Origin of the sequence: Asticcacaulis excentricus CB 48 (assembly GCF_000175215.2) — a bacterium.
Lineage (GTDB): Bacteria > Pseudomonadota > Alphaproteobacteria > Caulobacterales > Caulobacteraceae > Asticcacaulis > Asticcacaulis excentricus.
This window is the reverse complement of sequence record NC_014817.1, coordinates 1,192,844-1,250,514: the sequence shown is the minus strand read 5'-3', so window position 1 is coordinate 1,250,514 and position 57,671 is coordinate 1,192,844. Positions and strand designations below refer to the sequence as shown.

General features: G+C 62.0%; 50 protein-coding genes (1 of these 50 cut by a window edge). 34 read left to right on the top strand and 16 right to left on the bottom strand.

Annotated elements, in window-relative coordinates; translation table 11 throughout:
• Nucleotides 1-127 precede the first annotated feature (127 nt).
• A complete protein-coding gene (gene mutL / locus ASTEX_RS17210) occupies nt 128-2,059 on the top strand; it encodes a DNA mismatch repair endonuclease MutL (RefSeq protein WP_013480910.1) in 1,932 nt (643 codons plus the stop codon).
• Nucleotides 2,060-2,531: 472 nt separating this feature from the next.
• On the opposite strand, the gene ASTEX_RS20595 is transcribed toward mutL, so the two are convergent.
• From ASTEX_RS20595 to ASTEX_RS20885, 3 genes are all read right to left on the bottom strand, one after another.
• Complete coding sequence (locus ASTEX_RS20595) at nt 2,532-2,672, bottom strand: hypothetical protein (RefSeq protein ID WP_013480909.1); 141 nt, start codon at nt 2,670-2,672, stop codon at nt 2,532-2,534.
• 212 nt (nt 2,673-2,884) lie between these two features.
• Nucleotides 2,885-3,463 carry a 16S rRNA (guanine(966)-N(2))-methyltransferase RsmD gene (rsmD, locus tag ASTEX_RS17205; protein WP_013480908.1) on the bottom strand — a complete coding sequence of 193 codons (579 nt, stop codon included), beginning with the start codon at nt 3,461-3,463 and terminating at the stop codon, nt 2,885-2,887.
• A gap of 6 nt (nt 3,464-3,469) precedes the next feature.
• Entirely contained in the window at nt 3,470-5,425 is a 1,956-nt protein-coding gene (locus tag ASTEX_RS20885) for a pseudouridine synthase (protein ID WP_083805651.1), read from the bottom strand.
• A gap of 114 nt (nt 5,426-5,539) precedes the next feature.
• Between ASTEX_RS20885 and tadA the strand changes: the two genes are divergently transcribed.
• The 5 genes from tadA (at nt 5,540) to ASTEX_RS17175 (ending at nt 11,043) form a co-directional block, all read left to right on the top strand.
• Complete coding sequence (tadA, locus tag ASTEX_RS17195) at nt 5,540-6,028, top strand: tRNA adenosine(34) deaminase TadA (protein WP_013480906.1); 489 nt, start codon at nt 5,540-5,542, stop codon at nt 6,026-6,028.
• Nucleotides 6,018-7,205 (top strand): hypothetical protein, encoded by a 1,188-nt coding sequence (locus ASTEX_RS17190; RefSeq protein ID WP_013480905.1) that lies wholly within the window; start codon nt 6,018-6,020, stop codon nt 7,203-7,205. The genes tadA and ASTEX_RS17190 overlap by 11 nt, the downstream gene beginning before the upstream one ends.
• Before the next feature lie 9 nt (nt 7,206-7,214).
• Nucleotides 7,215-8,111, top strand: coding sequence for a mechanosensitive ion channel family protein (locus tag ASTEX_RS17185; RefSeq protein ID WP_013480904.1), 897 nt, complete (start codon nt 7,215-7,217; stop codon nt 8,109-8,111).
• Nucleotides 8,112-8,176: 65 nt separating this feature from the next.
• Nucleotides 8,177-10,570 (top strand): M1 family metallopeptidase, encoded by a 2,394-nt coding sequence (locus ASTEX_RS17180; protein ID WP_168148170.1) that lies wholly within the window; start codon nt 8,177-8,179, stop codon nt 10,568-10,570.
• The gene (locus ASTEX_RS17175; protein ID WP_013480902.1) at nt 10,567-11,043 is read left to right on the top strand and encodes a DUF6702 family protein; all 477 of its coding nucleotides are present in this window, start codon (nt 10,567-10,569) and stop codon (nt 11,041-11,043) included. The genes ASTEX_RS17180 and ASTEX_RS17175 overlap by 4 nt, the downstream gene beginning before the upstream one ends.
• Nucleotide 11,044: 1 nt before the next feature.
• On the opposite strand, the gene ASTEX_RS19530 is transcribed toward ASTEX_RS17175, so the two are convergent.
• From ASTEX_RS19530 to ASTEX_RS17160, 3 genes are all read right to left on the bottom strand, one after another.
• A complete protein-coding gene (locus tag ASTEX_RS19530) occupies nt 11,045-11,656 on the bottom strand; it encodes a DUF4328 domain-containing protein (RefSeq protein WP_049781748.1) in 612 nt (203 codons plus the stop codon).
• An 18-nt stretch (nt 11,657-11,674) separates the two neighbouring features.
• Nucleotides 11,675-12,634 (bottom strand): acetyl-CoA carboxylase carboxyltransferase subunit alpha, encoded by a 960-nt coding sequence (locus tag ASTEX_RS17165; protein WP_085930487.1) that lies wholly within the window; start codon nt 12,632-12,634, stop codon nt 11,675-11,677.
• 94 nt (nt 12,635-12,728) lie between these two features.
• The gene (locus ASTEX_RS17160; protein ID WP_013480899.1) at nt 12,729-13,643 is read right to left on the bottom strand and encodes a tyrosine recombinase; all 915 of its coding nucleotides are present in this window, start codon (nt 13,641-13,643) and stop codon (nt 12,729-12,731) included.
• Nucleotides 13,644-13,782: 139 nt separating this feature from the next.
• Here ASTEX_RS17160 and ASTEX_RS17155 point away from each other — a divergent pair, with 139 nt between their 5' ends.
• Both ASTEX_RS17155 and aroB read left to right on the top strand, forming a co-directional pair.
• Nucleotides 13,783-14,343 carry a shikimate kinase gene (locus tag ASTEX_RS17155; protein WP_013480898.1) on the top strand — a complete coding sequence of 187 codons (561 nt, stop codon included), beginning with the start codon at nt 13,783-13,785 and terminating at the stop codon, nt 14,341-14,343.
• Nucleotides 14,343-15,455, top strand: a complete 1,113-nt coding sequence (gene aroB / locus ASTEX_RS17150) for a 3-dehydroquinate synthase (protein WP_013480897.1) — start codon at nt 14,343-14,345, stop codon at nt 15,453-15,455. The genes ASTEX_RS17155 and aroB overlap by 1 nt, the downstream gene beginning before the upstream one ends.
• 63 nt (nt 15,456-15,518) lie before the next feature.
• Here aroB and ASTEX_RS20390 read toward each other — a convergent pair whose 3' ends face one another.
• The 3 genes from ASTEX_RS20390 to ASTEX_RS17135 are packed head-to-tail and all read right to left on the bottom strand — an operon-like array spanning nt 15,519 to nt 20,644.
• Nucleotides 15,519-16,004: a hypothetical protein gene (locus ASTEX_RS20390; protein WP_013480896.1), complete on the bottom strand. Its 486-nt coding sequence runs from the start codon at nt 16,002-16,004 to the stop codon at nt 15,519-15,521.
• Nucleotides 16,005-19,493: an efflux RND transporter permease subunit gene (locus tag ASTEX_RS20720; RefSeq protein WP_013480895.1), complete on the bottom strand. Its 3,489-nt coding sequence runs from the start codon at nt 19,491-19,493 to the stop codon at nt 16,005-16,007.
• A complete protein-coding gene (locus tag ASTEX_RS17135) occupies nt 19,493-20,644 on the bottom strand; it encodes an efflux RND transporter periplasmic adaptor subunit (protein WP_013480894.1) in 1,152 nt (383 codons plus the stop codon). Before ASTEX_RS17135 ends, ASTEX_RS20720 begins: the two co-directional genes overlap by 1 nt.
• An 86-nt stretch (nt 20,645-20,730) precedes the next feature.
• Here ASTEX_RS17135 and ASTEX_RS17130 point away from each other — a divergent pair, with 86 nt between their 5' ends.
• The 13 genes from ASTEX_RS17130 (at nt 20,731) to ASTEX_RS17080 (ending at nt 32,082) form a co-directional block, all read left to right on the top strand.
• Nucleotides 20,731-21,414: a TetR/AcrR family transcriptional regulator gene (locus ASTEX_RS17130; RefSeq protein ID WP_013480893.1), complete on the top strand. Its 684-nt coding sequence runs from the start codon at nt 20,731-20,733 to the stop codon at nt 21,412-21,414.
• 73 nt (nt 21,415-21,487) lie between these two features.
• Nucleotides 21,488-22,324, top strand: a complete 837-nt coding sequence (gene ypfJ, locus ASTEX_RS17125) for a KPN_02809 family neutral zinc metallopeptidase (protein ID WP_013480892.1) — start codon at nt 21,488-21,490, stop codon at nt 22,322-22,324.
• 127 nt (nt 22,325-22,451) lie between these two features.
• Nucleotides 22,452-23,231, top strand: coding sequence for a transcriptional activator FtrB (gene ftrB / locus ASTEX_RS17120; protein ID WP_013480891.1), 780 nt, complete (start codon nt 22,452-22,454; stop codon nt 23,229-23,231).
• A 161-nt stretch (nt 23,232-23,392) separates the two neighbouring features.
• Entirely contained in the window at nt 23,393-23,584 is a 192-nt protein-coding gene (locus ASTEX_RS17115) for a hypothetical protein (protein WP_013480890.1), read from the top strand.
• A 154-nt stretch (nt 23,585-23,738) separates the two neighbouring features.
• Nucleotides 23,739-24,455 carry a sulfite exporter TauE/SafE family protein gene (locus ASTEX_RS17110; protein WP_013480889.1) on the top strand — a complete coding sequence of 239 codons (717 nt, stop codon included), beginning with the start codon at nt 23,739-23,741 and terminating at the stop codon, nt 24,453-24,455.
• 19 nt (nt 24,456-24,474) lie between these two features.
• Entirely contained in the window at nt 24,475-25,971 is a 1,497-nt protein-coding gene (ccoN, locus tag ASTEX_RS17105) for a cytochrome-c oxidase, cbb3-type subunit I (RefSeq protein ID WP_013480888.1), read from the top strand.
• The gene (ccoO, locus tag ASTEX_RS17100) at nt 25,971-26,726 is read left to right on the top strand and encodes a cytochrome-c oxidase, cbb3-type subunit II (protein WP_013480887.1); all 756 of its coding nucleotides are present in this window, start codon (nt 25,971-25,973) and stop codon (nt 26,724-26,726) included. Before ccoN ends, ccoO begins: the two co-directional genes overlap by 1 nt.
• Nucleotides 26,723-26,878, top strand: a complete 156-nt coding sequence (locus tag ASTEX_RS20005) for a cbb3-type cytochrome oxidase subunit 3 (RefSeq protein WP_013480886.1) — start codon at nt 26,723-26,725, stop codon at nt 26,876-26,878. The genes ccoO and ASTEX_RS20005 overlap by 4 nt, the downstream gene beginning before the upstream one ends.
• A complete protein-coding gene (gene ccoP, locus ASTEX_RS17095) occupies nt 26,871-27,761 on the top strand; it encodes a cytochrome-c oxidase, cbb3-type subunit III (RefSeq protein WP_013480885.1) in 891 nt (296 codons plus the stop codon). The genes ASTEX_RS20005 and ccoP overlap by 8 nt, the downstream gene beginning before the upstream one ends.
• Nucleotides 27,762-27,817: 56 nt before the next feature.
• Nucleotides 27,818-29,278 (top strand): cytochrome c oxidase accessory protein CcoG, encoded by a 1,461-nt coding sequence (ccoG, locus tag ASTEX_RS17090; protein ID WP_013480884.1) that lies wholly within the window; start codon nt 27,818-27,820, stop codon nt 29,276-29,278.
• A complete protein-coding gene (locus tag ASTEX_RS19525; protein ID WP_013480883.1) occupies nt 29,256-29,762 on the top strand; it encodes a FixH family protein in 507 nt (168 codons plus the stop codon). Before ccoG ends, ASTEX_RS19525 begins: the two co-directional genes overlap by 23 nt.
• A gap of 2 nt (nt 29,763-29,764) precedes the next feature.
• Nucleotides 29,765-29,911 carry a cbb3-type cytochrome oxidase assembly protein CcoS gene (gene ccoS / locus ASTEX_RS19705; protein ID WP_013480882.1) on the top strand — a complete coding sequence of 49 codons (147 nt, stop codon included), beginning with the start codon at nt 29,765-29,767 and terminating at the stop codon, nt 29,909-29,911.
• The gene (locus tag ASTEX_RS17080) at nt 29,908-32,082 is read left to right on the top strand and encodes a heavy metal translocating P-type ATPase (RefSeq protein ID WP_013480881.1); all 2,175 of its coding nucleotides are present in this window, start codon (nt 29,908-29,910) and stop codon (nt 32,080-32,082) included. The genes ccoS and ASTEX_RS17080 overlap by 4 nt, the downstream gene beginning before the upstream one ends.
• A 60-nt stretch (nt 32,083-32,142) precedes the next feature.
• Here ASTEX_RS17080 and ASTEX_RS17075 read toward each other — a convergent pair whose 3' ends face one another.
• The 4 genes from ASTEX_RS17075 to ASTEX_RS17060 form a co-directional block, all read right to left on the bottom strand.
• Entirely contained in the window at nt 32,143-33,603 is a 1,461-nt protein-coding gene (locus tag ASTEX_RS17075) for a methyl-accepting chemotaxis protein (RefSeq protein ID WP_245532561.1), read from the bottom strand.
• 203 nt (nt 33,604-33,806) lie between these two features.
• Complete coding sequence (locus tag ASTEX_RS17070) at nt 33,807-34,547, bottom strand: helix-turn-helix transcriptional regulator (protein ID WP_013480879.1); 741 nt, start codon at nt 34,545-34,547, stop codon at nt 33,807-33,809.
• Nucleotides 34,548-34,668: 121 nt separating this feature from the next.
• Entirely contained in the window at nt 34,669-35,802 is a 1,134-nt protein-coding gene (locus ASTEX_RS17065; protein ID WP_013480878.1) for an alpha/beta hydrolase, read from the bottom strand.
• Between the two features lie 82 nt (nt 35,803-35,884).
• Complete coding sequence (locus tag ASTEX_RS17060) at nt 35,885-36,592, bottom strand: TetR/AcrR family transcriptional regulator (protein WP_013480877.1); 708 nt, start codon at nt 36,590-36,592, stop codon at nt 35,885-35,887.
• A gap of 286 nt (nt 36,593-36,878) precedes the next feature.
• Between ASTEX_RS17060 and ASTEX_RS17055 the strand changes: the two genes are divergently transcribed.
• The 3 genes from ASTEX_RS17055 (at nt 36,879) to ASTEX_RS17045 (ending at nt 41,439) form a co-directional block, all read left to right on the top strand.
• Nucleotides 36,879-37,769: an alpha/beta fold hydrolase gene (locus tag ASTEX_RS17055; protein ID WP_013480876.1), complete on the top strand. Its 891-nt coding sequence runs from the start codon at nt 36,879-36,881 to the stop codon at nt 37,767-37,769.
• A 63-nt stretch (nt 37,770-37,832) separates the two neighbouring features.
• A complete protein-coding gene (locus ASTEX_RS17050) occupies nt 37,833-40,094 on the top strand; it encodes a TonB-dependent receptor (RefSeq protein ID WP_013480875.1) in 2,262 nt (753 codons plus the stop codon).
• A gap of 79 nt (nt 40,095-40,173) precedes the next feature.
• The gene (locus ASTEX_RS17045) at nt 40,174-41,439 is read left to right on the top strand and encodes a spinster family MFS transporter (protein ID WP_013480874.1); all 1,266 of its coding nucleotides are present in this window, start codon (nt 40,174-40,176) and stop codon (nt 41,437-41,439) included.
• Between the two features lie 4 nt (nt 41,440-41,443).
• On the opposite strand, the gene ASTEX_RS17040 is transcribed toward ASTEX_RS17045, so the two are convergent.
• Nucleotides 41,444-42,235, bottom strand: coding sequence for a 3-hydroxybutyrate dehydrogenase (locus ASTEX_RS17040; RefSeq protein WP_013480873.1), 792 nt, complete (start codon nt 42,233-42,235; stop codon nt 41,444-41,446).
• A gap of 179 nt (nt 42,236-42,414) precedes the next feature.
• Here ASTEX_RS17040 and ASTEX_RS17035 point away from each other — a divergent pair, with 179 nt between their 5' ends.
• The 7 genes from ASTEX_RS17035 (at nt 42,415) to ASTEX_RS17005 (ending at nt 50,633) form a co-directional block, all read left to right on the top strand.
• Nucleotides 42,415-43,122, top strand: a complete 708-nt coding sequence (locus ASTEX_RS17035; RefSeq protein ID WP_013479020.1) for a CoA transferase subunit A — start codon at nt 42,415-42,417, stop codon at nt 43,120-43,122.
• Between the two features lie 2 nt (nt 43,123-43,124).
• Nucleotides 43,125-43,769 carry a 3-oxoacid CoA-transferase subunit B gene (locus ASTEX_RS17030; protein ID WP_013479021.1) on the top strand — a complete coding sequence of 215 codons (645 nt, stop codon included), beginning with the start codon at nt 43,125-43,127 and terminating at the stop codon, nt 43,767-43,769.
• A gap of 74 nt (nt 43,770-43,843) precedes the next feature.
• Nucleotides 43,844-44,419 carry an RNA polymerase sigma factor gene (locus ASTEX_RS17025; protein ID WP_013480872.1) on the top strand — a complete coding sequence of 192 codons (576 nt, stop codon included), beginning with the start codon at nt 43,844-43,846 and terminating at the stop codon, nt 44,417-44,419.
• Nucleotides 44,394-45,359 carry a FecR family protein gene (locus ASTEX_RS17020; RefSeq protein WP_013480871.1) on the top strand — a complete coding sequence of 322 codons (966 nt, stop codon included), beginning with the start codon at nt 44,394-44,396 and terminating at the stop codon, nt 45,357-45,359. Before ASTEX_RS17025 ends, ASTEX_RS17020 begins: the two co-directional genes overlap by 26 nt.
• A gap of 123 nt (nt 45,360-45,482) precedes the next feature.
• A complete protein-coding gene (locus tag ASTEX_RS17015) occupies nt 45,483-48,494 on the top strand; it encodes a TonB-dependent receptor (RefSeq protein ID WP_013480870.1) in 3,012 nt (1,003 codons plus the stop codon).
• 54 nt (nt 48,495-48,548) lie between these two features.
• Complete coding sequence (locus ASTEX_RS17010) at nt 48,549-49,508, top strand: alpha/beta hydrolase (RefSeq protein ID WP_013480869.1); 960 nt, start codon at nt 48,549-48,551, stop codon at nt 49,506-49,508.
• Nucleotides 49,509-49,514: 6 nt separating this feature from the next.
• On the top strand, nt 49,515-50,633 hold the full coding sequence (locus ASTEX_RS17005; protein WP_013480868.1) for a pectinesterase family protein: 1,119 nt from the start codon (nt 49,515-49,517) through the stop codon (nt 50,631-50,633).
• Between the two features lie 66 nt (nt 50,634-50,699).
• Here ASTEX_RS17005 and ASTEX_RS17000 read toward each other — a convergent pair whose 3' ends face one another.
• A complete protein-coding gene (locus ASTEX_RS17000; RefSeq protein WP_013480867.1) occupies nt 50,700-51,956 on the bottom strand; it encodes a DUF3422 domain-containing protein in 1,257 nt (418 codons plus the stop codon).
• Between the two features lie 212 nt (nt 51,957-52,168).
• Here ASTEX_RS17000 and ASTEX_RS16995 point away from each other — a divergent pair, with 212 nt between their 5' ends.
• Both ASTEX_RS16995 and ASTEX_RS16990 read left to right on the top strand, forming a co-directional pair.
• Nucleotides 52,169-53,179 (top strand): zinc-binding alcohol dehydrogenase family protein, encoded by a 1,011-nt coding sequence (locus ASTEX_RS16995; RefSeq protein WP_013480866.1) that lies wholly within the window; start codon nt 52,169-52,171, stop codon nt 53,177-53,179.
• 250 nt (nt 53,180-53,429) lie between these two features.
• On the top strand, nt 53,430-54,179 hold the full coding sequence (locus ASTEX_RS16990) for an IclR family transcriptional regulator (RefSeq protein ID WP_013480865.1): 750 nt from the start codon (nt 53,430-53,432) through the stop codon (nt 54,177-54,179).
• Here the strand turns inward: ASTEX_RS16990 and ASTEX_RS16985 are convergent.
• Entirely contained in the window at nt 54,176-56,527 is a 2,352-nt protein-coding gene (locus tag ASTEX_RS16985) for a glycoside hydrolase family 95 protein (protein WP_013480864.1), read from the bottom strand. The genes ASTEX_RS16990 and ASTEX_RS16985 overlap by 4 nt on opposite strands.
• 333 nt (nt 56,528-56,860) lie before the next feature.
• Here ASTEX_RS16985 and ASTEX_RS16980 point away from each other — a divergent pair, with 333 nt between their 5' ends.
• A protein-coding gene (locus ASTEX_RS16980) for an MFS transporter (RefSeq protein WP_013480863.1) crosses the window boundary here: on the top strand, nt 56,861-57,671 show its 5' portion. The gene runs 500 nt beyond the window's last position; 811 of the gene's 1,311 nt are visible here — the first part of the coding sequence; it begins with the start codon at nt 56,861-56,863; its stop codon lies off the right edge, out of view.

Genomic DNA, 57,671 nt, shown 5'->3' with positions numbered 1-57,671 from the left:
GTGCATCCGTGGTAAAGCCCTTCGAGCGCGGGCAGCGCCGAGGCTCAGCGTTCGGGATTTTGGTGTTTTTCGTGGCCAAATCCTTCCCGACATTGCCCCCATCGCCGGACTCACCTAAATTAGCACAATGGCCCATATTTCCCGCCTGCCTCAGGACACCATCAACCGCATCGCCGCCGGCGAGGTGGTCGAGCGTCCGGCTTCGGCCATCAAGGAACTGGTCGAAAATGCTATCGACGCCGGTGCGACGCAGATCGACATTTTCGCTGAAATGGGCGGGCTGTCGCGCATCCTGATCGAGGATAACGGGCGCGGCATGGACGCAGATGACCTGCCGCTGGCGGTCGAGCGCCACGCCACCTCCAAGCTGAAACCACAGGCGGACGGTACTTGGGACCTGCTGCATATCCAGACGCTGGGTTTTCGCGGTGAGGCCCTGCCGTCCATGGGGTCGGTGGCGCGTCTCGACATCACCTCGCGCGCCAAAGGCATGGACGGGGCCATCGCCATTACAGTCGATGCCGGGGCAATGTCGCCGCTGCGGCCCGCGGCTTTTTCGCGCCCGCACGGCACGCGGGTCGAGCTAAAAGACCTGTTTTATGCCACCCCGGCGCGTCTGAAGTTCATGAAGACCGACCGCGCCGAGAACATGGCCATCAGCGAAGAGGTTAAGCGGCAGGCCATGGCGCACGAACATGTCGGCTTTTCGCTAACTCTCGATGGTAAGCGGTCCTTACGCCTCTACCCCGAAGAGGCCGGATTTGAGGGGCGGCTGAAGCGGCTTGCCGCGCTGCTGGGCGATGATTTCGGCCACAATGCCCTGCTGATTGATCAGCAGCGTGAGGGGGTCCGACTGACCGGCTATGCGGGTCTGCCGACCTTTTCGCGCGGCAATGCCCAGCATCAGTACCTGTTCGTCAATGGCCGCCCGGTGCGCGACAAGCTGCTGACCGGGGCGCTGCGCGGGGCCTATGCCGATTTTCTGGCGCGCGATCGCCACCCGATGGCGGTGCTCTATGTCGAGACCGACCCTCAGAACATCGACGTCAACGTCCACCCGGCCAAGGCCGAGGTGCGCTTCCGCGACCCCAATCTGGTGCGCGGACTGATCGTCGGGGCGCTGAAACACGCCTTGGCCTCGGCCGGACACCGCGCCGCGACCACCGTGGCCGATCAGGCGCTCAGCGCCTTCAGCCCGCTGTCATCGGGCTATCGCGCGCCGGTGCAGCCGACGCTGTCCCTGCATTCCAGTGCTTTGGGGGCAGGTTATCAACCCCGCGCCTACGCGACACCGCAGCAGCCGCATCCGAACTACCAACCCGCCTGGAATGCCGACCTGACCTTTGCGCCATCAGCCAGAGTCGAAAGAGACTTTGTTGCGGCCGCACCGATGCTGCAGACGCCGGGGGACAGCGGTCTGGCCGAGGCGGGGGGTGATCTGCGCACGCTGAGCCAGCCCCTGCCGCCGGAGTTTGAATCCTATCCGCTAGGGGCTGCGAGAGCACAACTGCACGAGACCTACATACTGGCGCAGACCAAAGACGGTCTGATCATCGTCGATCAGCACGCCGCCCACGAACGGCTGGTCTATGAGCGCATGAAGGCCATGATGGCCGAAGGCAATGTGGCGCGTCAGACCCTGCTCATCCCGGAAATCGTCGATCTCGACCCCGCCGATGTCAGCCGCCTGATGGCGCGGCGCGACGATTTGGAAGGCTTTGGGCTGATGATCGAAAGTTTTGGCCCGGCGACGATTCTGGTGCGCGAAGTGCCGGCCCTGATCGGCGACGGCGATGTGGCCGGGCTGATCCGCGACCTGGCCGACGATATTGCCGAAAACGGTCAGGCCCTCATCCTGAAAGAACGAATGGCCGAAATCTGCGGCAATATGGCTTGCCGCAATTCGGTGCGCGCCGGGCGGCGGCTGTCGGCCTCCGAAATGAATGCCCTGCTGCGGCAGATGGAGGCCACACCGCATTCGGGCCAGTGCAATCACGGCCGCCCGACCTATGTCGAGCTTAAGCTGAAAGACATCGAAAAGCTGTTCGGCCGGCGGTAGGGGTTGGCCACGACGAACACGAACAGTTTCGCGGCTCCGTTTTGCGCGAGGGGCCTGAAAACAGGCGTGTCACCCGCCGTGTACCGCCTCGGCGGCCAAGGCATATCCGGTTTTCGAACATTCGTGCTTTTGGTGTTTTTCGTGGTCAAAACCATCAAAAAAGCGGTTTGGCGGACGGTATTTTCACCTTCGCAACATAGCGGCGCCCTGTCCCGGTGTTCTCGAACCCAGCGCGGTAAATTTATGTAGTGCGTACTATATTTTCGGGGGCGATCAGGGTGAGCGCGCCTCATCCGGCGTACTCACCCTAAGCCCCACTCCCCCGTCGGCTCATGCGATCTGATGTCCCGTCAGACCGGAGCTCTAGGTCAGACCCACAACCGGGATGGCAAGGTCAGTTTCCCCCTGAACCGCGCCCCCGGCTGAAATCGGCCATAAAAAAACCCGCGGCGAACGCCACAGGCTACAAAAATTAACGCGTCACGTTGAGAACGATAATCCCAACACCCATCAGGAAGGCCCACGCCTGAACACTCAGACCAGCCATCAGAATAACCTTCAGGCCGTCGCGGCGCTTCTTGCCGCCTTCAAGCTTGATCGCTTCTGCCGTCATCACATCACCCCATTTATAACAGTTCAGTCCCGCCCCTTAATGGGGCTTCAGTGCATTAATCGTGCCTGACGGCGCGGTTTACACCTTGTTAAGGACATATTGGGGACACAATAAAAAACTCGTCAATATGAAAAATCCGGCCAATGGGTTAATTTGGCCACACCAAGACGGTAATTCTTGCTTTAATCTATCAAAATCAATAAGTTGAGCAGTTAAAAATTCGTAAGAATTTTTTGTTTCAGGAACAAAACCTGCGCCGGACCATAGGTTCGGGTGTCGATTATCTGCCACAGTTCCGTGGCAAAAAAGTCCTCATCGTTGGCCATCTCGACCACAATCAGGGCCTCGTGGCTCAGCCAGTTCCCGTTTCGCAACGCCTCCAGCGCCGCCTGTACTAAACCCTTACGATAAGGCGGATCCATAAACACCAGATCGAAGGCTTCCGACGCGCCGCCAGGGCGCACGCCCAGTTGCGTAGCGTCGCGGCGATGGATTCGCGTGACACCAAATAGCCCAAACGCCTCGACATTGTCGCGGATGGCGCCACGCGCCGCGTCATCCGTATCGACAAACAGGCAGAAGGCCGCCCCGCGCGACATCGCCTCAAGGCCCAGCGCGCCGGAGCCGGCAAAGACGTCCATCACCCGTGCCCCGTTGAGATTGGGGGCGAACTCTGCGTGCTCCAGAATATTGAACACGGCCTGACGCGCCCGGTCCGAGGTCGGCCGGGTATTCTGGCCTTCGGGGGCGCTCAAAGCGCGCCCGCGAAACTCACCACCGACGATACGCATACGGATTTACTCCGGACGCGGCTTACGCGACGCGTCCTTACCGGCAAAGCCGCCCGGACGGCCACCGGATTTAAAGCCCCCCGGCTTGCCCCCGAAGGACTTGCCACCACCAGGCTTGCCGCCAAACGACCTGCCTGCCGGGCGGTCACCAAAGCTGCGTTCGCCGCGGGGCTTGAAGTCACCTTCACCGCGCGGTTTGAAATCGCGCTGCGGACGGTCGCCCGCCGGACGCTCGCCACGCGGCTTATCAAAGCGCGGCTTGTCGCCGAAGTTACGCTCACCACGCGGCTTGAAATTTCCTTCCCCGCGCGGTTTGAAGTCACGCTGCGGACGATCACCCGCCGGGCGTTCACCACGCGGCTTATCAAAGCGCGGCTTGTCGCCGAAGTTACGCTCACCACGCGGCTTGAAATCCCCTTCCCCGCGCGGTTTGAAGTCACGCTGCGGACGATCACCCGCCGGGCGTTCACCACGCGGCTTATCAAAGCGCGGCTTGTCGCCGAAGTTGCGCTCACCACGCGGCTTAAAGTCGCCTTCACCGCGCGGTTTGAAGTCACGCTGCGGACGGTCACCCGCCGGGCGTTCACCACGCGGCTTATCAAAGCGCGGCTTGTCACCGAAGTTACGCTCACCACGCGGCTTAAAGTCGCCTTCACCGCGCGGTTTGAAGTCACGCTGCGGACGGTCACCCGACGGGCGTTCGCCACGCGGCTTATCAAAGCGCGGCTTGTCGCCGAAGTTACGGTCACCGCGCGGTTTGAAGCTGCCTTCCGCACGCGGCCTGAACTCGCCGGTATTGAAGTCTCGTCTGGGGCGCTCAGCGCGCGGCGTCCATTCGCGTTCTTCGCGTTCCGGGCGGCGATCGCGGGCCTGACCGTCACCTTCAAAGCGCGGGCGCTCATCGAAATCGCGCTCCCCAAATTCCTTGGCTTCGTACTTGCGACGGAAGGCCTCGTCGCGGCTGAGCGGGCGCTCACGGCGTTCCTCACGGCCTTCGCTCTTCGATGCAAAGCGATCGCCGCCGCCGCGACGGCCGGTGCGCGGCGCGCCCTCGCCATCGGTACGGCGCAGTCGCATTGGCGTGCGCGTCTGGGTCTCGTTTTCCGACGGTAGATTGCGCGGGTCGATCTTGTCACCCAGCAGTTCGCGCACGACGCGCGGACCGATTTCCTCGACCTCACCCGGCTCGATATCGCCGAGCTGGAACGGGCCATAGGCCAGACGGATCAAGCGATTGACCTTCAGCCCCAAGCTATCCAGAACCTTACGGACTTCACGGTTCTTGCCTTCATTGAGCGACACCGTGATCCACAGATTGGCGCGGCCGTCGGCCTTTTCCTGCGCCTTGTCCAGCTTAGCTTCGATGGGACCGTATTGCACGCCTTCGACCGTCACGCCGGTTTTCAGCGTGTCGAGCGCCTCCTGTGTGGTGCGCCCCAGCGCCCGCACGCGATAGACGCGCGTCCAGCCGGTCGTCGGCAGTTCCAGTGCGCGCGCCAGTTCGCCGTCATTGGTCAGCAGCAGCAGACCTTCGGAATTGATGTCGAGGCGACCCACCGAAATCACGCGCGGCAGTTCCTGCGGCAGCGAATTGAAGACGGTGGGGCGGCCCTGCGGATCCTGATGGGTGGTCATCAGACCGACCGGCTTGTGATAGCGCCACACGCGGGTGGGCTCGGCCTTGCGGATCGGCTTGCCTTCGACGGTGATCAGGTCGTCAGGCGACACGGTGGTCGCCGGGGTGTCGAGCAGGCGGCCATTGACAGCGATCTTACCCAAACCAATCAGGCGCTCGACCTCGCGGCGCGAGGCCAGACCCGCACGCGCCAGCACCTTGGCGATGCGCTCAGGCGGACGCGCGGGCTTAGGCGGAGGGCCTTTTTTCCCTGCGGGCTTTTTAACATATGATTTTTTGGGAGCGTCGTTGGCGACCACTTCAGACGGAGTGGCGGATTCGGGCATATTATTGTCTTCAGACATCATCATTTTCCTGACTGGGCCTGCTCACGCAGGGCCTTTTAACTTGACGCCGCAGCGGTTTGCCGGTCATCAACCCCAATGGACTCTCCACAGGACATGACTGACAAAACCCTGATGCGTCTGGCGCTGGACGAGGCCGAAAAGGCCGCCCAGGCCGGCGAGGTGCCGATAGGCGCTTTAATCTACGATCCGTCAAGTAAAACCATCATTGCGCGCGCAAAAAACGCACCCATTAAACTTAACGACCCCTCCGCCCATGCCGAAATACTGGCTCTACGCGCCGCGGGGCAGGTTGTGGGCAATTATCGCCTGACCGATCTGTGGATCTATGTGACGCTGGAACCGTGCGTCATGTGCGCCGGTGCGCTGTCGCACGCCCGTATCGGACGGGTGATATATGGGGCCTCTGACCCTAAGGGCGGCGCGGTCGAGAGCGGCCCGCGCTTTTTTGCGCAGCCGACCTGCCACTGGGCTCCCGAAGTCACCGGCGGCGTGCTTGAGGCCGAGACGGGTCAGGTGCTAAAAGACTTTTTCAGACAGCGGCGTAAAGTCCGCACATCGGATGGGGGCAAGGATGAGGTTTAAAGGATTTCTCGCAACGACATTGCTGGCCGTCATTGTCGCCGGTTCGGCACTGGCGCAGGTGCCCGCCACCCAGACCGTGTATGAGGGCACGATCGGCAAGGCCCCGGTGGTCATCGAAATCGTCAAACAGGGCAACCTGACCACGGCGCAGTATTTCTACAGCCGCTATCATCTGAATATTCCTCTGACGGCCAGCGGCCCCTTGACGTTCGAGGAGCGCACCAACTGCTGGGAAGACAGCTGCCCGCTGGTCGGCAAGCTGCAACTGAAGGCCACGGCGACCGGCCTAAGCGGTCAGTGGCTGGGTCAGGCGGGCAAGAAGATCAACCGCGACGTCGTGCTGAAAAAGGTTGCTGAACGCCGCTTTACCCCGGCTGAGCGCGTGGCTGACGCGACGACCCTGCGTTCCGGCCTGTCCTACGACAGCCCTGTCGCGGCGCTCGATAACCCTTATCTCAGCCGCCTTTATGACTCCGGCCTGACTGAAGGCAAGGAGACGATGCTGGAGGGCTACGCCCTGCGTACCGTCACCGACAAGGCGACGGGCGTGTCGGGCGTGCGCCTGACGCGCGCGCCGGACGCGAAGACCCTGCCTCTGGCCAACCGTCTGCTGGATGGGCTACGCTTCCAGATGGTAGATGGTGCGCTCAGCTGTCTGGCCGAAAGCAAGGAAAGCAGTCCCGCGGGCGGAACAGCGGGCGGCTTTGACGAAACGACGACCACAATCACCTATCTGAGCGCCACCCTGATGACGGTGCAACAGTCGGGTTCGACCTATTGCGGCGGGGCGCATCCCAATAATTTCTGGAACCGCACCACCTATGACCTGAAAAGCGGGCAGGCGCTGGACCCCGATCAGGTACTGAAACTTTATGCGCGACCGGCCAAAACCGATACCGACGGCGCTCCGGTCGAAACCCCGGAATATCAGGCGTTGAAAGCCAAACTAACGCCCAAATCGCCGTGGTTCGTCGGTGACACGGATGTAGGCGAATGCCTAAGTGATGACCTCGGTTACGGCTATTCGCTGTCGTTCAGCGACAAGGGACTCGTCTTCAGCCTGAGCGATCTGCCACACGTCATGGGCGCGTGCATGGGGGAATATTACGTCGTGCCGTACAGCGCCCTGAAAGCCCTGTGGCGGCCCCAAGCTAAGACTCATTTTAGCGGACTTTAAGGCCTTGAGATGACGTTCGATTTTCGTGAAATCCCGCAGCGCTTCAACTATTTCGTCAGCAATGTGCAAACCTTCTGGGGTGACCTGACGCAGCATTCGGCGTTTCTGTCGAACCTGCTGATCGCCGCCCTGATCCTTATGGTCACCCTGTTCCTGTCGCAGTGGCTGTCGAACACAGTACGCAAAGCCGCCAAACGCTACGCCCATTCCGACGCTGACCGCACCCTGCCCGAGTTTCTGTCGCAGGTGGTGTGGTGGCTGATCATGGTGGTTGGCCTTGTGGTTATCCTCAACCGACTGGGCGTGCAGACGACCTCGATCCTGACCGTGCTGGGGGCGGCGTCTCTGGCGATTGGTCTGGCGTTGCAAGGCACGCTGTCGAACGTCGCGTCGGGCATCATGCTGCTGGTGCAAAAGCCCTATCGCATCGGCGATACGGTGACGATTGGCGATGTCACCGGCACCGTCGGGCGGCTGGGGCTGTTTTCGACCGAACTGACCAATGGCGACAGCCACAAGGTCTATATCCCCAATGCCAAGATCTTTTCCGACCGCATCATCAATATCAGCCACTACGGGCACCGCACCCTGGCAATAATGGTGACCGTCGATTTCGCCACCGATCTCGATAAGGCCCTATCCATTCTGAAAAAGGTGATGGGCTCGCACCCAGGCACCCTGTCCACGCCGGAGGTCTGGGCCGGGGTCGAAAACTTCGCGGACAATGGGGTGCAGTTGAAAGTGACGGCGCAGGTAACGGTAGCTCAGCACGGTCAGGTGCGCGCTGATGTGCTGAAATCGGTCAAGGAAGAATTCGGTGCGGCGGGTATCTACATCCCCTATCCGCATCAGGTGACCATGGAAAAGGCGCTGTCCGCCGCCACGGGTGAGCAGACAAGCGCTTAAGAGCTTGCGCGTTCCGCAAAATTCGTTTCAAAAGGAACCTATAAAGACTTTTGCTGGGGCCATCCGTGTTTAAAAAACTTCTACTCGCTTCGTGCGTCCTGGCCTTGCCGGCCGTCACCTCTGTTGCTCTGGCCGATCCGGTCGAACAGACCAAGGGCCGATTTGAGGACAAGTTCCGCCAGTTGGAAGGCGAGGAATGGCCGACGCCCACCGATTACCGCAACGCCGCCGGTGAGCCGGGCTATCGCTACTGGCAGCAAAAGGTCGATTACCGAATCAAGGCTTCGCTGAACGAGGCGACGCGCACCCTGACGGCGACCCAGACCGTCACCTATAAGAACAATTCGCCCGATACGCTGCGCTATCTGTGGCTGATGCTCGATCAGAACAATTACAAGCGCGATTCCATCGCGCAACTGACCGATACTGTCTCGTCGTCGAAAGAGATTTCCGTGGGCGAAGTGCGCCGCGTTAAGCGAATGCAAGTGTGGGAAGGCGGCTTCAACGACCTGAAAGTCACCGCCGCCGACGGCAGCGCCCTAGCCTTCACGCTCAATGACACCCTGATGCGCATTGATCTGGCGCAGCCGCTGAAGTCGGGCGAAAGCCTGACCTTTACCGTGTCGTGGAGTGTGCCCTTGCCTGAAACCAAGGTGGTTGGCGGCCGTTCGGGCTATGAATGCTTCACCAAGCCGGGCGAAGACGGCAACTGCATCTTTCTGGGCGCCCAGTGGTTCCCGCGTCTGGCCGTTTATTCGGACTATGAAGGCTGGCACAACAAGGCCTTTATCGGGTCAGGCGAATTCACGCTGGAATTTGGCGACTATGAGGTCGAGCTGACCGTCCCCGCCGATCACATTGTGTCGGCCACCGGCGAACTGCTCAATCCCGGCGAAGTGCTGACCGCCGCGCAGCAAAAGCGCTACATTGAGGCCAGAACCGCTTCGTCCCCGGTCTATGTCGTCACGCCGGATGAGGCCGCCGCCGCTGAAAAAAGTAAGGCCACGGGGACCAAAACCTGGAAGTTCCGGGCCGACAATGTGCGCGATTTTGCCTTCGGCTCGTCGCGTAAATTCATCTGGGACGCCATGGGGGTCAAGAATGCCGACCCGGCGCACCCCACCGTAATGGCCATGTCCTTTTTCCCAAAGGAGGCGCGCCCGCTGTGGGACGCCTATTCCACCAAGTCCATTGCTCATACGCTGAATGTCTATGGAAAGTTCGCCTTCGCCTACCCCTACCCGACGGCGCAGTCGGTCAACGGGCCGGTTGGCGGCATGGAATATCCGATGATCACCTTCAACGGGCCGCGCCCGGTGAAGGATAAGAAGACGGGCGAGCTGACCTACACGGAACGCGCCAAATACGGCCTGATCGGCGTGGTCATCCACGAAATCGGCCACATCTGGTTCCCGATGACGGTCAATTCCGATGAGCGTCAATGGACGTGGATGGACGAAGGCATCAACTCCTTCCTCCAGTTTCAAGCTGAAAAGGAATGGGACAAGGACTACCCCACCCGCCGCGGTGAGCCCAAGTCGATGGTCGAGTACATGCTGAGCGAAAATCAGGTGCCGATCATGACCAATTCGGAATCGATCCCGCAATTTGGCAACAACGCCTATGGCAAGCCGGCGGCGGCGCTGACCATCCTGCGTGAAACCGTTCTGGGCCGCGAAAAGTTCGACTTCGCCTTCAAGGAATATTCGCGCCGCTGGCAGTTCAAACGCCCGACCCCCTATGACTTCTTCCGTACCATGGAAGAAGCATCGGGCACCGACCTCGACTGGTTCTGGCGCGGCTGGTTCTATTCGACCGACCACGTGGATATTGAGCTGGCCGATGTGAAGAAGGCCCGCCTCAACACGCGTGATCCGGTCGTCGAAAAGGCTTGGGAAAAGGTGCAGGACGACGCGCAGCCCGACTCGCTGACCGCCGCGCGCAATACGGGCAAGACGGTCGTTGAGACCGACCCGGCCACGGTCGATTACTACAATACCGATGACAAGTGGGAACCCACGGTCAAGGAAAAGAAGAAGTATGCAGACTTGCAAAAGGACATCGACCCGGACCTGAAAGAGGCGCTGGCGGTGAAGGACAACTTCTACAATTTCACCTTCCGCAATAAGGGAGGGCTAGTCATGCCGGTGATCCTCAAGATGGATTACACCGACGGCACCTCCGAAACCGTGCGCATCCCGGCCGAAGTGTGGCGCTATAATCCGGCGCAGGTCACGTGGCAGCACGCGACACTGAAAACGCTGAAACAGGCGGTTATTGACCCGTTGTGGGAAACGGCGGATGCCGATGTGTCCAATAACGCCTTCCCGCGCAAGATCGACGAGCAGCGCTTTGAGGTCCGCGAAGGCGAAGACGGCCCCAACCGCATGAAGGACGACGAACTGGTCGTCACGCCGGACAGCCTGAAAACCCAGCCTAAAAAGGCGGACAAGAAGTGATCCGACGCGGTTTCCTGCTGGGAGGGGCCGCCCTGATACTCGCCTCTCCCGCGTGGGCCCATCGCGGCCATCATACACTGAGTGTGGTGGAAATCGCCGCCGATGGCACCGTAACGGTGATCCATACCCTGTCGGCACACGACAGCGAGCCGGAACTGGTTGAGCTGGCCCCAGATGCGCAGCCCTCCGTAGACGATCCGGACGCCCTCAAGGCACTGGAAGGCCACCTGCGCGACGCCTTCACGATCAATGGTCAGAGGCTCGACTTTTTCGCCTACGAAGCCTGGGGCGACGACCTGCAATTCACCTTCAAGGGCAAGCTGGACCGCTTGCCCAAGACCGTGACCGTCGCCTATGGCCTGTTTCCGAACTCGCGCAAAACCGGCGTCGGGTTGGTCAATGTACGGATTAACGGCGTGACCAGAAGTTTGACCTTCGCCAAGGGCGATGCCCCGGAGACGGTGGGGTTCTGACTCAGAAGACGCCTATCTTTTCGGACGGGCGTTGCGACTGAAATTGATCCGTTCGTTTTACGATCAGAATGAAAAAGATGCCACTGAGAACGGATAATCCCAAGGCGATCCACAAGGGTTGTCTGAAGATGCTCTGTACATCGTCACGCACGGCGTTGCGCTGAACGCCTTCAAAAATCCGAGCGAAGATAAAGCAGATCCACCAGATCAACAAAATCGGTGATGCTTTGGGATCGTTAACGCTGTCCGCCTGACTGGCCAGCCAGATTTGCTTCATCGCACCGTAAGGCTTCCACAGACCGAGTATCGGCACAAAAAACCAGCCCACCGCCCAAGCCGGCGTAGTCTGCATGATCGTATCGTCTATGGCATCGGCGTTGCGGGCAGCCACGTAAATCCACCAAAGGCCGACAATACCTGACACCAAGGCCGCACCGTCTGCGACACCATCGACCAGCGTGTAGGAATAATCCCACCACAGGGTTACCCGGATGGGATCAAACAACCCCAATATAGCTCCGAAAACCAACCCTTTGCCAACAATGGCAAATCCCGTCAGCCAGCATGTCCAATCGGTCAGCCGGCCCAGCGGTTTAAAATCAGCGTCAATCAATCTTCCCCCCGGAAAATCTTAAACCAGCCCCGTCTGGCCGATCTTATAGAAGCGCTCGGCGCGCTGCGCCACCAGTTGATCCGGCGACAGATAATCTAGCGCCTGAAGCTCGGATTCCACCACATCGCCGACCTTTTTGATCGCCGCGTCCTTGTCGGCGTGCGCGCCGCCGGCGGGTTCTTCGATGATGCGATCGACGATACCGAGTTTGAGCAGGTCGGTGGCGGTGATCTTCATCTGATCGGCGGCGTCCTTGGCGCGCGAGCCGTCGCGCCACAGGATTGAGGCCGCGCCTTCCGGCGAAATCACAGAATAAATGGAGTGTTCAAGGATCAGCACGCGGTTGGCAGCCGCCAGCGCAATCGCCCCGCCCGACCCGCCTTCGCCGGTGACAGTGGCCACAAACGGCACTTTCAGCGTCAGGCCGCGCTCGGTCGAACGCGCAATGGCCTCGGCCTGACCGCGTTCTTCGGCCCCGATGCCCGGATAGGCGCCCGCCGTATCGACAAAGGTGATGACCGGCAGGCCATATTGTTCAGCCATGTCCATCAGGCGCACCGCCTTGCGATAGCCTTCCGGACGCGCCATGCCGAAATTGTGGCGCAGGCGCGAATTGGTGTCGCGGCCCTTTTCGTGGCCCATCACGACCACAGAGCGCCCGCGGAAACGGCCCAGACCGCCGACAATCGCCTGATCGTCGCCAAATTTTCGGTCACCGCGCAGCTCCACAAAGTCCTCGATCAGGCCATTAAGATAATCGACCAGATGCGGGCGTTCCGGGTGGCGGGCGACCATGGTCTTCTGCCACGGCTCAAGGCGGTCATAGGTTTCCCGGATCAGCACCTGAGTGCGTTCGCGCAGGGCGCGGATTTCGATGTCGAGATTAGCCCCTCCCGAAGACGACAGGGCCGACAATTCCTCGATCTTGGCTTCCAGATCGGCGATCGGACGTTCGAATTCGAGATAATGGCGCATGATCTTCCGGGACTCAGGTTCCGTTACAAACCTTGGCGTTTATCCCAAGTCGCGGCGGGGGGCAATATGTCCGAAGGGACAAGGGTTCAGGAATCGCTTACCCAGCGCGGCGTTTCGACAGCGGGTGATGCGTTTCAACCACCTCTTTCAGCCGTTCGGTCGCCACATGGGTATAGACCTGCGTGGTCGAAATGTCGGCGTGCCCCAGCAAGGTCTGCACGACGCGCAGGTCGGCTCCGCCTTCGAGCAGGTGGGTAGCAAAGGCATGGCGCAGCACGTGCGGCGACACGCGCGCCGGGTCGATTCCGGCCTCAAGCGCCGCTTCGTCCAGCAACTGCCCAACCCGGCGGCGCGTCAGATGCCCTTCGGCCCCGCGCGAGCAGAAAAGATAGGGGTTAGCCTTGTCTTTTGCGTTTAAGAACAGCGGCCGGATATCGAGATAGTCTTTAATGGCCGCGCGCGCCGACGGGTTGAGCGGCACCAGCCGCTCGGTGCCGCCCTTACCTTTGACGATCAGATAGGCCGGGTCTTTTTGCACGGCATCGAGGCGCAGGGCGACGATCTCCGACACCCGCATCCCCGACGCATAGGCGATCTCGATCAGACATTGCAGGCGGGTGGCCTGATGAGCGTCCTTGGCATCCGCAGCGGCGATCAGGGCGTCCACCTCTTGGCGGCTGAGGATTTTGGGCAGGGGCCGGCCTTTTTTGGCGGCGGCGATCTTGCGGCTGGGGTCGTTGTCGCTCAGCCCCTCGCGCACACAGAAACGATAGAACTGCCGCACAGCGGCGCGCTTGCGCTGAAGCGTCGATGAGGCCAGCCCGCGCGCATCGAGCGCCGCAAAAAACCCGGCAATATCACCTTCGTTGAGGGTCAAAAGCCCGTCGGCATCGATCCCGGCATGGTTGCGCAGATCGAGCAGGTCGTGACCATAGGCCTCACGCGTGCGCGGCGAAGCATTGCGTTCGACGCTGAGCATCTCAAAAAAAGCGGTGAGCGGATCGGGACGCATGGTGTGGCTTTCGAAACGGGTATGATTAACCCTCCTTGGCACTATCAACGCAATTTGGTTTATGACTGGCTAAATCGGGCCAACATCGTGTAAAGCACCTTCATGCATATCGTTTTTCCGCGCACGGGGCGCGCGCGTCGTGCCTGAGACCTCGAAATCGACTGAACCGCGTCTGATCCTGCCACGCCCGGTGGCGCTGGTGGGACTGATGGGTGTGGGCAAGACCACGGTGGGCCGTCGGCTGGCCGAAGCCCTGGCCGTGCCTTTCCGCGACGCTGACGAAGAGATCGAAAAGGCCGCAGGCCTCAGCGTCTCCGACATTTTTGCCGCCTTTGGTGAGGCGGGCTTCCGCGACGGCGAGCAGAAAGTGATTTCGCGTCTGCTCGACGACGGGCCGCAGATACTGGCGACCGGCGGCGGGGCCTTTGTGCAGCCCGCCACCCACGACATCATCCGGCAAAAGGCCGTCACCGTGTGGCTTAAAACCGATCTGCGCGTCATTGCGCGTCGCGTCGCCAACCGCAACCATCGCCCGCTGCTGCGCGACCGCGACCCGATGGAGGTCCTGCGCGAGCACGAGGCCAAACGCTACCCCTTCTACGCCAAGGCCGACATCACGGTCGATACCGGCGATCAGTCGCACGGCAAGAGCGTCGAACTGGTCATCGGCGCGCTCAAGCGCTTTCTGGAAACGAAATAATGCCCGCACTCCCTGTCTCCGGCGGCGATTTCCGCCCCTATGAGGTCGAGGTCGGCACCGGCCTGATCGCGTCGGCCGGTCGTCGCGTCCTCCCCTTCCTGAAAAACCGCCGCACCCTGATCGTCACCGACACCCATGTGGGGCCGCTGCACGCGGTACGCCTCAAAGAGGTGCTGGAGGCCGAAGGCATTGCCGCGCAGATCCTGACCCTGCCCGCAGGGGAAGAAACCAAGTCGTGGGAGGGTCTGAAGGCCCTGACCGACGGTCTGGTCGAGGCGGGTCTGGACCGCAAGGACGTGATTATCGCGCTGGGCGGTGGCGTCATTGGCGACCTGACCGGCTTTGCGGCCGCCATCTATATGCGCGGTATCGACTTCGTGCAGATCCCCACCACCGTACTGGCGCAGGTCGATTCCAGCGTCGGCGGCAAGACGGCCATTGACCACCCGAAGGGCAAGAACCTGATCGGGGCCTTCCATCAGCCGCGTCTGGTCCTGTGCGATCTCGACGTGCTGGCTACCCTGCCGGCGCGCGAAATCCGCTGCGGCTATGCCGAGGTAATTAAGTACGGCCTGCTGGGCGACAAAGCTTTTTTTGAGTGGCTGGAGGCGAATGATCAGGCCGTGCTGGCGCTGGAACCGACGGCCATTGAGCGCGCCGTCGCCCGCTCGGTCGAGATGAAGGCCGAGATTGTCGCCGCCGATGAACGCGAAGGCGGGCAACGCGCTCTGCTCAATCTGGGACACACCTTTGGTCACGCGCTGGAGGCCGAACTGGGCTTTGGCGACACCCTGCTGCATGGCGAAGCCGTGGCCATCGGCATGGGTATGGCTTTCCGCTATTCTGCGCGAATGGGCCTGTGCTCTCAGGCCGAGGCCGACCGCGCCGTGGCCGCCATTGCTGCCGCGGGCCTGCCGACGCAGATGACGCAAATCCGCAACGCCGCGTTCGACGCCGACACCCTGATCCGCCATATGGGCCACGACAAGAAGGCCGAAGGCGGCAAGCTGGTCTTTGTGCTGGTTAAGGGGATCGGTGAAGCCTTTGTGGCCAAGGATGTCTCCGCCGACTCGATCCGCGACTTTCTAATATCCGACGGGGCCAGCGCGTAACCCTCCTCCCCCGCTTTGCAGGGGAGGAGGTCTGCACCCAGGTTTACAGGCTGCGCGGCTCTCTCAGGCGGACAGATCGCTCTTGATAAACTGTGCATAGGCCTCAATCGTCACCCAACCGTGGCGTTCATTGAAGTAACCCTGTTTATTGTCGGCATAGGTGGCAATCGTATCCCAGGTGAACAGGCTATGGTCATGGTCACCGTTATCGGGATAGTCCCTCAGGCTCCACTCCGCCTCTCTATCCAAGGCAGCTTCCAGAAACTCTGGAATCCAGTACCCTCTGTAGAAATAGGTCCTCCCGATTTCCGGAACCCGATTATCCAGAGCATCAAACCTTTCGAAGACGACACGTTTGCCAACCTTTTCAACCATCCTGTGCAGTTCACAGGCAGGTCTGTCGTATAACGTCATGTCGAGCGCGCAGGGTGCCAACGGACCGGAATACGGATAGTCCGCCGGATCAAAACTCAGCTCACAATGAACGCGCAGAGCATCGGCAACTCTTGACGTAGCGACAACTCGCACGGTGTCGGAATCGTCGGACACCTATTCTCCGGCCACGATTTCCGGATCGCTTTCCTTCTGCGCGCGGAAATACTTCTTTGTATGCCGCCCCAGAAACTGCGCGAAGTCATCGACCAGCGTATAGGCCACCGGCACGAACAGCAGCGACAAAAGCGTGGACGTAATCAGACCGCCGATGACCGCAATGGCCATGGGCGCGCGGAAGGCCACGTCGGCACCCCAGCCGATGGCGATGGGCAACATGCCCGCCCCCATGGCCACGGTGGTCATCAAGATGGGCCGCGCCCGCTTATGCGCCGCATCCATCAGGGCGTCCATGCGTGGCATGCCGCGATTGATGGCCTCCAGCGCGTATTCGACCAGCAGGATCGAGTTCTTGGCCGCAATGCCGGTCAGCATGATCAGGCCAATCAGGGCGGGCATGGACAGCGACTTGCCGGTGATCAGCAGCAGGAAGAAGGCCCCGCCAAAGCTGAGCGGCAGAGCCGTCAGGATGGTGATGGGGATGGTGAAGCTGCGGAACAGGAGGACCAGCACCACATACATCAGCATGATACCTGTGCCGATAGCCACCATGAAGCCGGTCGCCATTTCGGCCTGACTTTCCTGATCGCCGGTGACCAGCTCCTGCACGCCCGCAGGCAGGTTCTTCATGATCGGCAGGTTGCGCACGGCGTCCTGCGCGATACCCGCGGGCACGCCTTCGGGCAGGTTGGCCTTCACCGTCGCAGTGCGCGAACGGTCAATGCGCGTGATCTGGATCGGACCGGAGCCGAAGCGCACATCGGCGACGGCCTCCAGCGGCACAGGCACGCCCGTATTGGTCGGCACCTTCAGTTCCGCCAGCGTCTCCACAGCGGTACGCGCCTGCGTATCCATAAGGACGCGGATCGGCACCTGACGGTCACCGATATTGTACTTAGCCAGAATCTGGTCGAAGTCGCCCACAGTAGCCACACGCGCCGCCTGAGAAATGGCCTGCGACGACACGCCCATCAGCGCCGCCTGATCCGGCTTTGGCGTCACCAGCACTTCAGGACGCGACAGGTTGGATGTCGAGAAGACGTTGCGCAGGCTAGACAGGCCGCGCATCTGACGCTCAAGTTCACGCGACGCGCGCTCCAGCGCAATCGGATCGTCAGACGCCAGCGTGAAGGAGATGACACCACCCCCGCCGCCTTCCTGCCCAAACGACGCCCGCACACCCGGATAACGCGCCACATAGGCATTGAAATCAGACTCGAATTGCTGCTGCGTCAGCTTGCGCTCATGGCGCGGGATCAGGTTGATGGTCAGGCTGGCGTTGCGCAGATCGACCGAAGCAAAAGCGCTCTTGACCTCCGGACGCTTTTTTAGCTCGTCCATGATCGAGACGACTACGGCGTCGGTTTCATCCAGACGCGTACCCGGCGGCATTTCAATGGACAGGAAGGAGCGGCCATTATCACCGACCGGTATGAACTCACCCGGCAGCTTGCTGGAAATAAAGATCGACAGGACGAAGAAGCCGATACCGGCCATCAATATGCCCCAGCGCATCTTCAGCCCGTCGCCGCCGTGTTTACGCAGCAACGTCCACACGCCATAGGCCAGAGCCGCGAAGATGGCAAAGCCGATACCGGCTCCAATAAAGTCACCTGTACCCTTCGGCGGTGCGGCGGGCGCAGACGGCGGGGGCGGCATAAACGGTCCGGCCAGAATCAGCAGGGCCAACGCCGCAAAGCCCAGCAACATCAGCCCCAGCGGCCAGCGCGCGTGCACCACGGCGCGCCCGCTGATAAGGCCCAGCCCCAGACCGATAACCAGCACACCCAGCCCGACGATGCCGGTCATCAAACCCGCACCCTTGCTGACAAACTCTGCCGCGCCGATCAAAAGCAGCACAGCGCCGACGGTGATCCCGACCGTCCACAAAAGCGTGCGCCAGTATAAGGGGCTCTCAAGCCCCCACCTCAGGCTGCTCAGATAGCTCTTCATCCAGAACGGGTCGCCGTGTTCCTTGCCCGGATTGGCGCGCATCAGATAGGCCCCCATCAGCGGGGTCAGGGTGCGGGCCACCACCAGCGAGAAGAAGACCGACACGCAGGCCGCCACGGCAAAACTCTTGAAAAACTGCCCCACAATGCCCGGCATAAAGCCCACTGGGGCAAACACAGCGATGATGGTCGCCGTCGTCGCCACCACCGCCAGACCGATTTCATCGGCGGCCTCAATAGCGGCGTCATAGGGCTTTTTGCCGTCGCGTATGTGTCTGACAATATTCTCGATTTCCACGATGGCGTCATCGACCAGAATACCAATGGTCAGCGACAGAGCCAGCAACGACACGATATTGAACGAGTCATTGATCACGTACATGACGAAAAAGGTCGGCAACAGCGACATGGGCATGGCCACAGCCGAGACGAAGGTCGCCCGCAGGTCGCGCAGGAACAGCCACACCACGAACACGGCCAGAGCCGCCCCGATCAGCAGGGTTTCCATCGAGGCCAGATAGCTTTCTTTGACCCAATCGACCGAGGCCGTAACCTCTTCTATCACCATGTTCGGATGCGCTTTACGGATGGCGTCCATCGACTTGCGCACGGAGTCGGCCACATCGACTTCGGACGAGCCGATAGAACGGTAGACGGCAAAGCCCACTACCTCATTGCCATTGAAACGCGCCCGTTCGCGCGGTTCGCTCCAAGTGTCGATCACCTGCCCCAGATCGCCCAGTCGCACCGAGCCGCCGTTCGACAAAGCGATACGTGTTTCGCGCAGGGCATCGACCGAACCGGCATTACCGAGCGTTCGGATCGACTGCTCAGAACCACCGACCTCAAGCCGTCCGCCGGGCAGGTTGACATTGGTGGTGCGCAACTGGTTCGACACCTCGGCCGCCGTGATCCCCTGCCCGGCCAGACGCGCCGGATCAAGCTGGATACGAATTTCGCGAGTGACCCCGCCGATGCGCGACAGCTTGGCCACGCCCTTATTGGCCAGAATCTTCTTGGAAATGTCGTTATCGACGAACCATGACAACTGTTCCGGGTTCAGGCCGTCACCCCGAATAATGTAGTTGATCAGCGCTTCACCCGACGCCTCTTCGCGGCGGATGATCGGGTCCTGCACGTCGGCGGGCAGGTCCGAACGGATCTGCGCCACGGCGTTGCGTACATCATTGGTTGCCTTTTCGAGATCGACGCCCAACTGGAATTCGATAGCGGTCGTGGACACCCCGTCATTGACGTAGGAGGTAATGTGCTTGACCGAGCCGATGCCGGAAACGGCGTCTTCGACGCGGCGCGTCACCTGAGTTTCCAGTTCCGCCGGGGCCGCCCCTGACTGCACATAGGTGGCGGTCACCACCGGCAGGTCGATATCCGGAAAGTTGTTGATGCGCAGGGCCTGAAAAGCGCCCCATCCGACAATGGTCATGACGATGAAGAACAGCACCGTCGGGATGGGATTGCGGATCGACCACGACGAAATGGTGCCGCGATTAGGGGGGGTGACGGGGCTGCTCATTACTGGCCCCCGGCCTTTTCAGCCCCGGCAGGTGTGGTTGTTTTGGACACGCGCACGGCGTCACCATCAACCAGGAAGCCCGCCCCACTGGTCACCACCTTTTCACCGGCACTGACGCCGCTGGCGATCACAATGGCGTCACCGCGACGTTCGCCGGTTTTCAACCTGCGGCCACTGACCTTGTTATTAGCTCCGACCACGAAGGCCACAGGCTGGTTCTGCTGATAGACGACAGCCTTTTGCGGAACAAGGACCGCCGGCTGTTCGCCGACGGTGATCGAAGCGCGCGCGAACTGACCCGGCTTGAACCCGGCATCGGCGGGGATGCTAATGCGGGCATAGCCCAGTCGTGTCTGCTGATTGACCGCAGGCGTGACTACCCGGACTGTGCCGGTGACGGTCTGACCGGTTTCACCGGTGACGGTAGCTGCCATACCGGCTTTGACGGCGCTCAGCTCGGTTTCGACGACTTCCATATTCATTTCGATGCGGTTGTCGCGCACGATGCGGAACAGCTCGGTGCCCGGCGAGACGATCTGGCCCGCCACCGCCGTGCGTGAGGTGATCAGGCCCGATACCGGGGCGCGCACCACCGTCTGATTGAGCTGGGTCTGGGCCTGCGCCGCAGACGCCTCGGCAGTGGCGACCTGTGCCTGAGCGGTCTTGTAGGCGGCTTCCTTCTGATCGAGCGCCGATTGCGAGGCATAACCCTTGTCGAACAGTTCCTTATAGCGCTGATAGGCGCGCTCGGCCTCAACGGCCTGCGCTCTGGCGCTCTGGATACCGGCCTGCGCCTGCTGAAGCTGGGCGCGCAGCACGGCATCGTTCATTTTCAGCAACGGCTGCCCCTGCTGCACATACTGCCCTTCGTCGGCCAGCACGGCGGTGGCAGTCAGACCCCCGACCTCAGCCCCGATCGGCGCTTCCTGCCAGGCGGCCACCGTGCCGGAGCCGGAAATCACCAGTGGGGCCACGGCTTCGGTGGCCAGCGTCGCCTCGACCAGCGCCCCTTCGGCGGGCTTCTTTTCCGCCTCACCCTTCTGACCGGAGCACGCCGCCACGGACAGGGCCAGAACACCACTCAGCAAAAGCCGCGAGGCGGACCGTTTGAAAGCGGTCGAAACATAAGGAGCCGAGGCAAAAGCGCGCATGGGCGAAATCCTGAAGACTTGTAATCCAGACAGACTTATCGTTTCATTGACTAAACAGTCAACGAACAGCGTATTAAAAATAATCAATGCCGCCAAAACCCCACACTGCCCCTGCCGAGGACGCGTGCGCCCGCGGTCTGAAAGCCGTTGCCAAACGGCTCGGTATCCGCGAGCGCGCCAAGGCGCTGCGGCCGGGTCAAATACTGGAGGCGGCGCGTGACGAATTCTGTCAGCATGGATTTGCGGCGACACGACTTGAGGACATCGCCCGACGCGCCGGCATCTCCAAGGCGCTGATCTACGTCTATTATCCGACCAAAACGGATTTGTTTCTGGCGGTTGCCCGTCATGTGACCGACCCCATCAAAGGCGCAGACTTCGTACTGGACCCCGAACGCTCCGCCGAGGACCAGTTGCGGCACGAGCACGAACGCTTCTACGCCAACCTGCTACAGGATGAACATACGCTGGGCATCCTCAGACTGATCATTTCGGAGAGCCACCGCGTGCCCGAAATCGGCCAGTTCTATGCGCTGGAGCTGGTGGGCGGTGAAATCGAGAGCCTGCGCGACCTGATCCGGCACGGCATGGCGCGCGGCGAATTCGCGCCCGACGCGCTGGAGCGGCTGACCGGTATCGAAGACATCGTCATCGCGCCGGGCATCATGATCATGCTGACCCAGATCATCGGCGGCGGCGTGCAATACGATCTGAGCAAATGGTCGAAGGCGCATCTCGACATGGTGCTGGGGCTGCTGAAGGCCGGTTGAGCCCACCAAGGTGTATTGTCTTCTTATCAGAGCCGCGTACACTTTCAGTTAAGCATAGCAAGGACAGGGCATCATGGTCGATTGGGAAGGCGGACGCCGCAGCGGGGTTGAGGATCGGCGCGGTCTGGGCGGCGGGGCCCTGATCGGCGGCAGCAGTATCGGGGCCATCGTGCTGGCCCTGATCGGCTACTTCGTCTTCGGCATCGACCCGCAGACCCTGCTCAGCCAGACGGCGCAGGTGTCGGGTCAGGCCTCCGGTCCGGCCGCAGTCGGGGCATGCCCGGAAGGTGACAAGGCCTGCGAATTTACCGATGTCATGCACACCTCGGCCAATGAGGTGTGGGCCTCGGCCATAAGCGGCTATGAGCCCTCGACTCTTGTCCTCTATACGCAGGGCACCCAGACGGGGTGCGGTGTTGGGCAGTCGGCCATGGGGCCCTTCTATTGCCCCGCCGACCGCAAGGTCTATCTCGATCTCGACTTTGCCCGCACGCTGGAGCAGCAACTGGGCGCATCGGGTGACTTTGCCCTGGCCTACGTCATCGGCCATGAGGTCGGGCACCATGTGCAAAATATCACCGGCCTGTCCGGCGAGGTGCAGCAAAGGCAACAGCGCCTGAGCGAGCGCGGATCAAACGCCCTGTCGGTCAAGCTGGAGCTTCAAGCCGACTGCTATGCCGGGGTGTGGGCCAAGCGGTCGGACGCGCAGGCCCACTGGCTGGAAGCCGGCGATCTGGAAGAGGCGCTCAACGCCGCTTCGGCCGTCGGCGACGACACCTTGCAACGGCGCAGCGGCGGCGAAGTCGTGCCCGATTCCTTCACCCACGGCACGTCGAAGGAACGGGTCTACTGGTTCAAAACCGGCTATGCGTCCGGCGATCCCAAGGCCTGCGACACCTTCAAAGCCTGAGCCCGACCCCGCAACTCCACGATAAAACAACGGCTTATGGCACGATTTTGGTTCAAACCCGGCGGAATCGGCTGTAAGGTGATGCCTGAGACAGGGGCAATAGACACAGGCAGGGCCGGACACCGCCATGAGGGAAAGCGACGCCAACCGTATCCGCCAGTTGCAACTGCTGGCGACCATTTCCGATGAGGCCTTCGCGCAGATCACGCGCGGCGCGCTGGTGCAGACCTTCCCCGCCGGGGCCAACCTCATCTACGAAGCGGATTCGGTCGATTTTCTGTACATCCTGATCGACGGCATGGTCGAGCTTCAGGGCCACTGGCACGATAAGGAAAGCACGCTGGCCGTGCTGCGGCCCATCTCGACCTTCATTCTGGCCGCCGTGGTGCTCGACGCCCCGGCCCTGATGGCGGCGCGCACCCTCAGCCGCTCGCAGATCGTCATGCTGCCCGCCGAGACGTTCCGCGCTGCCATGCGCGAAGACCCCGGCTTTTCCGTCGCCGTGGCGCAGGAGCTGTCGGGCTGCTATCGCGGGCTCGTGCGCACAATTAAAAACCATAAGCTGCGGTCGGGCACCGAGCGGCTGGCCAACTATCTCCTGACCCAGCAGGTGCGGCAGGGCGGTGGCGACACCGTCGAATTGCTCTACGAAAAGCGCATATTAGCCTCGCTGCTCGACCTGACGCCGGAAAGCCTGTCGCGCGCCTTTGCTCAGCTCGACAAATACGGCGTCGCCGTTACCGGCAGCCGCGTCGTCATCGGCAATGCGGCGGGTCTGCGCAAGCTGGCACGCCCCAATGCCCTGATCGACAACCATCAGCCGCCCAGAGGCGACGTGCAGGGCAAGGCCGCCAAGGAGCTGTGGCCCCTGCCCGGCGATCGCGGCTGCGGCATGGAAGTGGAATAGCCACTTATCAAATATCAAGTCGCCGCACGGCCTTGATCAATAGCGCCCCTATCGCACGTTAAGGCGCGTGCGGCGGTAGCTGCATATACCACTCCCTGAGGCTGTTTCAGGAGTGAGTCGATGTTTACCCCCTTTTTCTCCAGACCCTGTTGAGGGCACGGATGCCCGTGTCCGTCGATAAGGCCCTGCGCACGGTGCGACGCAAGGGCTGGGAACCCACGCCGACCGACGACGGTCTGTGGTCGCTGGCGCACGTCGTATTGTCCACCGACGAACTGATCGCGCTGGCGGCGGCTCTGGTGGCAGCGGAACCGAAGGCGGCCCCGGCGGACGATCCCCTCCCCCCGAAATAACAGCGGCTTGCGGCAAATTGCCCCGCGCCATTTGGCTCAGGCGCTTTTGTCCGCGCGCAACTGTAACCACCCCCTACACACACAGGCCGCCCAACGGCCTTTCACCCACAGCGAGGCGGCGGCCGTATTCCGGCCCCCATCAGGACAGACACATATGACGGCGCACGAGGTCTTTTCGGGACTGTTCCCGGCCTGTGGCGCCCTTGTCGAGGGACAGGGGCCGCTGTGGCTTGGCCTGTTCCTGGCCGGTCTGACGGGGAGTGTCGCCCACTGTCTGCCCATGTGCGGGCCGTTTGTGCTGATGCAGATGGCCGCGCCGGGTCAGTCGCGGTGGGCGCGCCTGCTCTTGCCCTATCACGCCGGTCGCCTGACCACCTATGCCCTGCTGGGGGCCGCCGCCGGGAGCGTGCTGTTCTTCCTGCCCGCCTCGCCTGTGCTGGAGCTGGTGCGCCGCGCCCTGCTGGCTCTGGTGGCCACGGCCTTTCTCTATCTGCTGGCCGAAGGGCTTCTGGCGCGGGTGGGCCTGCGCCTGCCTTTTCGGTTGGGCCTGCGCCTGCCGTGCCGTCTCAAGGCGATGTCCGGCCACAACAGCCCGCGCGTGGTGGCGCGCTATGCGCTCGGCCTAAGTCTGGGTCTGCTGCCATGCGGCCTCGTCTTCGTCGCCCTGACGGCGGTGGCCGCGGCGGGCAATCCCCTCTCCGGCGCGCTGGGGATGCTGGCCTTCGGGGCTGGCACCGTCCCGGCGCTCAGCGCGCTGGGCCTGTTCGGCGCGCCCCTCCTGCAACGCTGGCCGTGGTTTCAGGACGCCCTGCGCCTGACCGCGCTTGGCGTCAATGCCGCCCTCCTCTTCGCCCTCAGCGCCCGATTCTGACACAGTAAGGAAACACTTCATGTCACAAACCGCTATAGCCCCACCGCCAAAGGTCGCCCCCGCTGCCGCCGCCTCCCGGCCGGTCTATGACGAGACGATCCTCAAATACTTCACCATCGCCGCCATGTTCTGGGGCATAGCGGGCTTTGCCGTCGGCCTCCTGATCGCCGTGCAGATGGCCTTTCCCGACTTCAACATCCCGCCCTATCTGACCTTCGGGCGGTTGCGCCCGCTGCACACCTCGGCGGTGATTTTTGCCTTTGGCGGCAATGTGTTGTTTGCCACCTCCTACCACGTCGTGCAGCGCACCTGCCGCGCGCGCCTCTTCTCGGATGGTCTGAGCTGGTTCACCTTCTGGGGCTATCAGGCCTTCATCCTGATGGCGGGTCTCGGCTACGTCTTCGGCGTCACGCAGGGCAAGGAATATGCGGAGCCGGAATGGTATGCCGACCTGTGGCTGACCATCGTCTGGGTGGCCTATCTGATCAACTTCCTCGGCACCCTGTGGAAGCGTCAGGAAAAGCACATCTACGTCGCCAACTGGTTCTATCTGGCCTTTATCGTCACCGTGGCCATCCTGCACCTCGTCAACAACGTGTCGGTGCCCATCCAGATCGGCAGCGTCCACAGCTATTCGGCCTGGGCGGGCGTGCAGTCGGCCCTGATCCAGTGGTGGTACGGCCACAATGCGGTGGGCTTCTTCCTGACCGCCGGCTTCCTTGGCATCATGTATTACTACATCCCGAAGCAGGCCAACCGTCCGGTCTATTCCTATCGCCTGTCGATCATCCACTTCTGGGCGCTGATCTTCATCTATATCTGGGCCGGTCCGCACCACCTGCTCTACACCGCCCTGCCCGACTGGGCGCAGACTCTGGGCATGACCTTCTCCATCATCCTGTGGATGCCGTCCTGGGGCGGCATGATCAACGGCATGATGACCCTGTCGGGGGCGTGGCACAAACTGCGCGACGACCCGATCCTGCAATTCATGATCATCGCGCTGAGCTTCTACGGCATGTCCACCTTTGAGGGACCGCTGATGTCGATCAAGGCCGTCAACTCGCTGTCGCACTATACGGACTGGACCATCGGGCACGTCCATGCGGGCGCGCTGGGCTGGGTCGCCTTCATCTCATTCGGCGCCATCTACTATCTGGTGCCGCACCTGTGGAAGAAGCCCGGCATGTATTCGACGAAGCTGATCTCGCTGCACCTGTGGGTCGCGACCGTTGGCATCGTCGTCTACATCACCTCGATGTGGGTGGCCGGCATCATGCAGGGCCTGATGTGGCGCGCCTATAACGAGATGGGCTTCCTGACCTATTCGTTCGTCGAAACCGTCGCGGCCATGCACCCCTACTACATCATCCGCGCCATCGGGGGCCTTCTGTTCCTGCTGGGGGCGCTGATCATGGTCTTCAACATCTGGAAGACCATCGCCAGCCCCGACAGCGTCGCCTCGGAAACGGACACCCCCTCGCTGACCCCCGCCGCCCTGCCGGAGCACGTCTGATGCTGGAAAAACATAAAAAACTCGAACGCAACTCCATGCTCCTGCTGATCTTCACCGTCATTGCGGTGTCGATCGGCGGCATCATCGAGATCCTGCCACTGTTTCGCATGCAAACCACGATCGAGCCGGTCAAGGGCGTGCGTCCCTATACGCCGCTAGAGCTGATGGGGCAGGAAATCTACATCCGCGAAGGCTGCAACACCTGCCATTCGCAGCAGATCCGCCCCCTGCGCGATGAGCAGCAGCGCTATGGCCACTACTCGCTGGCAGCCGAAAGCATGTACGACCACCCCTTCGTCTGGGGCTCCAAGCGCACCGGGCCCGATCTGGCCCGCGTGGGTGGCAAGTATTCCGACGAATGGCACGTCGCGCACCTGAAAAACCCGCGCGCCGTGGTGCCAGAATCGATCATGCCCAGCTACGCCTTTCTGGCTGAAAAGCCCTATGGCGACTGGCGCATCAAAAAGCGCCTGAAGGTGCTTCAGTCGCTGGGCGTGCCCTATACGCAGGCCATGATCGACGAGGCGCAGAACGACTATGAGGCGCAGGCCAATCCCAACACCATTATCGACCCCAGCGGCCTTCAGGAACGCTATGGCGACAAGGTGGCGGTGCGCGATTTCGACGGCAATCCCGACGAGATCACCGAGATGGATGCCCTGATCGCCTATCTGCAAAAGCTGGGTACGGATGTCGATTTCTCGACCTACGACCCGGACTACGCCCTGAAACCGAAGACCGGAGCCGCCAAATGATGAACCTGTCGCTTATGGGCGGGCTCATCACGCTCGCCTTCACGCTCACCTTCCTCGGCATCGCCCTGTGGGCCTACTGGCCGAAGAACAAAGACGCGCTTCAGGCGCATCGCCTTATCCCCCTCCAAGACGAGGACACCGACCATGTCTGATGCGCCCGACCCCCACAAAGACATCGACTCCCACACCGGGGTCGAGACGACGGGCCACGAATGGGACGGCCTGAAGGAACTGAACAACCCCGCCCCGCGCTGGTGGCTGATCGTGTGGATGCTGACCATCGTCTGGGCCATCGGCTACTGGGTGGTCTATCCGTCCTGGCCGACGCTTAGCGGTCACACCAAGGGCATTGCCGGCTGGACCCAGTACGACAAGCTGAAGCACGAGCAGGCCGAGATCACGCAGCGTCAAAGCGGCTGGCTCGGTAAGTTCCACAAGGCGAGCTTTGCCGAAATCAAGCAGGACCCCGTCCTGTTTGAATTTGCCCGCGCCGGTGGTGAAGTGGTGTTCAAGGAAAACTGCGCCGCCTGTCACGGGGCGGGGGGCGAAGGCCGTCGCGGCTATCCCAACCTCAACGACGACGACTGGCTGTTCGGCGGCACCGCCGAAGACATATACAACACCATCAATGTCGGCTCGCATTCGACCCACCCGAACACGCACGCCGTGGCCATGCCCGCCTTTGGCGCCGTCATGGGCCGCGAAGGGATGCTGACCCCGGCCCAGATCGACGACGTGGCCACCTATGTGAGCTATCTGCGTCAGCCGGTGGCCTCGGCCGCCTTCACGCGCGGTCAGGCGGTGTTTCAGCAGAACTGCGTCAGCTGTCACGGCGAAGGCGGTATCGGCAACCGTCAGATGGGCGCCCCGCGCCTCAATGACGCCATCTGGCTCTATGGCGGCGACAAGGCCACCCTTGTCCAGACCATCACCAAGGGCCGCGCCGGCGTCATGCCGTCCTGGCAGTCGCGCATGTCCGACGATTCCCGCCGTCAGGTCGCCATCTACGTCCACAGTCTGGGCGGCGGTGAGTGACCCGTCCCCCCTCCCGGTGCGCCCCCACCGGGAGGTGGATTTTTTGAGTAAACACCATGTCCCTGTTTGAAACCGCCCGGAAAATCTACCCGCGCCGCGTCAAAGGCACCTTCCGGTCCCTGAAATGGCTGAGCATGATCGTCCTGCTCGGCCTCTACTACGCGGCCCCGTGGCTGCGCTGGGACCGCGGCCCGCACGTGCCGGATCAGGCCATACTGGTCGATCTGGTGGGGCAGCGCGGTTATTTCTTCGGCATCGAAATCTGGCCACAGGAGGTCTATCTGCTGGTCGGCGTGCTGATACTCGCCGCCATCGGCCTGTTCTTCGCCACGGCCCTGCTGGGCCGGGCGTGGTGCGGCTATGCCTGCCCGCAGACCGTGTGGACCGACCTGTTCGTATGGGTCGAACGCTTCGTGCAAGGCGACCGCAATGCGCGGCGCAAGCTGGACGAATGCGCGTGGACGCTCGAAAAGCTATGGAAAAAAGCGCTGACCCACCTGATCTGGCTGCTGATCGGGGCCGTCACCGGCGGGGCGTGGGTCTTCTATTTCAATGACGCGCCCACCCTCTTCAGCGACCTGTGGCATCTGGATGTGTCGTGGTCGGTGCTGGGCTGGATCATCGCCCTGACGCTTTCGACCTATTTCATGGCCGGCTTCGCGCGCGAAAACGTCTGCACCTATATGTGCCCTTATGCGCGCTTTCAGTCGGCCATGTTCGACAAGGACACCCTTATCATCACTTACGAGGCCGAACGTGGCGAACCGCGCGGCAAGCACAAGAAGGGGGAAAGCTGGGACGGCAAGGGCCACTGTATCGACTGTGATTCCTGCGTCATCGTCTGCCCCATGGGCATCGACATTCGTGATGGGCTTCAGATGCAGTGCATCTCGTGCGGCCTTTGCATCGACGCGTGCAACAGCGTGATGGACAAGATCGACCTGCCGCGCGGTCTGATCCGTTATGACACCGAGTCGAACCAGCGTCAGCGCCGCGAAGGCTATCGCACGCTCGATATCGCTCACCGTAAAAGCGGCAAGACCGTCGTGCCGCGGCAAAAGATGCGCTGGGTGCGGCCGCGCACCGTGGCCTATGCCCTGATCCTGTCGGTCGTGGGCAGCCTGATGCTGACCGCCATTGTGCTGCGCCCGCTGAGCGAACTAACGGTCAACCACGCCCGTGCCCCGCAGTTTGTGCGCCTGTCCGACGGCAGCGTGCGCAACAACTATCAGATCAAGATCCTGAACAAGTCGCACGACGATCGCGCCTATCGCCTCACCACACAGGGCCTGTCTCAGGCGCGAATGGAGGTGCTGGCCGCCGGAGACGAGACGGTCGAGACGCTGCACGTCCCGGCCAACAGCGTCGCCAGTTTCCGCGTGCGCGTCGATACGCCGGAGGCCACAACGCACGGCCGCAGCAACATCCGCTTCCTTTTATCTGACACCCGCAACTCTGCCCAAAACCTTGGCAACACTCCCGAAAGCGCCCGCCATGACAGCTACTTCATTCGCTGAGGCCAAACCCCTCTCTCAGGCCGAGATCGACCGCCGGCGCGGCCGCTTCGTGCCGTGGGTGATCGCGGCCTTTTTCCTCAGCTTCATGATCCCCCTGATCTGTTTCACGGTCATCGCCTTTCGCCATCAGCCCAGCGAGGTCACACCGCAGGCCTATGAAAAGGGGCTGGCCTATAACCAGACTCTGGAAGCCGCCGCTGCCCAGAAGGCGCTCGGCTGGCAGGTCACGCTCAGCCACACGGGCGGGCGGCTGAGGGTGCGGGCGCTCGACGCCAAGGGCGCGCCGCTGGACCGCGGGCAGGTCGAGGTGTGGCTGATCCACCCGGCGCAAAAGGCGCTGGACCGCCATCTGGTGCTCACGCCCGAAGGCCAGGGCGTTTATGCGACCACCGCCGCCCTGCCCTCCCCCAGCGTCTGGACGGCCCACATCACCGTGCAGGTGGCGGACCAGCAGATGCAGACGCGCGCGTTCGTGGAAAACTGATCGTGGACATTCTGATCCTTCTGGTGGCGGCGGCGGGTGTGCTGGCCCTGATTGCGGGGGCGGCCTTCATGTGGGCCCTGCGCAGCCAGCAGTTCGACGATCCGGAGATGCAGGCCGAGCGCATCCTGCACGACGATGACGAGCCATGACCGACACCCTGACCGATTACGGCTGCTACGTCACCGAAGAGGACGACGGCCATCAGGCGCTCTATCTGCGCGTCGAGGGGATGCGCTGTGCCGCCTGCGCGTGGAAGGTCGAAAGCACGCTCAATGCCTATGACGGCGTCAGTGCGCGCATGACCTACGCCACCCAGAGGCTGAAACTAGTGTGGGGCAAGGACGATTTTACCCCGCGCGCCAATGATCTGGCCGCTGCCGTCGAGGCGCTGGGCTTTTCCGTCGCTCCCTTCGACATTTCGAAAGCCAGCGAAGGGGCGAAGGCCGAAGAGAGCCTGCTGCTGCGTTGTCTCGCCGTGGCCGGGTTTGCCACCACCTTTGTCATGCTGTTTGCTGACGCCTTGTGGTTCAGCGATGACGCCTCGCTCAACGGGGCGACGCGCGACCTGATGCACTGGGCGATGGCGCTGGTCGCCCTGCCAACCACGCTTTATGCCGGTCGCCCCTTCTTCCGCAGTGCCATGGCGGCCCTCAGGCACGGCCGCAGCCATATGGACGTACCAATCAGCGTCGCCGTGTTGCTAACGGCAGGGATGAGCCTGTTCGAGACGATCCGCCACGGGCCGCACGTCTATTTCGACGCCTCGGTGATGCTGCTGTTCTTCCTGCTGATCGGGCGCTATCTCGACCTCAAGGCGCGCGGCAAGGCGCGTGAGGCCGCCGAGGGGCTGCTGGCCATGCTGGACGGCACGGCCACGGTGCGCGAAGGCGGCCAGGTACGTGCGTGCAAGATCAGTGACCTACGCCCCGGCATGACGCTTATAGTGGCCGCCGGTGAAAAAATCGCCGCCGACGCCACCCTGACGCGTGGCGCAACCGATGTCGATACCAGCCTGCTGACGGGTGAGACCCTGCCGCGCGCCGTCGGCCCCGGTGAGACGGTCTATGCGGGCACGATCAATGTCGCCGCCCCTGTGGAAGCCGTCATCACAGCGCCCTCCGAGAACAGCCTTCTGTCGCGCACCGTGGCCCTGATGGAGACGGCGGAACAGGGACAGGCGCGTTTTGTGCACATCGCCGACCGCGTGGCGGCCATCTATGCGCCAGTCGTGCATATCGTCGCCGCCCTGACCTTTGCCGGTTGGGCCCTGTGGGGGCATGGCGGCTGGCAGGACGCGCTGCTGAAGGCCATGGCCGTGCTGATCGTCACCTGCCCCTGCGCGCTGGGGCTGGCCGTGCCGGTGGCGCAGGTTCTGGCGTCCGGTCGATTGTTCCGGCGCGGCATCCTGCTGAAATCCGCGCGCGGGCTGGAGCGTCTGGCCGCCGCCGATACGGTCATCTTTGACAAGACCGGCACCCTGACGCGCGGCCAACCGATGTGGATGAACCCGTCGGCGCTGAACGAATACGAGACGCGGCTGGCTGTGGCGCTGGCGGCGCAAAGCCGTCACCCCCTGTCGCGCGCGCTCGTGCAGGCGCGGCCCGACCTCCCTGTCGCGCCCGCCTCGGTCGAAGACGTGCCCGGCTGCGGCCTGCGCGGTGAGGTGGAGGGTGAGCCGGTATGGCTGGGCAAGGCGGCTTGGCTGGGTATAGAGTCCACCGGCGACAGCGCCCCCGAACTGTGGTTCCGGCGGGGTACAAATGCCCCGGTACGTCTGGTGTTCGAAGACACGTTGCGGCTCGATGCGCGGCGCACCATCGACTCCCTGAAGGCGCACGGGCTCGACATATGGCTCCTGTCCGGCGACCGGCGCGTCGCGGCGGAACAGGTGACGGCGGAGCTGGGCATCGACACCTGTCACGCCGATCTGTCGCCGCTGGAAAAGCTAGCTACCGTGCAGCGCCTGCAAGCCGAGGGGCGCAAGGTGCTGATGGTCGGCGATGGGCTGAACGACGCGGCGGCCCTGTCGGCGGCAAGCGTCTCCATCTCCCCCGCGTCGGGCATGGACATCACGCAGAACGCCGCCGACCTTGTGTTTCGCGGCGACAGCCTGTGGCCCGTGGCCGAGGCGCTGCGTGTGGCCGAACGCACCGGGCGCATCGTCACGCAGAATTTCGTCCTGTCGTTTGGTTATAATCTGATAGCGGTCCCGCTGGCCGTGGGCGGCTGGGTGACGCCGCTGATCGCCGCGATTGCCATGTCGGCCTCGTCGCTGGTCGTGGTGGCCAATGCGTTTCGATTGAAGTTCCCCGGACGCTGAACGCACGAAACCGCCCGTCGCCGGGCGGCCTCTTTACGCTGACTGTACGCTTACTAAAACCTACGCCACCAGGGCTTCGACATTTTCCTTCACCTCTTCAGAGGCTTGCGTCACGTCGTTAAAGGTGGTGCTCAGGTGGCTGAGCTTTTGATCGATCTCGTGCACGGCGGTCACCGCGGCCTGCATATTGCCTGATATTTCGGCGCTGACGGCGTTTTGCTGCTCGATGGCCGAGGCGACACCGGCGACATTGTCCATCACCGCCGTCATGCTGGAGGTAATAATGCCCAGCGCGCCGACCACCTCGGTCGTCACCGTTTGCATACTGGCGATTTCTTTCGAGATGGTCTCCGTGGAGCGCGCCGCCTGATTGGCCAGCGATTTGACCTCAGACGCCACGACGGCAAAGCCCCGGCCCGCTTCGCCCGCGCGCGCCGACTCGATGGTGGCATTGAGCGCAAGCAGATTGATCTGGCTGGCGATTTCACGGATCATCTCGACCACATTGTTCATCGAGGCGGCGGACTGGTTGAGCGCGCTGGCCGAGTGTCCGGCGTCTTCGGCATGGCGGAAGATACCTTCGACGCTCTCGCGCGCCTGACCCATATTGCCGGCAATTTCCTTAACGCTGGCGCTCAGTTCTTCCGACGCCGCCGCCACCGCATTGACCACCGAACCGGTTTCCGTCGAGGCCGTGGAGGCAACCGCCGCCATCTGCGTCGCTTCGACCATCTGTTTGACCACGCCGTTCAGCTGACGATCCACTTCGCGACTCAGTTGTTCATTGCGCAGACGTCGCTTGACGGCTTCGGTGGTGTCTGTGGCGAACTTGACCACCTTGATAACCGCGCCGGTGTCGTCAAAGACGGGATTATACGAGGCTTGAATATAGACCTCCTTGCCGCCCTTGCCGAGACGGCGGTACTCGGCTGCCTGAAACTCACCGTGGGCCAGCCGCTCCCAGAACTGACGGTATTCCGGCGATTGTGCGTATTGCGGTTCGCAGAAGAGGCGGTGGTGCTGACCGACGATCTCGTTCAGGCTATAGCCCAGGGTCTTGAGAAAATTGTCATTGGCGGTCACAATCTCGCCCTGCGGCGTGAATTCGATGACCGCCTGCGCGCGGGAAATGGCTTCGACCTTGCCTGCGTGATCGAGGGATCTCGCCTTGGCCTCGCTGATGTCAGCGGCGATTTTCAGGACGCGCACGACCTTGCCGCTTCTGTCCTTGACGGGGTTATAACTGGCCTGAAGCCAGACGATCTTGCCATTATTGCCGATGCGCTTAAATTCGCCCGCCTGAAAGCGTCCGGCAGCCAGATCGCTCCAGAAATGGCGATAGGCCTCCGACCGCACATAGTCGGGCAGACAGAAGAGACGGTGATGCTGACCGATGATCTCTCTCTCGCTATAGCCCACGGCCGCCAGAAAATTGGCATTGGCCGAAATAATCTTGCCGTCCGGTGTGAACTGGATGATCGCCTGCGACGTATCCAACGCGTCAATTACAGCTTTATCCAAGCTGGTGTTTGAACCGAAAAACACTTTAATCCACCCTATCCTTGTGCGGACATGGCATCCGCTCAGCCTCAATTTACCGCCGCTTCAAAGCTCTTTCCGGCCTCTGATGCATCACTGAGTCTAATTTTGGGGCACAAACCTTAATGCCACGATAACGCCATTATAGTTAGTGGGGTCTTTACGTCTCGCTATATGGGTACCGCTCAGGCGATCACCTTACGGCGTAAGGCTTCGGCCACCGCATGGGTGCGACCGCGCACGCCCATCTTCTTCGCCGCCGACTTGGCATAGGTATAGATGGTATCGGTGGTATAGCCAGTCACCTGATGAATGGCGGGCACTTCAAGGCCGTCGGCAAAGTGTTTGAGGCAGGCCAGTTCGCCATCGGACAGGCCCAAATGCTGATTCATGGCCCTGAGAAGCTGATCCGACAGTTCGGCATGCACCACGCGCGTCGTCATTTCGAGGATGAATTTTTCGTGATCACTAAACGGCGTGCTCCGGCAGAAGGTCACGCCACCAAAGCGCTGTTCGCCATTGAAGAAACCAACGGCACTGCGCGCCGTGATGTCGAACCGCCGCTCCAGTTGCCGGATGCGCTCGACGCCGGGGCCGGTCAGAACATCCGGCCCCAGATCATGCCAGCTGCCCCAATGCCGCTCCGCCGTCATCAGGTAGGACATCGGGTCCTGATGATAGAGCTTTTCAGTGAGGAACAAACGGATAAACTCTTCCGGCATATCCGAAGCCAGCATAACGCCGCGACCGACCCCCAGCCCGAAAAAGGCAAGACCGGACATGGCGAAGCTGTCGAAAGGTACAATCTGACGCAGGATTTCCATGAGCGGGTGTCGCGCGTGGGTGCGCCCGAACTGATTGGCGATCACTTCCATCGCCGCCTGCCGGGCAGGGTCCGCGACGCGCTTTGAAATATAGCTAGGCATGTCCTGTCCGATTCGAAGAAAAACCAGTCCGGTTACACTTATACCGCGAACACGACTTTGCAATCGTCAGCGCCATCAAATCCACGATCCTATCCCGCGGGAATAAACTCTGACGTCAGAGCTATTTCCGGGTTTGCCCAAACAGCGTCGCCGACTCCGTCTGCGCCTTTTGCGCGTCGGGCACGTAGGCTGTGGTTTGCAGGAAGGCGTGGATCAGGCTGGGGTAGTGCAAGCGTTTGACCGCCACCCCCGCCCCGCTCAGCTTATCGGCAAAGGCGCGCTGCGAGTCTTTCAGCGGATCGAAACCGGCAGTGACGACCACCGTGGCGGGCAGGCCTTTCAGATCGGCTTGCATCGGCGAAGCGTCTTCGGCGGGGGGCGTGCTGCCCGCCGGATAGACCTGCGCCGCCAGATAGTCCAGACTATCGGCATCGAGGCCGTAACCGCTGCCCAGCTCCGTCATCGACGGGTAGCTGTTCATGCGATCCACCCCCGGATAGTAGAGCAGAAGCCCCGTCGGACGGACTGTCGCCTTTTTCTGTTTCAGCGCCACCGACAGGGCCAGTGTGCCCCCGGCGCTGTCGCCGCCAAGACTGAGGCGTTTGACATCACCGCCGAACTCGGCCGCGTGCGCCGCCACCCATTTCCAGGCGTCTTCGGCGTCCTGATGCGCCGCCGGGTACGGGTGTTCGGGGGCCAGACGGTAGCCGGGGGCGACCACGATCATCTTCAGGTCGCGCGCCAGCGCCCGCAGGCTGGGGTCAAAGGCGTTCAGGCTGCCGAACATGAAACCGCCACCGTGATAATAGACCAGAACCGGGGCGGATTTGACGCCCTGCAAGGCCGCCGGGACGAAGATACGCACAGGCATGTCGCCGCTGCGCGTGGGGAGGGTGCGGTCGCTGGCCAGCACCCCTTCGACCGGCGCGGTGCGCGTCGCCCAGTAACGGTCGAGCGCGGCGCGTGTGGCCTTGCGACCGGCCTCGCTGGCATAGACGGCGCGCATCTGCGCCTTGACCGCCGGTGTCGCCGCCGGTCGCGTCACATTTTCCAGCACATATTGCAGTCGCGGGTCCAGCGCGTGTCCCTCAGACACTTCGCGCGGCCCTTTGAGGTGGGCGATAAACCACGCCTCATCCTGCTGCATGAAGGCCACGGCCTGCGCTTCCACAGGCGTCGGCACGATGGGTTCAGCCGCCAGCGGCGTGGTCATAAGGCAGGCTCCGACGGTCAGAACAGGCAGCAGGCGTTTCATGTGGCGTCTCCCGGTGTTGTTTTATAGGGAGCATGACCGCATCCCCTGCCGGGCGCAACGAGAAATTCAACAGCCGTGGAACTTACGGCGTGACGGCCGCCTTTGCGCGGTCTTCCATGGCCTGAAATGCCCCCAGATTGAAGCTGATCAGGTGCTCATAGGCGTCTTCGGCGTCGTCCGAGCGGCACAGGCCGTTCGACAGGTGGTCGATGCGCCCGGTCGAGGCCATGGTCAGGGTCAGGGCTCCCGACAGGCAGTGATAGCCCCAGTACAGCTCACGGTCCGCGACGTGCGGCAGGACGCGGCGCAGGGCGTCGATAAATTTGAGGATCAGGCGGTCGAAATGCGTGGTCATCATCGGGGCCAGCACGCCCGACGAATTGACCTGCGCCACCAGCCGGCAATAGTTGCGAAAGCCCGGATCGGCGGCGGCGTGCATGGTCTGCACCGGCACGATAAAGGCGCGCAGAATGGACTCCAGGGTGGGGGCCTCTGCGCTCTCCATCACCAGGCGCAGGGCCGCCTCACGCCGGTCATTGAGCACCAAAGCCCGCCGCCCGAACACCGCGTCATAGAGACCTTGTTTGGACTCGAAATAATAGTTGGGCAGGGCGACATCGACGCCCGCCGCCTGCGCCACCTGACGCACTGTCACCCCGTCAAAACCGTGCTGTGAAAACAGGGCCTCGGCCGCATCCAGCACCAGATCGCGGCGCGACGGCGCATCCGACACCTTGCGGCGGCCTTTGGGGCTTTTGACGGTCGGTTCAGGGGCAGAGTCGGGCGGCATGTATCCACAGGATGAGATTCGACAATGGCTCCGTCTAACACAGGCACACAGATGGCGAAAAGGAAAACGTTTGCCCTGCGTTCGTCTGCGAAAGCCCCGCTCCGCATCCCTCACCCGGCGAAAGACAAGCCAAATCAAGTGCGCCGATTTGGCCACATCAGGGTTAATTTCAACGGAAATTGAATTTAGCGGCTTGACATTCAACGGCCGTTGAAAAATTCTCAGACGACCGGTCCACACCAAGAGACCGGACCTACACGGGAAAAACAACACAGGACACAATGCCATGTCGGCAGGGTTAACCTACGACGACGTGACCTATCGCAGCGGCGCGGATTCGCTGGGCAGTGGACGCCTGAGCCTCCATGCCCGCGACTATAATCCGAAGACTGAGCGCGTGGTCATCTGCCTGCACGGCCTGACGCGCAACAGCGCCGATTTCGAACCGCTGATGGCTAGCCTGCCCGCCGATCATCGCTTTATCATTCCGGATCAACGGGGGCGCGGGCGCTCAGACTACGACAGTGAACCCGCACACTATGCGCTGGGCGTCTATGTGCAGGACATGCTGACCCTGATGGCGCATTTAGGGATCGAACGCGCCACCTTTATCGGTACGTCTATGGGCGGGCTGATCTCGTTGCTGCTGGCCGCCACCGCGCCGCAGCGCGTGCGCGGTATCGTCCTCAACGATATTGGTCCGAAGCTGTCGCCCGAAGGGCTGGAGCGCATTCGCGGTTATGTCGGCAAAGGGAAGCCCGTCACCAACTGGGCCGATGCGGCGGAAAACACCCGCCTGATCAATGCCGACGCCTTCCCCGGTTTCGGTCCGGATGACTGGCTGGCCTTTGCGCGCCGCACCCATGTCGAGGTCGAAGGCCGCCCCGTCCCGGCCTATGATCCGGCCATCGCGGCGGGCATGGCACCGGGCAGTCAGGCCGTCGCCCCGCCCGAACTGTGGGACCTGTGGGCGGGGCTGAAAGACATCCCCATCCTGGCTCTGCGCGGGGCCTTGTCTGATCTTTTGTCGGCAGAGACCTTGCAGCGCATGGGCGACACCCACCCGCAGACGCGCACCGTCACCGTGCCCGACCGGGGCCACGCGCCTCTGCTGGACGAACCCGTGGCCCTGTCGGCCATCCATGCCTTTTTGCGGGAACAGGCCCTGCGCCCCTGATCCGGGCGTCGGCCACTGCCGTCTCAAGTACGCGTTTCAACTATAATTTTACAGGGAAACCCCATGAAACAGACCTTCAAACCCTTGCTGATGGCCTCTGTGGCCAGCCTCGGCACGCTTCTGGCCCTCGCCGCGCCGCAGGCCTTTGCCCAAACCGCCCCACCCGCCGCCTCGGCCGATGAGGTGACCGACGTCGTCGTCACCGCCCGCCGCCGCGCCGAAACCCTGAAAGACGTGCCGATCGCCGTCTCCACCTTCTCGTCGGCCAAGCTGGACCAGACCGGCGCGCAGGACATCACCGCGCTCCAGCAGCAGGCCCCCAACATGACGCTTCAGGTGGCGCGCGGCTCCAACTCGACCCTGATTGCCTTTATCCGCGGCGTCGGTCAGCAGGACCCGCTGTGGGGCTTTGAACCCGGCGTCGGCCTCTATGTCGATGACGTCTATGTGGCGCGTCCGCAAGGTGCCGTGCTCGACATCTATGACGTGCAGCGCGTCGAAGTGCTGCGCGGCCCGCAAGGCACCCTCTATGGCCGCAACACCATCGGCGGCGCCATCAAATACGTCACCAAACCGCTGGACATGACCTCGCCTACCTTCATGGCGCGCGGTTCGCTGGGCAGCTATAATCAGCGCGACCTCGTTCTGACCGGCTCGATCCCCCTGACGGATCAGTTCGCCGTCGGTGCGGCGATTGCCAAATATAACCGCGACGGCTTCGGCAAGAACCTGTTCACCGGCGCTGAGCACTACAACAAGGACGTCACCGCCGTCCGCCTGAGCGCCGAATACAACCCGACGGACAAGCTGTCTCTGCGTCTGGCCTATGACCGCACGCAGGACGATTCCAATGCCCGTCACGGCCACCGCGAAACCCCGGCCCTGAACTCGGTCGGTGGCCCGCTGTACACCGGCACTCAGACTGTTTGGAACACGCCCCCGGCCGATCCCTATGATACCTATGCGGGTCTGGGTGACAAGAATAAGGTCGAAACCGACGGCGTGTCGCTGACGGCGGAATATAAGGTCTCGGACACACTGACCTTCAAGTCGATCTCGGCCGTGCGTTCGGGCGAAACAGCGACCAAGATCGACTTCGACAACACGCCGGGCGGCTTTATGGACGTGCCGGCCAAGTACGAAGACACGCAGGCCACGCAGGAGCTTCAGTTCACCTATGGCGGTGAGCGCTGGTCGTGGGTGGCCGGCCTCTTCTATCTCAACAGCACAGCATCGGGTGCGTTTGACACCACCATCCTCGGCAATCTGGCCACCACCCTGACCCAGGGCAAGGTGCGCACCAACTCCATCGCCGCCTTTGCCGACTTTAACTACAAGCTGACGGACAAGTGGTCGTTGTCGTTCGGGGGCCGCTACACCAAGGACAACAAGCGCGGCACCGTCTATCGCGCCAACTATGCCGGGGCCCCCTCGCCTGTCTTCGGCGGCACAGGAGCCGTGACCCTGCTGCGCTCGAACTACTCCAACGACAAATCGTTCGACAAGTTCACGCCGCGCGTCTCGCTGTCCTACGCCTTTAGCCCGGCCCTGACCGGCTATGCGGCCATCTCCGAAGGCTTCAAATCGGGCGGGTTCGACATGCGCGGCGACGTCATCCTGACGCCCTCGACCGTCAATGGCTACAACCCGGAAACCGTTCTCAGCAAGGAAATCGGCCTGAAAGGCACCACCTTTGACGGCCTGATGAACTTTACCTTCGCCGTCTTCGATTCAAAGTATGACGACATGCAGATCACGCGTCAGACCCCGGTGGGCGCGACAGTGGCGTCTCAGGTCGAAAACGCCGGTAAGGCGTCGATCCGCGGCGCGGAATTCGAAGGCACGCTGCGCTTCTCGGACAAGCTGACCGGCAACTTCGCTCTCGGCTATACGGGCGCAGATTTCGACGAATTCATCAGCTACAACGTGCTGACCGCGTCTTATGTCAATCTGGCCGGGGTCTATAAGTTCCAGATGACGCCGGAATGGACCAACAATTTCGGCCTGACCTATAAGACGGACGCCTTTGGTGGCTCGCTAGTGGTGTCGCCGCAGGCCAGCTACCGCTCCGACATGCAGATGTTCGAAGCGGCCAATGCCGCCCTCGATCAGAAGGCCTACTGGCTCTATGATATGGGCGTCACCTGGACCGCGCCGGGTGCCAAGTACAAGGTCGGCCTCTATGGCCGCAACCTCGGCGATGAGCGCTACCGCACGGGCGGCTATAACTTCCCCAGCAGCGTCTCGCCGCTGTTCGGCAACTCGGTGTCGGCCTTCTACGGCGCGCCGCGTACCGTGACGCTTACTCTGGAATATCGTTACTAGACAATAGATTAAGGTCTGTATCCTGACCTCTCCCCCGTGGCACCCTACGGGGGAGAGGTTCCTTTTTCCAAGGTTTCCAATGTCCAGCCCCACCCCCGACGCGGCCCCGATCAAGGGGCGTTATCTGGCCCTGTTTGCCTTGATCGTCGTCTATACGTTCAACTTCCTCGACCGGCAGATCATCTCGATCCTGAAAGACCCCATCGCGCAGGAACTGGGCCTCAGTGATACGCAACTGGGGCTGATGGGGGGGCTGGCCTTTGCGCTGCTCTATACCACCCTGGCCATTCCGGTGGCCTGGCTGGCCGACCGCACCTCGCGCGTGTGGATCATGACCACAGCCCTGGCCGTCTGGTCCGGCTTTACCGCCCTGTGCGGTCTGGCGCACAACTTCACCCATCTGTTTATCGCCCGCATGGGCGTCGGCGTCGGCGAAGCGGGCGGCGTCGCCCCCGCCTACAGCCTGATTGCCGACTATTTCCCGCCCAAACAGCGGGCCAAGGCGCTGGCCATCTATTCGTTCGGGATCCCGGTCGGCTCCGCCGCCGGCGTGCTGTTCGGCGGGCTTTTGGCGGCGAAGGTGGACTGGCGCTTTGCCTTTATTGCCATCGGGCTGGCGGGCATTCTGATCGCGCCGCTGTTCCGCCTGATGGTCAAGGACCCGCCGCGCGGGCGTTATGACGCCACTGCGGGCAAGCCGCTGGGCTTTATCGCCGCGTGCAGGCTGGCCTTTGCCAAGCCGACCTTCTGGCTCCTGTCGTTCGGTGCCGCTTGTTCGTCCATGGTCTCCTACGGCTTCATGTACTGGCTGCCGACCTTCCTGTCGCGCTCGCTGCACCTCGACCTCGTGTCGCGCTCGTGGTTTCTGGCGGCGCTGCTGTTCATCGGCGGCGTGGCCGGCATGGCGCTGGGCGGGGTTCTGGGCGACAAGCTGGGGCAAAAGTCAAAGCGCGCCTATCCGCTGATCCCCTGCGTGGCCTTTGTCATCTCGGTGCCGCTCTATGCACTGGGCGTGCTGGCCACCACGGCGGAGACGGCCTTTGCCCTGTTCCTGCTGCCGCAGGCGCTGGGCCTGATGTGGCTGGGGCCGGTGCTGACGGCGGTTCAGCATCTGGGCCCGGGCCATTCGCGCACCATGATTTCGTCGCTGTTCCTGCTGATCAACAACTTGATCGGCATTGCGGTGGGGACGTGGTTCTTCGGCGCGGCCTCGGACTATCTGAAGCCCCTCTATGGCGACGCCTCGATCAAGTACGCCTTTCTGGCGGGCCTGAGCTTCTACGTGATGGCGGCGATCCTTCTATTCTTCGCCTCGCTGCGCATCCGCCGCGACTGGGTGGATTAATAGCCTATTGCGCGGTCCATCCCCCGTCGATGGGGATGGCCGTGCCTGTCACATTGTGGGCCAGAGGCGAGGACAGCCACAGGGCCAGCGCCGCGATTTCTTCCGGGGCGCTCATGCGTTGCGAGGGCTGTTTTTCAGCCAGAAGCGCGGCAATCCCTGCCTGACGATCACCCCCTTCAGCCGCAGCGCGCGCCTGTATCTGCGGTTCGATCAGGGCCGTCTCGGTCCAGCCGGGGCACAGGCAATTAATGGTCACGCCGCTGCACGCATATTCGAGAGCCGCCACCTTGGACAGGCCGACGAGTCCGAATTTCGAAGCCACATAGGGCCCCTTCTCCACCGAGGCCACAAGGCCGTGCACCGAAGCGATATTGATGACGCGCCCGAAGCCGCGCGCCGCCATGCGCGGCAAGGCATAGCGCATGGTTGCCATGGCCGCCGTCAGATTGACCGACAACACCATATCCCAGGTCGCATCATCTATCTGAGCAAAGGGCAGGGTCTTCTGCACCCCGGCATTGTTGATCACTATGTCGATGCCGCCGCCCCAATCCCACACCGCCGCCATCAGGCCGTCAATGGCCGTCCGGTCGCGCAGATCCCCTTCGAAAAAGCGCACCTGCGCCCCCAGACGGCGGATATGATCGGTGGCGGCATCGACTTGCTGCGGCGTGGCCAGCCCATGCAGGGCGATATTGGCCCCGGCTCTGGCAAAGGCTTCGGCTATGGCCAGCCCGATGCCCTGAACGGAGCCGCTGATCAGCGCGGTCCGCCCGCGAAGAGACCCGTCCGTCATGATGAAACTCCCTGTATTTTGGCCCTCTTTGCGTTGTGGCGGGGCTTCGGGCTTAACTATCGGCGGGCCGTCACAGGGGGTCAATAAAAAATTCAACAAATGATGAATTTTTTATTCGCAGGGTGATGACAAATCGTGACGGAGTGCGTAGGAATGACCCAAAAACACGGGAGAGACCGATGCCGTCGAAGATATATTCGGACGCGAAGAGTGCGCTGGAGGGGCTGACGTTTGACGGGATGACGGTGATGGCCGGGGGCTTTGGCCTTTGCGGTATCCCGGAGAACCTGATCGGAGCCCTGCGCGACACGGGCGTGACCGGGATCACCGCCATTTCCAACAATGCCGGGGTCGATGGCTTCGGGCTGGGGATGCTGCTCAATACGCGTCAGATCAAAAAGATGATCTCGTCCTATGTCGGCGAAAACAAGGAGTTCGAGCGGCAGTACCTGGCGGGCGAGCTGGAGCTGGAGTTCAATCCGCAGGGCACCCTGGCGGAACGGATTCGGGCCGGCGGAGCCGGGATTCCGGGCTTCTATACCGCCACCGGCGTTGGCACGCTGGTTGCCGAAGGCAAGGAGCTGAAAGAGTTCAACGGGAAGACCTTTGTTCTTGAGACGGGATTGGTCGCCGACCTCTCCATCGTCAAGGCGTGGAAAGCCGATGAACGCGGCAATCTGATTTTCCGCAAGACGGCGCGCAATTTCAACCCGATGATGGCCACCGCCGGCAAGGTCTGCGTCGCCGAGGTCGAGGAGATCGTGCCGGTGGGGTCGCTCGATCCCGACTGCATCCATACGCCAGGCATATATGTCGATCGCCTGATCAAAGGCACGTTTGAAAAGCGGATCGAACAGCGCACCGTGCGTCAGAGACAAGGAGCCTGATCATGCCCTGGACACGTGACCAACTCGCTGAGCGCGCCGCTAAAGAACTTCAGGACGGTTTCTACGTCAATCTGGGCATTGGCATCCCGACCCTGGTAGCCAACCACATCCCGCAGGGCATGACCGTCACCTTTCAGTCAGAAAACGGTATGCTGGGCATGGGCCCCTTCCCCTATGAGGATGAGGTCGACCCCGACCTGATCAATGCGGGCAAGCAGACCATCACCGAACTGCCCGAAACAAGCTATTTCTCGTCGTCGGACTCGTTCGCCATGATCCGCGGCGGCCATATCGACCTGACCATTCTGGGAGCGATGGAGGTCGGCGAAAACGGCGACATCGCCAACTGGATGATCCCGGGCAAGCTGGTCAAGGGCATGGGCGGGGCGATGGACCTCGTCGCCGGGGTGCAAAAGGTCGTGGTCGTTATGGAACACGCCAACAAACACGGCGAATCCAAAGTGCTGAAACGCTGCGACCTGCCCCTGACCGGAGCCGGCGTGGTCGATCTGATCATCTCGACTTTGGGGGTATTCGAGGTCAAGCCCGATGGCTCAGGCCTTATCCTGGTCGAACTGGCCCCCGATGTGACACTCGAATACATCGCCGCCCAGACACAGGCCTCCTACGAGGTGGCGCTGCGCTAAGGGTAATTTCCCAAAAAGGGAACTTAAATTTACGGAAGTCGTCCGCTCAGGCATCATAGTATCGGGAGGCCTGAATGGAGTCCGCGCCGGATCACATTATTCACTGGGTGGCTTCGCAGATCCTGCCTCATGAGGCGGATGTGCGGGCATGGCTGATGCGTGCCCGGTTGGGGCGTGACGACGCCGAGGATATTCTTCAGGAATCCTACTGCCGCATGGCGGAACTGAGCCATATCGAGCACATTACCTCGCCCCGCGCCTACTTTTTCACGGTGGCACGAAATATCGCTCTGATGCGGCTGAGGCGGGCGCGCATCGTGCGTATCGAAAGTGTGGACGAAATTGACCGGCTGGAGGTCATGAGCGACCTGCCCTCGCCGGAGCAGGTCAGCGTTGCCCGGTCCGATCTGGCGCGTCTGAAGCGGGTGATCGCCACCCTGCCCGCGCGCTGCCGTCGGGTGTTCGAAATGCGCAAGATCGAAGGTCTGCCGCAAAAGGAAATCGCCCGCCGTATGGGCCTGAGTGAGCATATGGTGGAAAATGACGCCGCCAAGGCGCTGCGTCTGATCATGAAGGCAATGGCCGAAGACGAACCCCGTCTCCAGCCCCGAAAGGAGTTTATGCGTGGCACCGACGCCGGTCGAAACTAGCGAGCAGATCGAGCGCGCCGCCAGCCTGTGGGCGGTCAAGCCACGTCCGCTCTCGCCGGAGGACGCGGCGGCGCTGAACGCATGGCTGGCCGGTGATCCGCGGCGGCGCGGGGCGCTGCTGCGCGCGGAGGCCGGCTGGCACAGCCTGTCACGCGCGCAGGCGCTGGGGCCGTCCGCACAGTGGCAGGACAAGGCCGCCCGTCTGTTCCCCCTCCCGTCACGCCGGCGTCTTCTGACCGCTGCGGCGGCCGGCGGCGGGCTGATCGCCGCCAGTCTTCTGGCCGTCTTTGCCCTGCGGCAGGACGAGGCCATAACCCATATGGGCGAAATCCGCCGACTGCCCATGAGCGACGGTTCGATCGCCACACTGAATACCGATAGCCGTCTGCGCATCGACATGGCCGAAAGCGAGCGCCGTATCGAGCTAATCGAGGGCGAGGCGTGGTTCAAGGTGGCGCACAACCGCCAGCGCCCGTTTATTGTCACCGCTGGTCAGAGCCGCATCAAGGCCGTCGGCACTGCCTTTTCGGTCAAAAAGCACCCTGACGGGGTTGAGGTGCTGGTGACCGAGGGCACGGTGCAGGCCTGGTCGGTGGCCGATGGTCGCAAGGCCGCCCTGCTGCACGCCGGGGAACGCACCGTCCTGCGTGAGCATCAGCCGGTCAAGATCGTCCACGCCCCTGACGCCATCGACAGCGATCTGGCGTGGCGCGAAGGGCAGATTGCGCTGAACGGCAAGACTCTGTCGCAGGTGGCGGCGGAGTTCAATCGGTATAACCGCATCCAGATCGTCATTGAGGACGAGGCTCTGGGGCGCGAGCGCCTGATTGGACGGCTTAGCGCTAATGATCCGGAGGCCTTCTCCGGAGCCGTGGTCGAAGCTTTCGGCGCAAATATCCACAAGACTGACAAGGCCATCCTGATCGGTAAAAAAAAATAAATACGCCGCATACGGAACTCCGTTTGCCAGACATCGTAATTCAGGAAGGCCAAAATTTAATATAACCGCGGCCTTCAATAATAATAATGCGCACCACGGGGCGCTTCTACAGGGAAAATTCTGATGACGAATGCATTTATGCGCGCGTTTAATGGCCCGTTGCTGCTCGCCGGCGGCACGTTGCTTATGGTTTCCGCCGTGCCCGCTCAGGCACAGGACGCGGTCAAGTCGTTCAATGTCCCGGCTCAGGCGGCCGAACGCGGCATCCCCCAGTTCGCCCAACAGGCCAATATCCAGCTCATGGCGCCGGAAAAGGTCGTCAAGGGCAAGCAAACCGCCGCCGTTCAGGGCAATATGCCGGTACGCGAAGGCCTGTCGCGCCTGTTGGCGGGCACGAATTTGACACCGGTTACCCGCGCCAATGGCATCATCGTGCTGGCCGAGCAGATCCCAGCGGTGCGTGACAACGCGATCCCCATCACCCGCACCGCCTATGCGGCCGACACCACCGCCTCTGACGAGCCCGCCGCCGCCCCGGAAGAAACCGTGGTCGTGGTCAAGGGCATCCGCGGTTCGCTGAGCAAGGCCCGCGCCATCAAGCGTCGCGCCGCCAACGCGGTCGAAAGCATTGTGGCCGAAGACATCGGCAAGATGCCGGACCTCAACCTCGCCGAATCCATCCAGCGCGTGCCGGGCGTGGCCATGTCGCGCGAAGGCGGCGAAGGGCGCAATATCACCCTGCGCGGCTTCGGTCCGGACTTTACGCGCACAACCCTGAACGGCATGGAGGTCCCGGCCAGCAGCGACGGCCTCGACAGCGGCGGCGTCACCCTCAATGCGGGCCGCGCCTTCGACTTCCACCTGTTTGCCTCCGAGCTGTTCAACCGCATCGACATCGAAAAGTCACAGAAGGCCTCGACCGAAGAAGGCGGCATTGCCGGTACGGTCAATCTCTATTCGGCGCGCCCGTTCGACTTCCGCGACGACTTCACTGTCTCCGCCTCGGCGCAGGCCAATTACAACACCCTGAACGGAAAGGCCGATCCGCGCGTCGCCCTGCTGGTCAGCAAGACGTTTGCCGACGGAAAGTTCGGGGCGTTGCTCTCCGTGGCGGCCTCCAACCGCACCGTGCATCAGGAAGGTTATTCCAGCGTGCGCTGGACCTCACCCTACGCCAATGGCGACTCGTGGGCCAAGAGCAACCCGACCGTAAGCGGTACGCCGAAGGCCTGCGGGGCCGCCAGTGCGCTCGACTGTCTGTGGGCCCCGCGCCTGCCGCGCGCCGACTATTTCGGCAATGATCAAAAGCGCATCGGCGTCACCGGCTCGCTGCAATATAAGCCCACCGAAAACGCCCTGATCACGCTGGACGTGCTGCATTCGGAACTGACCAATGACCGCGACAGCTATAATTCGATGGAGTGGCTGCTGACGCACGGCACCGCCGGTAACTTTACGGGCCAGACGCCGCTGTCGTTCAAGATCGGAGCCGACGGCAAGACCCTGGTCGCCGCCGCCTTCAATGATGTGACCTCATGGTACGAAAGCCGTCGTCAGGACTCGCAATCGACCTTCGATCAGGTCGTCCTGTCCGGCCGCTTCAAGGTCAATGAGCGCCTGACGCTGGACGCCATGGCCGGTTCGGCGGTGGACGATGCCGACCGTACCGAACTGCGCTTCTACTATCGCTCGGTGCCGCACTATTACGCCTATGACTACAGCGGCAATGCCTATGTGCCGAGCATCAGCTTCGGCACCTATGATCCGAACAAGGCCAGCAACTATATCAACGCCCTGACGGCCTCGAATCGCATCAATACGGTGAAGAAGGAAAACTTCACCTCGCGCTTTGACGCCACCTACAATGCCGACAACATGTCGCTGAAGGCCGGTCTCAGCTATAATGACCGCAAGGTGAGCTATGGTGAAGGTCTGGGTGCGACACCCAGCTTCGACCCGTCGAACTATACCCGTCCCTTCCCCGTCTCCAACTTCGGCAAGGGGCTGGACGGGCCGGGCCTGCTGCCCTTCCGCGTCGCCGATTTTGAGGCCATTGCCGCCGCAGGCATCATCAAGGGCGGCTATACGGAGAACACCGGCGCAGGCTGGACCGTAGGCGAAGAAACCCTGGGGGCCTATGGCGAGCTGAACGCCGAATACGACATCGCCGGGATGCGCCTGCGCACCAATGCCGGTCTGCGCTACGTCAAGACCAAGGTCAGCTCCAAAGCGCGGGTCAGCGGCACGCCGGTTGAGGTCAATGTCGATTACGACAACTACCTGCCCTCGATCAATGCGGCGCTGGACGTGCGCAGCGACCTGGTGGTGCGCGCCTCCTATGGCCGCAGCCTGACGCGTCCGGGCCTCAGCTCGCTGAATATCGCGGGGCCGGTCTTCGGCTACACCACGCGCACCGTGGGCAATGTCGGCAACCCGTCGCTGAAGCCTTATGAGTCGAACGATGTGGACTTAGGTGTTGAATGGTATTTTGGCAATGAGGGGCTTCTGGCCTTCACCGTCTTCCATAAGGACATTGTGCGCTCACTGAAGACGGATGTGGTCAGTCAGATGATCGACCCGTCCTTCTGGCCGGCCATCTATGCCGACCCGCTGTACGACACCTCCTACAATGCCGATCCGGCCAAGGTGCCCTACACCTTCACCATCCCGGTCAATAGCGATAAGGGCAACAGCGTCAAGGGCTTCGAGCTGACCTATAACCAGCCCTTCACCTTCCTACCGGGGCCGTGGTCGAAGCTGGGCGTCGCGTCCAACTACACCCACGTGTCGGCCGAAGACTCCACGGGCCTGTCGCCTAACTCCTATAACCTGACCGTCTATTACGACACCGAGACCTTCGGGGCGCGCCTGTCGGTCAACAAGCGCGACGACTATCTGCTCAGCGAACCGGGCGGCAATGGTCACGTGCAGGAGCGCAAATACGGCCCCACCCATGTGGACTTTGCCTCCTTCTATAACGTCACGCCGCGCTTGACGCTGACCTTTGAGGGCATCAACATCACCGACGAAGTGGAGCGCATCTACGGCACCGGCGATACGGGCGATATGGATCTGACGCGCGAATACACCCACACCGGGGCGCAGTGGATTGTGGGTCTGCGTTATAAGTACTGATAAAATAAAGCGGCCATCGGCACCCGTCGGTGGCCGCCTTTACAGGAGTAAACCATGCGGCTTTTGCCCGCCCTTACCGTCGCCGTGCTGGGTCTGGGGCTCCTGACCCCCGCCCTCGCCGCCGACCTGATCCCCGTGGACGACAGCTACACCGTCTCGCAGCGGTTTGAGCGCTATAAGGATCAGTATGCGGGCATAGGCTGGCCTGTGGCCGAGTTCCAGAGCGGGCAAAAGGTGCTGTTTGACCGCCGCTACAAAAGCATCGGCGGGCGTGAACTGCATATCGACGTCTTCCTGCCGGTCGCCGGGCACGCCAATGGCAAGGGTATCCTGCTGGTGCACGGTGGCGGCTGGCGGTCGGGCAATAAATCGCACTTCTACGCTCTGGCCACCCGGCTGGCGCAGCGCGGCTATGCCGTCTTTCTGCCTGAGTTTCGCCTGTCACCCGAAGCCCCCTACCCGGCGGGTCTGATCGACGTCAATGACGCCCTCGTCTGGGTCAAGGGGCAAGCCACGACCTTTGGCATCGACCCTAAGCGGCTGGCCATTGGCGGCGCCTCGTCCGGCGGGCAGATGGCCGCGCTTCTCGCCTATACGGCGGACACGCCCCTCTACAAAAGCCGCGCGGGCGATGACACGCAGGTCAGCGCCCTGATCGACATTGACGGCGTACTTGACTTCACCACGCCGCTGGCCCTGCAATACGAAAACGCCGCGGGAGACACCTCTGCCGCCGGACGGTGGCTGGGCGGCGCGATGGAAAAGGTACCCGCCCGCTGGCGCGAAGCCAGTGCCGCTAGGCACGTCAGCGCCGCCGCGCCGCCGACGCTGGTAATCAGCAGCGGAATGACGCGCTTCACCGCTGGTCACGAAGATGTTGAGGCCAAATTGAAAGCGCAGGGCATTGCCTATCGCTACACCGCGTTTGACAACGCCCCGCACGACATCTGGCTGTTCGATCCGTGGTTCAGCCGCATTGTCGATCTGATGGATGGTTTCCTGTCCGAACACTGAGGTCTCATGTCTGTACGCTCCACCTTTCTCGCCAGCGCCGTCACCTGTCTGACCCTTGCGGCGCTGAGCCTCCCCGCAGAGGCCGCTACCCGTCTCAAGGTGCGCCTGGACTGCGGTACGCGAAAGGCCTGTTTCACCCAAGTGCAGGCCGCTCTCGACGCCGCGCAAAAGGACAGCAGCGACAATTGGATCGTGATCGACGTGGCGGCGGGTGACTATTATGAAAAGGTGACGATCAACCGCCCGAAGGTGCGCCTGAGAGGGGCCGGGGCGAAACGCACGCGCCTGCACTTTAACGCTGTGGCCGAAACGGCGGGAAAATACCATCGCCGCAACTGGGGCACGCCCGGCTCAGCTACCCTCACCATCAATGCCGATCAGGTGACGGTCGAGGGCCTGACGGTTGAAAACACCTTCGATTACCTCAGAAACGACGCGCGACTTAGCGACGACCCGCAGAAGATCAAAAATTCGCAGGGCGTCGCCGTGCTGCTCGATATCGACAGCGACCGCGTCCTGTTCCGCAAGACCGCGATGCTCGGCTATCAGGACACGCTGTTTGCCAATGGCAAGCGGGCGATTGTCCGCGACAGCCTGATCGCCGGAAATATCGACTTCATCTTCGGCAACGGGCAATTGCTGATCGAAGACAGCGAACTGCGCACCCGTAATCGCGGCGCGTTCACTCCGCCAGGTGAATTTCATTCCTTCCTGCTGGCCCCCTCCACCCCCCTCAGCCAGTCCATCGGCCTCGTCGTCTATCGGTCGCGCCTGACGCGCGAAGCCGGCGTGCCTGACGGCTCGGTGGCTCTGGCCCGGCCCTGGCACCCGACGACCACCTTCCCGGACGGGCGCTACGCCGATCCCAACGCCGTGGGGCAGGCCCTGTTTATCGGCTGCGAAATGGACGCCCACATCCACCCCGACCACTGGACCAGCATGGGCGGCACGGCGCGCGACGGCACCAAGACCGCCGTCTTCCACCCACAGGATTCGCGCTTCTTTGAAAGCGGCTCGACCGGACCGGGGGCCAGACACCGAGACATTGGCATCCGCTGGAAAGACGCGCCGGATATCGCGACCGTGCGCCGTCAGTTCTCCGATGGCTGGCCGCAAGCAAACTGATCCTTCCTGACGCTTCGGCTCCCCGTTGATGCGTCTCACTGGCCGCCCCTCACCGGGCGGCTTTTTTTAAACGTCTTTCAGGCGTCGCTTTCGGCGGCGGATAAACAGCCACGCGGCCAGCAACACGATAATCACCCCGACACTGTAGCCCGCCGTCGCCGCCGGTGAATGTCCGACCAGCGGCTCCAGCACGTATTTGATCAGATTGATGATGTAGTATGACAGAGCAAAGACCGACAGCCCTTCGACGAGTTCAGACAGCTTGACCTGAAGCTCGGCGCGCGCGTTCATGTTTTGCAGAAGCAACTGGTTCTGCGTCTCCAGAGAAATCGAAACCCGCGCCCGAAGCAGATCACCGATACGCCCGATGCGGCCAGAAATGTCCGCCAGTCGCGCCGAGGCCGCTTCGCAGGTGCGCATGGCAGGCTGAAGCCGCCGCTCGATAAATTCGCCCATGGTCGAAAACCCCTCGACGCGCCGTTCGCGCAAGGAGGTCAGGCGGTCCTCCACCAGCCGCGCATAGGCCTCGGTCGCCCCCAGCCGGAACCCGACCTCATTGACGCGCTGTTCGACATCCGAAGACAGAGCCGTCAGGCGCTCATAGATCACCTCCTGCGAGGCGCGACCCTCATTGAGCTGACGCGTAATGTCCACCAGCGTTCGCTCGGCCCCTTTCAGCCATCCGAGGACGGCACGCGCCTCCCCGAAGCCCAACAGGGCGAGCTTGCGGTAATGGCCAATCTCGATCAGTGTCTGCAACAGACGCGACAACTCATCATTCTGAAGGCCGCGATCGTGGATGAAAATACGCCCTGCCCCATTGTCATGGCTACGGAAATCGGTCCACAGACGCGCGCGGCCGTCAAACACCTCGCAGCTGACGCAGGTTGCAAGGGCTAGACAAGCCCCCAGCCGCGTTGCGTCCGGGGCTTCGGTCATCACCGATATTTCGACACTGCGGAACACCCGCCCCGGCGCCCCTTCGAGCCATGCAAAGTCCTCGCCCCGGATCACACCAAAGCCCAGCCGCTCAGAAGCCGTCGTGAGCGCCGCTGCATCCGTTGTATAGCCGAGCCAGGTCGAAAACTCACCGTGGCGTTCCCAGATACGGCCACTCTCAGCCTCGATCTGCGCCAGACGGCCATCTTCGGGAGCGGCCTCACTCAGCCCTTCGACCCACGCCGCCTCGGCTGCGCGCTCAACATCGTCCACCAGCACAACCCAGCTGCGCACCGCCACGGGCGCGGTCAGCACCGGCAAGGCGCGTTCGTGCATCAGGTCGCTTAAACTCTGACGCAGGGGGTGGTCGGTAATCGAAGTCATGGCGCGGTCCGTCGGCTAGGCAACTCACATAGTGAGAGATCTGAATAAACGATGCAATGATAAGACCAATTTGTCCGACATAAAACCCGGACACTTTCGGCAACAGATTATAAAAGCCGCCACCCGATTGTTTACGATTAAATCTCTATTTCATATTTGACACTCCGCCTGACGCGCTGTAGCTACACAGCAGAGTTACGGCGAGGTTCCCCATGGATACGGTCATCTGCGAAAGTCCCGGCAAGCTGGTCTGCATTCAGCGCGACAAACCGGTGCGACAGGCCGATGAGGTGCTTGTTCGCGTGCGCCGCGTCGGCATCTGCGGTACCGACATGCACATTTTCCGCGGCACGCAGCCCTATCTCAGCTATCCACGCGTTATGGGTCACGAACTGTCGGGCGAAGTGGCCGAGGCCCCGGAAGGTTCGGCGCTGGCCCGCGGCGATGTGGTCTATATCATGCCCTATCTCTCGTGCGGCACCTGCGCCGCCTGCCGCAAGGGCCGCCCCAACTGCTGTATGAACATCCAGGTGCTGGGCGTGCACCGCGACGGCGGCATGACCGAATATATCAGTGTCCCTGAAGCCTTTGTCTTCCCGGCCACCGGCATCGGGCTCGACGAAGCGGCCATGCTGGAATTTCTTGCCATCGGCTGCCACAGCGTGCGCCGCGCGCAGGTGCAGCCCGGTCAGCGCGTGCTGGTCACCGGCGTTGGTCCCATCGGCATGGCCACGGCCATCTTCGCCAAGCTGAAAGGCGCCGAGGTCACCGTGCTCGACGGTCAAAACACCCGCGTTGAGGTCTGCCTGAAGACGCTCGGCATGGATCACGGCGTCGTACTGTCGACCGGCACGCGCGATGAGCTGTCGGTCCTGACCGAAGGCGACTTCTATGATGCAGTGTTCGACGCCACCGGCTCACCGAAGGCCATTGAGGCCGGGTTCGGCTATGTCGGCCACGGCGGCACCTATGTGTTGATTTCGGTCGTCTCCGCCGACATCACCTTCAATGATCCGGAATTCCACAAGCGTGAAACCACCCTGCTGGGCAGCCGCAACGCCACGGTCGAAGACTTTGAAGACGTTCTGAGCGCCATCCGCGCCGGGCTGATCCCCACAGCCTCGCTCAATACACACCGCGCGGCACTGAATGATTTGCCCGACGTCCTGCCTGGCTGGACCGCTCCCGAAGCCGGCGTGATCAAGGCCTTGGTAGAGTTATAAACCCTCACAGACTTTTTGTGATTTGTAACTGAACTTGACACAGTCCTGCCTTGCAATTGCCGCATCGCAACATATATGATGTAGGTGTTCGATGCATTGCATCGATTGCCCTTCCTGGGCGTTTCCTCCCTGTAAACTGGCCGCGCCGTGTGCGCGGCTTTTTTTTGCCTGCGATCAAAGGTCATCGAGGCTTTTTTGACGCCGCAATGCGAAACGGCTATCACATTGTTAGCAAGCCAATGGAATCGTGATGTCCGAACCGACCTACAGTGCGCCCGCTCTAGAGAAGGGTATTGAAATTATTGAGTTTTTGGCCGGGCAGTCGGACCCACTGAGCATCGGTGAGATCTGCGCAGGTGTCGGCCGTTCCAAGGCCGAAATCTACCGAATGATCCTGACCCTGGAGGGCAAGGGCTATTTGCGGCGCGATATAGCCGGTCGCTACACCATGACGAGCCGCCTGTTTGACTTCGGCATGCTGTACCCGCCGCGCCAGAGCCTGATCGAAACGGCCCTGCCGCATATGCGTGCCCTCGCCCGTGACAGTGAACAATCGTGCCACATGACCGTCCTGTCGCGCGAACACATCGTCGCGATCGCCCGCGCAGAAAGCGAGAGCATGACCGCCTTCGGTGTCAAGGTGGGCTTCCGCGCCCCGGCAGCCACGGCCACGTCCGGGCGCATGATCTTCGGCTTCCTGCCCCTGCGCGATCAGCTCAACTGGTATCATTCCATGCGTGGCCGCATTGAACGCCCCGTCCTGCGCGCCTTCCTTGACGAAGCACGTGAAGCGAAGGATCAGGGCTATCTGGTGCGCGACAGTTCCTATACGCTGGGCATCGTCGATCTGGCCGTGCCAATCTTCGCGGCGCGCGCAAACCACGCCGTCGCCGCCCTGATCGTGCCCTTCATGACGCACGTGGTCTGTCATATGGGCAAGCCGCAGGTGCTGGACCGCCTGCGCCAGACAGCGCAGGCCATTTCCAGCGAGCTCTATTAAAGCCTGAGAAGGTCTCCATCCCGCAGCCCAAAGCTCGCCGAGCGGCCCTTTTTCAGGGTCAGCGGCAGGCGATGCGCCCCCAGCACCAGCGTCGCCTTTTCGCCAAAGGCGCTGCGGATCGTCACTCGCTCCAGCGTCATATCGGCCCAGTGGAGGTCCACCGTAAAGCCACCGCGGGCCTTGAGACCGGTAACGCGCCCCTTCGGCCAGGCGGTTGGCAGCGCCGGCAGCAAGATAATCTCATCGTCATAGGACTGCATGAGCATCTCGGTCATACCCGACGTGCCGCCGAAATTGCCGTCGATCTGGAACGGCGGGTGGGCGTCGAACATGTTGGGATAGGTGCGCTCAGGCCCCAGTAGCAGCTTTAGGATACTATGCGTGCGCTCCCCCTCACCCAGCCGCGCCCATAGGTTGATACGCCAGCCGATGGCCCAGCCGGTGGACATGTCACCGCGTAGCTCCAGCGACTTTTTGGCTGCCGCTGCCAGTTCCGGCGTCTTGCGCGTGGTGATCTGATGCGACGGGAACAGGCCATAGAGGTGCGAAACGTGGCGATGGTGCATGTCCGCCGCCTCCATGTCCCAGTCGTCCTTCCATTCCTGAAGCTGACCGGCCTTACCGATCTGGTTCGGCACCAGCTTGTTACGCATAGCCAGCACCTCAGCCCGGAAGCTCTTATCCGTTTTGAGAATCTCCGCCGCCCGCGCCGTATTGGCGAACAGATCGCGGATGATCTGCATGTCCATGGTCGGCCCGGCGCAGATGGAGGTGCCGAATTTGTGCTGGTTCTCCGGTGAAATCGACGGCGCGGTCACCATGTAACCTGAGGCGGGGTCCTTCACCAGCGTATCGAGGAAGAACTGTGAGGCGCCCTTCAGGATCGGGTAAATCTCCCTCAGGTAGGCCGGATCGCGACCATAGTCGTAGCGGTCCCACAGGTGCAGACACAGCCATGCCCCACCCGTCGGCCAGGTGCCGTAGAAGGCGGCATCAATAGGTGCCGTGGCCCGCCATAGGTCGGTATTGTGGTGCGCCACCCAGCCGCGGGCCCCGTACATGATCTTCGCCGTTTCCGCCCCCGTGATCGAAATTTCCCTGACCATACGGATAAGCGGTTCGGTGAGTTCCGGCAGAGCCGTCGGCTCGGCGGGCCAGTAATTCATCTCGGTATTGATATTGATGGTGTATTTGCCACCCCACGGCGCGTTCAGCTTCTCGTTCCACAGGCCTTGCAGATTGGCGGGCTGGGTGCCGGGGCGTGAACACGCAATCAGCAGGTAACGGCCGTACTGAAAATAGAGCGCCGCCAGCGCCGGATCATTGAGCGTCAGCGACTTCGCTATCCGTTCATTGGTCGGCAGATCGGCCACCTCGGTGCGCCCGAAATCGACGCTGACGCGATCAAACACGGCCTTATGGGCATCCAGATGCGCCGAATAAAGCGCCCCAAACGAACGGCTGGCAGCCCTGGTAATCTGGTCTTTGGTGATTGCGGTCGCATCACCCGACACATCCCGGAAGGATTTGTAGTTCGTCGCTGCCGCCATAAAGACCAACGCGCTGTCGGCCCCGCTGACGACCAACTCATCGGTGCCGGTGCTTTGCTGACCGCCGCTCGCTACCACGCGTACGCGGCTTTCAAAGCGCAACGCCCCGTCCTTGCCATTGTGCCCGCCATTGCGACCGGACAACACAATCTCTTGCGGGCTCTCAATAGTCACCGCCCCCAACTGTGGCGTTTCAAAGCCTAACTGGAAGCTGACCTTGCCAGGCTTGTCGGCGCTCAGGCGCATCACCAACACCTGATCGACCGGGCTGATGAAGGTTTCGCGTGTGTAGGTCACACCATCCTGACGATAGGTAACAGTGGACAGGGCCTTCGTCAGGTCCAGTTCCCGACGATAAGCCGACGCATTGGACGACGGACCGAAGGTCAGGGTCATCTCGCCAATCGTCTGATACGACACCTGCCGCATCGGATTACCCATAAACTTCGCCTGGATAAGCGCCTGCGCTTCCAGATACTTTCCCTCAAAGATCAGCTTGCGAATCTCCGGCAGGGCCGCCGGACCATCGGGATTAGCCGGCTGATACGGGGCTCCGGCATAGAGGGTGTCTTCGTTCAGTTGCAGCCGCTCACGCGCTATACCGCCAAACACCATCGCCCCCAGTCGCCCGTTGCCCAGCGGCAGGGCCTCGGTCCATTCATTGGCCGGTTCGCGATACCACAGGGTCAGGTCGTTGCTTGCGGTCGGACGGGTTTGCGCGGCGGCGACCTGCGGCACAAGGGCGGCCAGCGAAAGACCGGCGGATAGCTTGAGTGTTTCACGACGGCTGAACGTCATTTTGGGGTTCCCTCTCTGTATTATGTTTTGTGGAACAATAGCCGTTTCACGGGCGAACGGAAGTGTCAAATGCGAAAAGCCAACCAAGGCAGTCAATTCGCAGCGTGGTTTTGCCGGATCGGTAGCTATCGGATAGCTGATCACACCTAAAGCCGCGCCATCCTGGTCAACCAACCGGCACGCAATCGTTTTTATTTCCCCAACGGACGTTTTGCCCCTTTTCAGGGCCGCAAACCTAGGCATAGGCTGCGCCACCGGTGTCACAGCCGCCCCAAAACAAAGAAAGCCCCGGCACAGGGGCCATGCCCACACAGAGAAAAAGGAAACATCCGCATGACCGCCTCTGCCTCACCGGCCGCGACGGGCCCGGTCACCCGCTATCGCTGGGTGATCTGCGCGCTGTTGTTCATCGCCATCGGCATCAACTATATCGACCGGCAGATGATCGGCATTTTGAAGCCTACCCTTCAGGGTGAGCTTCAGTGGAGCGAAACCGACTATGCCAACATCGTCTTCTGGTTTCAGTGTTTCTATGCGGTGGGCTTCCTCACCTTCGGTCGCGTTATCGACGCCGTCGGCGTGCGCATCGGCTATGCGGTAGCCTTTACCATCTGGACCATCGCCTCGATCGGTCACGGCCTGATCCACAGCGTCGCGCAGTTTGCTGTGGCCCGTGCGGTTCTGGGCTTTGGCGAGGCCGGTGCCTTCCCTGCTTCGCTCAAGGCGGTGTCGGAATGGTTCCCCCAGAAGGAGCGCGCGCAGGCCGTCGGCATCTTCAACGCCGGCACTGCCATGGGCCCGATCATCACGCCCCTGCTTGTCCCGGCCATTACACTGGCCTTTGGCTGGCGCGCCGCCTTTATCTCCATCGGCATCGTGACAGCTCTGTGGCTGGTGGCGTGGATGATCATGTACCGGCGTCCGCAAGAACACCCGAAGGTGTCGCCCGCCGAACTGGCGCATATTCAGTCCGACGACACGACCTCCATCGAAGCCGCCGCGTCTACGGCCAAGATCTCGTGGTTCAAGCTTTTGACCTTTCGTCAGACCTGGGCCTATGCGCTGGGTAAGTTCCTGACCGACCCCATCTGGTGGCTCTATCTGTTCTGGCTGCCAGACTTCCTCAACAAGCGCCACGGTCTTG

Coding starts and splice junctions, on each gene's coding strand:
- ASTEX_RS17070 (WP_013480879.1), bottom strand. CDS start 34,547: ATGCCTAGCTATATTTCAAAGCGCGTCGCGGACCCTGCCCGGCAGGCG.
- ASTEX_RS17060 (WP_013480877.1), bottom strand. CDS start 36,592: ATGCCGCCCGACTCTGCCCCTGAACCGACCGTCAAAAGCCCCAAAGGC.
- ASTEX_RS17025 (WP_013480872.1), top strand. CDS start 43,844: ATGGAGTCCGCGCCGGATCACATTATTCACTGGGTGGCTTCGCAGATC.
- mutL (WP_013480910.1), top strand. CDS start 128: ATGGCCCATATTTCCCGCCTGCCTCAGGACACCATCAACCGCATCGCC.
- ASTEX_RS17160 (WP_013480899.1), bottom strand. CDS start 13,643: ATGCGTCCCGATCCGCTCACCGCTTTTTTTGAGATGCTCAGCGTCGAA.
- ASTEX_RS17130 (WP_013480893.1), top strand. CDS start 20,731: ATGCCGCCAAAACCCCACACTGCCCCTGCCGAGGACGCGTGCGCCCGC.
- ASTEX_RS17035 (WP_013479020.1), top strand. CDS start 42,415: ATGCCGTCGAAGATATATTCGGACGCGAAGAGTGCGCTGGAGGGGCTG.
- ASTEX_RS17045 (WP_013480874.1), top strand. CDS start 40,174: ATGTCCAGCCCCACCCCCGACGCGGCCCCGATCAAGGGGCGTTATCTG.
- ASTEX_RS17040 (WP_013480873.1), bottom strand. CDS start 42,235: ATGACGGACGGGTCTCTTCGCGGGCGGACCGCGCTGATCAGCGGCTCC.
- ccoP (WP_013480885.1), top strand. CDS start 26,871: ATGTCTGATGCGCCCGACCCCCACAAAGACATCGACTCCCACACCGGG.
- ASTEX_RS17185 (WP_013480904.1), top strand. CDS start 7,215: ATGACGTTCGATTTTCGTGAAATCCCGCAGCGCTTCAACTATTTCGTC.
- ASTEX_RS16995 (WP_013480866.1), top strand. CDS start 52,169: ATGGATACGGTCATCTGCGAAAGTCCCGGCAAGCTGGTCTGCATTCAG.
- ccoO (WP_013480887.1), top strand. CDS start 25,971: ATGCTGGAAAAACATAAAAAACTCGAACGCAACTCCATGCTCCTGCTG.
- ASTEX_RS17115 (WP_013480890.1), top strand. CDS start 23,393: ATGCCCGTGTCCGTCGATAAGGCCCTGCGCACGGTGCGACGCAAGGGC.
- ASTEX_RS17135 (WP_013480894.1), bottom strand. CDS start 20,644: ATGCGCGCTTTTGCCTCGGCTCCTTATGTTTCGACCGCTTTCAAACGG.
- ASTEX_RS19525 (WP_013480883.1), top strand. CDS start 29,256: ATGACAGCTACTTCATTCGCTGAGGCCAAACCCCTCTCTCAGGCCGAG.
- ASTEX_RS17065 (WP_013480878.1), bottom strand. CDS start 35,802: ATGAAACGCCTGCTGCCTGTTCTGACCGTCGGAGCCTGCCTTATGACC.
- ASTEX_RS17030 (WP_013479021.1), top strand. CDS start 43,125: ATGCCCTGGACACGTGACCAACTCGCTGAGCGCGCCGCTAAAGAACTT.
- ftrB (WP_013480891.1), top strand. CDS start 22,452: ATGAGGGAAAGCGACGCCAACCGTATCCGCCAGTTGCAACTGCTGGCG.
- ASTEX_RS17015 (WP_013480870.1), top strand. CDS start 45,483: ATGACGAATGCATTTATGCGCGCGTTTAATGGCCCGTTGCTGCTCGCC.
- ASTEX_RS17190 (WP_013480905.1), top strand. CDS start 6,018: ATGAGGTTTAAAGGATTTCTCGCAACGACATTGCTGGCCGTCATTGTC.
- ASTEX_RS20595 (WP_013480909.1), bottom strand. CDS start 2,672: ATGACGGCAGAAGCGATCAAGCTTGAAGGCGGCAAGAAGCGCCGCGAC.
- ASTEX_RS20885 (WP_083805651.1), bottom strand. CDS start 5,425: ATGCCCGAATCCGCCACTCCGTCTGAAGTGGTCGCCAACGACGCTCCC.
- ASTEX_RS17055 (WP_013480876.1), top strand. CDS start 36,879: ATGTCGGCAGGGTTAACCTACGACGACGTGACCTATCGCAGCGGCGCG.
- ASTEX_RS17000 (WP_013480867.1), bottom strand. CDS start 51,956: ATGACTTCGATTACCGACCACCCCCTGCGTCAGAGTTTAAGCGACCTG.
- ASTEX_RS17080 (WP_013480881.1), top strand. CDS start 29,908: ATGACCGACACCCTGACCGATTACGGCTGCTACGTCACCGAAGAGGAC.
- ASTEX_RS17010 (WP_013480869.1), top strand. CDS start 48,549: ATGCGGCTTTTGCCCGCCCTTACCGTCGCCGTGCTGGGTCTGGGGCTC.
- rsmD (WP_013480908.1), bottom strand. CDS start 3,463: ATGCGTATCGTCGGTGGTGAGTTTCGCGGGCGCGCTTTGAGCGCCCCC.
- ASTEX_RS17005 (WP_013480868.1), top strand. CDS start 49,515: ATGTCTGTACGCTCCACCTTTCTCGCCAGCGCCGTCACCTGTCTGACC.
- ASTEX_RS16985 (WP_013480864.1), bottom strand. CDS start 56,527: ATGACGTTCAGCCGTCGTGAAACACTCAAGCTATCCGCCGGTCTTTCG.
- ASTEX_RS20005 (WP_013480886.1), top strand. CDS start 26,723: ATGATGAACCTGTCGCTTATGGGCGGGCTCATCACGCTCGCCTTCACG.
- tadA (WP_013480906.1), top strand. CDS start 5,540: ATGACTGACAAAACCCTGATGCGTCTGGCGCTGGACGAGGCCGAAAAG.
- ASTEX_RS17050 (WP_013480875.1), top strand. CDS start 37,833: ATGAAACAGACCTTCAAACCCTTGCTGATGGCCTCTGTGGCCAGCCTC.
- aroB (WP_013480897.1), top strand. CDS start 14,343: ATGCCCGCACTCCCTGTCTCCGGCGGCGATTTCCGCCCCTATGAGGTC.
- ccoG (WP_013480884.1), top strand. CDS start 27,818: ATGTCCCTGTTTGAAACCGCCCGGAAAATCTACCCGCGCCGCGTCAAA.
- ASTEX_RS17110 (WP_013480889.1), top strand. CDS start 23,739: ATGACGGCGCACGAGGTCTTTTCGGGACTGTTCCCGGCCTGTGGCGCC.
- ccoN (WP_013480888.1), top strand. CDS start 24,475: ATGTCACAAACCGCTATAGCCCCACCGCCAAAGGTCGCCCCCGCTGCC.
- ypfJ (WP_013480892.1), top strand. CDS start 21,488: ATGGTCGATTGGGAAGGCGGACGCCGCAGCGGGGTTGAGGATCGGCGC.
- ASTEX_RS16990 (WP_013480865.1), top strand. CDS start 53,430: ATGTCCGAACCGACCTACAGTGCGCCCGCTCTAGAGAAGGGTATTGAA.
- ASTEX_RS20720 (WP_013480895.1), bottom strand. CDS start 19,493: ATGAGCAGCCCCGTCACCCCCCCTAATCGCGGCACCATTTCGTCGTGG.